This is a genomic window from Jannaschia faecimaris (assembly GCF_900107415.1).
Taxonomy (GTDB): Bacteria; Pseudomonadota; Alphaproteobacteria; order Rhodobacterales; family Rhodobacteraceae; genus Jannaschia; species Jannaschia faecimaris.
On sequence record NZ_FNPX01000014.1, the window covers coordinates 1 to 55,640 of the forward strand.

At 61.6% G+C, this 55,640-nt stretch carries 57 protein-coding genes, 1 tRNA gene and 2 pseudogenes (1 of these 60 running past the window's edge); 25 read left to right on the forward strand and 35 right to left on the reverse strand.

Annotated elements, in window-relative coordinates:
• Positions 1-101, forward strand: a pseudogene (locus BLV27_RS19150) (IS5/IS1182 family transposase); the annotation flags it as partial.
• Between the two features lie 54 nt (positions 102-155).
• Here the strand turns inward: BLV27_RS19150 and BLV27_RS13715 are convergent.
• The 3 genes and pseudogenes from BLV27_RS13715 to BLV27_RS13725 form a co-directional block, all read right to left on the reverse strand.
• A pseudogene (locus tag BLV27_RS13715) lies at positions 156-432 on the reverse strand (transposase); the annotation flags it as partial.
• 449 nt (positions 433-881) lie between these two features.
• A tRNA-Ala gene (locus BLV27_RS13720) sits at positions 882-957 on the reverse strand.
• Positions 958-1,039: 82 nt separating this feature from the next.
• Positions 1,040-1,369: an FYDLN acid domain-containing protein gene (locus tag BLV27_RS13725; protein WP_092646952.1), complete on the reverse strand. Its 330-nt coding sequence runs from the start codon at positions 1,367-1,369 to the stop codon at positions 1,040-1,042.
• Positions 1,370-1,504: 135 nt separating this feature from the next.
• Between BLV27_RS13725 and BLV27_RS13730 the strand changes: the two genes are divergently transcribed.
• Together BLV27_RS13730 and BLV27_RS13735 are read left to right on the forward strand one after the other, a co-directional pair.
• Positions 1,505-2,200 (forward strand): M48 family metallopeptidase, encoded by a 696-nt coding sequence (locus BLV27_RS13730; protein ID WP_092646954.1) that lies wholly within the window; start codon positions 1,505-1,507, stop codon positions 2,198-2,200.
• Positions 2,201-2,215: 15 nt separating this feature from the next.
• Positions 2,216-2,863 (forward strand): GntR family transcriptional regulator, encoded by a 648-nt coding sequence (locus BLV27_RS13735; protein ID WP_092646956.1) that lies wholly within the window; start codon positions 2,216-2,218, stop codon positions 2,861-2,863.
• Here the strand turns inward: BLV27_RS13735 and BLV27_RS13740 are convergent.
• The 14 genes from BLV27_RS13740 to mdh form a co-directional block, all read right to left on the reverse strand.
• Positions 2,860-3,486, reverse strand: a complete 627-nt coding sequence (locus BLV27_RS13740) for a hypothetical protein (protein WP_092646958.1) — start codon at positions 3,484-3,486, stop codon at positions 2,860-2,862. The genes BLV27_RS13735 and BLV27_RS13740 overlap by 4 nt on opposite strands.
• 129 nt (positions 3,487-3,615) lie before the next feature.
• A complete protein-coding gene (gene lpdA / locus BLV27_RS13745) occupies positions 3,616-5,010 on the reverse strand; it encodes a dihydrolipoyl dehydrogenase (RefSeq protein WP_092646960.1) in 1,395 nt (464 codons plus the stop codon).
• A 209-nt stretch (positions 5,011-5,219) separates the two neighbouring features.
• Positions 5,220-5,396 carry a hypothetical protein gene (locus BLV27_RS19400; protein ID WP_170831463.1) on the reverse strand — a complete coding sequence of 59 codons (177 nt, stop codon included), beginning with the start codon at positions 5,394-5,396 and terminating at the stop codon, positions 5,220-5,222.
• 41 nt (positions 5,397-5,437) lie between these two features.
• The gene (locus tag BLV27_RS13750) at positions 5,438-5,968 is read right to left on the reverse strand and encodes a hypothetical protein (RefSeq protein ID WP_092646962.1); all 531 of its coding nucleotides are present in this window, start codon (positions 5,966-5,968) and stop codon (positions 5,438-5,440) included.
• Positions 5,969-6,002: 34 nt separating this feature from the next.
• The gene (gene odhB, locus BLV27_RS13755; RefSeq protein ID WP_092646964.1) at positions 6,003-7,541 is read right to left on the reverse strand and encodes a 2-oxoglutarate dehydrogenase complex dihydrolipoyllysine-residue succinyltransferase; all 1,539 of its coding nucleotides are present in this window, start codon (positions 7,539-7,541) and stop codon (positions 6,003-6,005) included.
• A 3-nt stretch (positions 7,542-7,544) separates the two neighbouring features.
• Positions 7,545-10,514 carry a 2-oxoglutarate dehydrogenase E1 component gene (locus BLV27_RS13760; RefSeq protein WP_092646966.1) on the reverse strand — a complete coding sequence of 990 codons (2,970 nt, stop codon included), beginning with the start codon at positions 10,512-10,514 and terminating at the stop codon, positions 7,545-7,547.
• Between the two features lie 106 nt (positions 10,515-10,620).
• Complete coding sequence (locus BLV27_RS13765) at positions 10,621-11,253, reverse strand: hypothetical protein (RefSeq protein WP_092646968.1); 633 nt, start codon at positions 11,251-11,253, stop codon at positions 10,621-10,623.
• Positions 11,250-11,858 carry a hypothetical protein gene (locus tag BLV27_RS13770; protein ID WP_092646970.1) on the reverse strand — a complete coding sequence of 203 codons (609 nt, stop codon included), beginning with the start codon at positions 11,856-11,858 and terminating at the stop codon, positions 11,250-11,252. Before BLV27_RS13770 ends, BLV27_RS13765 begins: the two co-directional genes overlap by 4 nt.
• On the reverse strand, positions 11,855-12,463 hold the full coding sequence (locus BLV27_RS13775) for a hypothetical protein (RefSeq protein ID WP_139176659.1): 609 nt from the start codon (positions 12,461-12,463) through the stop codon (positions 11,855-11,857). Before BLV27_RS13775 ends, BLV27_RS13770 begins: the two co-directional genes overlap by 4 nt.
• Positions 12,464-12,638: 175 nt before the next feature.
• The gene (gene sucD / locus BLV27_RS13780) at positions 12,639-13,520 is read right to left on the reverse strand and encodes a succinate--CoA ligase subunit alpha (RefSeq protein WP_092646974.1); all 882 of its coding nucleotides are present in this window, start codon (positions 13,518-13,520) and stop codon (positions 12,639-12,641) included.
• A gap of 86 nt (positions 13,521-13,606) precedes the next feature.
• Positions 13,607-14,188, reverse strand: a complete 582-nt coding sequence (locus tag BLV27_RS13785; protein ID WP_092646976.1) for a hypothetical protein — start codon at positions 14,186-14,188, stop codon at positions 13,607-13,609.
• Positions 14,185-14,682 (reverse strand): hypothetical protein, encoded by a 498-nt coding sequence (locus tag BLV27_RS13790; RefSeq protein ID WP_092647152.1) that lies wholly within the window; start codon positions 14,680-14,682, stop codon positions 14,185-14,187. Before BLV27_RS13790 ends, BLV27_RS13785 begins: the two co-directional genes overlap by 4 nt.
• A 362-nt stretch (positions 14,683-15,044) precedes the next feature.
• Positions 15,045-16,238 (reverse strand): ADP-forming succinate--CoA ligase subunit beta, encoded by a 1,194-nt coding sequence (sucC, locus tag BLV27_RS13795; RefSeq protein WP_092646978.1) that lies wholly within the window; start codon positions 16,236-16,238, stop codon positions 15,045-15,047.
• Between the two features lie 249 nt (positions 16,239-16,487).
• Positions 16,488-17,450 (reverse strand): malate dehydrogenase, encoded by a 963-nt coding sequence (gene mdh, locus BLV27_RS13800; protein WP_092646980.1) that lies wholly within the window; start codon positions 17,448-17,450, stop codon positions 16,488-16,490.
• Between the two features lie 592 nt (positions 17,451-18,042).
• Here mdh and BLV27_RS13805 point away from each other — a divergent pair.
• The 14 genes from BLV27_RS13805 (at position 18,043) to BLV27_RS13870 (ending at position 28,987) form a co-directional block, all read left to right on the forward strand.
• Positions 18,043-18,900, forward strand: coding sequence for an HpcH/HpaI aldolase/citrate lyase family protein (locus tag BLV27_RS13805; RefSeq protein ID WP_092646982.1), 858 nt, complete (start codon positions 18,043-18,045; stop codon positions 18,898-18,900).
• Position 18,901: 1 nt separating this feature from the next.
• Positions 18,902-19,447, forward strand: coding sequence for an NnrU family protein (locus tag BLV27_RS13810; RefSeq protein WP_092646984.1), 546 nt, complete (start codon positions 18,902-18,904; stop codon positions 19,445-19,447).
• A 4-nt stretch (positions 19,448-19,451) separates the two neighbouring features.
• Entirely contained in the window at positions 19,452-19,658 is a 207-nt protein-coding gene (locus BLV27_RS13815; protein ID WP_092646986.1) for a DUF1737 domain-containing protein, read from the forward strand.
• The gene (locus BLV27_RS13820) at positions 19,655-20,680 is read left to right on the forward strand and encodes a MaoC family dehydratase (RefSeq protein WP_092646988.1); all 1,026 of its coding nucleotides are present in this window, start codon (positions 19,655-19,657) and stop codon (positions 20,678-20,680) included. The genes BLV27_RS13815 and BLV27_RS13820 overlap by 4 nt, the downstream gene beginning before the upstream one ends.
• On the forward strand, positions 20,677-21,378 hold the full coding sequence (locus tag BLV27_RS13825) for a DUF4344 domain-containing metallopeptidase (RefSeq protein ID WP_092646990.1): 702 nt from the start codon (positions 20,677-20,679) through the stop codon (positions 21,376-21,378). Before BLV27_RS13820 ends, BLV27_RS13825 begins: the two co-directional genes overlap by 4 nt.
• Positions 21,379-21,592: 214 nt before the next feature.
• Complete coding sequence (gene sdhC, locus BLV27_RS13830; protein ID WP_092646992.1) at positions 21,593-21,976, forward strand: succinate dehydrogenase, cytochrome b556 subunit; 384 nt, start codon at positions 21,593-21,595, stop codon at positions 21,974-21,976.
• Between the two features lie 10 nt (positions 21,977-21,986).
• Positions 21,987-22,361: a succinate dehydrogenase, hydrophobic membrane anchor protein gene (gene sdhD / locus BLV27_RS13835; RefSeq protein WP_092646994.1), complete on the forward strand. Its 375-nt coding sequence runs from the start codon at positions 21,987-21,989 to the stop codon at positions 22,359-22,361.
• A gap of 12 nt (positions 22,362-22,373) precedes the next feature.
• On the forward strand, positions 22,374-24,185 hold the full coding sequence (gene sdhA, locus BLV27_RS13840) for a succinate dehydrogenase flavoprotein subunit (RefSeq protein ID WP_092646996.1): 1,812 nt from the start codon (positions 22,374-22,376) through the stop codon (positions 24,183-24,185).
• A gap of 28 nt (positions 24,186-24,213) precedes the next feature.
• Complete coding sequence (locus tag BLV27_RS19155) at positions 24,214-24,459, forward strand: hypothetical protein (protein ID WP_139176661.1); 246 nt, start codon at positions 24,214-24,216, stop codon at positions 24,457-24,459.
• Positions 24,456-24,752 (forward strand): hypothetical protein, encoded by a 297-nt coding sequence (locus tag BLV27_RS13845; protein ID WP_092646998.1) that lies wholly within the window; start codon positions 24,456-24,458, stop codon positions 24,750-24,752. Before BLV27_RS19155 ends, BLV27_RS13845 begins: the two co-directional genes overlap by 4 nt.
• 214 nt (positions 24,753-24,966) lie before the next feature.
• Entirely contained in the window at positions 24,967-25,767 is an 801-nt protein-coding gene (locus tag BLV27_RS13855; protein ID WP_092647002.1) for a sulfotransferase domain-containing protein, read from the forward strand.
• Positions 25,757-26,074, forward strand: a complete 318-nt coding sequence (locus BLV27_RS13860) for a hypothetical protein (RefSeq protein WP_092647004.1) — start codon at positions 25,757-25,759, stop codon at positions 26,072-26,074. Before BLV27_RS13855 ends, BLV27_RS13860 begins: the two co-directional genes overlap by 11 nt.
• 12 nt (positions 26,075-26,086) lie before the next feature.
• On the forward strand, positions 26,087-26,866 hold the full coding sequence (locus BLV27_RS13865) for a succinate dehydrogenase iron-sulfur subunit (RefSeq protein ID WP_092647006.1): 780 nt from the start codon (positions 26,087-26,089) through the stop codon (positions 26,864-26,866).
• 936 nt (positions 26,867-27,802) lie between these two features.
• Positions 27,803-28,987, forward strand: a complete 1,185-nt coding sequence (locus tag BLV27_RS13870) for a type III PLP-dependent enzyme (RefSeq protein WP_092647008.1) — start codon at positions 27,803-27,805, stop codon at positions 28,985-28,987.
• A gap of 115 nt (positions 28,988-29,102) precedes the next feature.
• On the opposite strand, the gene deoD is transcribed toward BLV27_RS13870, so the two are convergent.
• The 3 genes from deoD to BLV27_RS13885 form a co-directional block, all read right to left on the reverse strand.
• Positions 29,103-29,807, reverse strand: a complete 705-nt coding sequence (deoD, locus tag BLV27_RS13875) for a purine-nucleoside phosphorylase (RefSeq protein ID WP_092647010.1) — start codon at positions 29,805-29,807, stop codon at positions 29,103-29,105.
• A gap of 68 nt (positions 29,808-29,875) precedes the next feature.
• Complete coding sequence (locus tag BLV27_RS13880; RefSeq protein ID WP_092647012.1) at positions 29,876-30,181, reverse strand: H-NS histone family protein; 306 nt, start codon at positions 30,179-30,181, stop codon at positions 29,876-29,878.
• 64 nt (positions 30,182-30,245) lie between these two features.
• Positions 30,246-32,222, reverse strand: a complete 1,977-nt coding sequence (locus BLV27_RS13885) for a protein meaA (protein WP_092647014.1) — start codon at positions 32,220-32,222, stop codon at positions 30,246-30,248.
• Between the two features lie 161 nt (positions 32,223-32,383).
• Between BLV27_RS13885 and BLV27_RS13890 the strand changes: the two genes are divergently transcribed.
• The 5 genes from BLV27_RS13890 (at position 32,384) to BLV27_RS13910 (ending at position 38,617) form a co-directional block, all read left to right on the forward strand.
• A complete protein-coding gene (locus tag BLV27_RS13890; protein ID WP_092647016.1) occupies positions 32,384-33,745 on the forward strand; it encodes a 1-acyl-sn-glycerol-3-phosphate acyltransferase in 1,362 nt (453 codons plus the stop codon).
• Positions 33,746-33,856: 111 nt separating this feature from the next.
• Positions 33,857-35,149 (forward strand): crotonyl-CoA carboxylase/reductase, encoded by a 1,293-nt coding sequence (ccrA, locus tag BLV27_RS13895; RefSeq protein ID WP_092647018.1) that lies wholly within the window; start codon positions 33,857-33,859, stop codon positions 35,147-35,149.
• 578 nt (positions 35,150-35,727) lie between these two features.
• Entirely contained in the window at positions 35,728-36,351 is a 624-nt protein-coding gene (locus tag BLV27_RS13900) for an acyl-homoserine-lactone synthase (protein WP_092647020.1), read from the forward strand.
• A 17-nt stretch (positions 36,352-36,368) separates the two neighbouring features.
• Complete coding sequence (locus tag BLV27_RS13905; protein ID WP_092647022.1) at positions 36,369-37,898, forward strand: ATP-dependent DNA helicase; 1,530 nt, start codon at positions 36,369-36,371, stop codon at positions 37,896-37,898.
• On the forward strand, positions 37,895-38,617 hold the full coding sequence (locus BLV27_RS13910) for an SDR family oxidoreductase (RefSeq protein WP_092647024.1): 723 nt from the start codon (positions 37,895-37,897) through the stop codon (positions 38,615-38,617). Before BLV27_RS13905 ends, BLV27_RS13910 begins: the two co-directional genes overlap by 4 nt.
• Here BLV27_RS13910 and BLV27_RS13915 read toward each other — a convergent pair.
• The 12 genes from BLV27_RS13915 to BLV27_RS13970 form a co-directional block, all read right to left on the reverse strand.
• Positions 38,614-39,372, reverse strand: a complete 759-nt coding sequence (locus BLV27_RS13915) for a TIGR02186 family protein (protein ID WP_092647026.1) — start codon at positions 39,370-39,372, stop codon at positions 38,614-38,616. The two genes, BLV27_RS13910 and BLV27_RS13915, sit on opposite strands and share 4 nt — an antisense overlap.
• Complete coding sequence (locus BLV27_RS13920) at positions 39,369-40,292, reverse strand: sulfite exporter TauE/SafE family protein (RefSeq protein ID WP_092647028.1); 924 nt, start codon at positions 40,290-40,292, stop codon at positions 39,369-39,371. Before BLV27_RS13920 ends, BLV27_RS13915 begins: the two co-directional genes overlap by 4 nt.
• Before the next feature lie 152 nt (positions 40,293-40,444).
• Positions 40,445-41,239, reverse strand: a complete 795-nt coding sequence (locus BLV27_RS13925) for a purine-nucleoside phosphorylase (RefSeq protein ID WP_092647030.1) — start codon at positions 41,237-41,239, stop codon at positions 40,445-40,447.
• Complete coding sequence (locus tag BLV27_RS13930) at positions 41,223-42,188, reverse strand: ABC transporter permease (RefSeq protein WP_092647032.1); 966 nt, start codon at positions 42,186-42,188, stop codon at positions 41,223-41,225. Before BLV27_RS13930 ends, BLV27_RS13925 begins: the two co-directional genes overlap by 17 nt.
• Position 42,189: 1 nt before the next feature.
• A complete protein-coding gene (locus tag BLV27_RS13935; RefSeq protein WP_092647034.1) occupies positions 42,190-43,347 on the reverse strand; it encodes an ABC transporter permease in 1,158 nt (385 codons plus the stop codon).
• 187 nt (positions 43,348-43,534) lie between these two features.
• Positions 43,535-45,070 carry an ABC transporter ATP-binding protein gene (locus BLV27_RS13940; RefSeq protein WP_092647036.1) on the reverse strand — a complete coding sequence of 512 codons (1,536 nt, stop codon included), beginning with the start codon at positions 45,068-45,070 and terminating at the stop codon, positions 43,535-43,537.
• A gap of 84 nt (positions 45,071-45,154) precedes the next feature.
• Positions 45,155-46,165 carry a BMP family lipoprotein gene (locus BLV27_RS13945; RefSeq protein WP_092647038.1) on the reverse strand — a complete coding sequence of 337 codons (1,011 nt, stop codon included), beginning with the start codon at positions 46,163-46,165 and terminating at the stop codon, positions 45,155-45,157.
• 125 nt (positions 46,166-46,290) lie between these two features.
• Positions 46,291-46,686 carry a GNAT family N-acetyltransferase gene (locus BLV27_RS13950; protein WP_170831464.1) on the reverse strand — a complete coding sequence of 132 codons (396 nt, stop codon included), beginning with the start codon at positions 46,684-46,686 and terminating at the stop codon, positions 46,291-46,293.
• Positions 46,683-47,306 (reverse strand): tRNA (adenosine(37)-N6)-threonylcarbamoyltransferase complex dimerization subunit type 1 TsaB, encoded by a 624-nt coding sequence (gene tsaB / locus BLV27_RS13955; RefSeq protein ID WP_092647040.1) that lies wholly within the window; start codon positions 47,304-47,306, stop codon positions 46,683-46,685. Before tsaB ends, BLV27_RS13950 begins: the two co-directional genes overlap by 4 nt.
• Positions 47,296-47,856: a NifU family protein gene (locus BLV27_RS13960; protein WP_092647042.1), complete on the reverse strand. Its 561-nt coding sequence runs from the start codon at positions 47,854-47,856 to the stop codon at positions 47,296-47,298. The genes tsaB and BLV27_RS13960 overlap by 11 nt, the downstream gene beginning before the upstream one ends.
• Before the next feature lie 360 nt (positions 47,857-48,216).
• Positions 48,217-48,672 (reverse strand): universal stress protein, encoded by a 456-nt coding sequence (locus BLV27_RS13965; protein ID WP_092647157.1) that lies wholly within the window; start codon positions 48,670-48,672, stop codon positions 48,217-48,219.
• Between the two features lie 174 nt (positions 48,673-48,846).
• A complete protein-coding gene (locus BLV27_RS13970) occupies positions 48,847-49,710 on the reverse strand; it encodes a branched-chain amino acid aminotransferase (RefSeq protein ID WP_092647044.1) in 864 nt (287 codons plus the stop codon).
• 98 nt (positions 49,711-49,808) lie between these two features.
• On the opposite strand from BLV27_RS13970, the gene BLV27_RS13975 reads away from it, so the two are divergent.
• The gene (locus BLV27_RS13975) at positions 49,809-50,276 is read left to right on the forward strand and encodes a hypothetical protein (RefSeq protein ID WP_092647046.1); all 468 of its coding nucleotides are present in this window, start codon (positions 49,809-49,811) and stop codon (positions 50,274-50,276) included.
• Positions 50,273-50,755, forward strand: coding sequence for a YdcF family protein (locus BLV27_RS13980; protein ID WP_092647048.1), 483 nt, complete (start codon positions 50,273-50,275; stop codon positions 50,753-50,755). Before BLV27_RS13975 ends, BLV27_RS13980 begins: the two co-directional genes overlap by 4 nt.
• Here BLV27_RS13980 and BLV27_RS13985 read toward each other — a convergent pair.
• The 3 genes from BLV27_RS13985 to BLV27_RS13995 form a co-directional block, all read right to left on the reverse strand.
• Complete coding sequence (locus BLV27_RS13985) at positions 50,727-53,027, reverse strand: glycosyl hydrolase family 28-related protein (protein ID WP_092647050.1); 2,301 nt, start codon at positions 53,025-53,027, stop codon at positions 50,727-50,729. The genes BLV27_RS13980 and BLV27_RS13985 overlap by 29 nt on opposite strands.
• A 265-nt stretch (positions 53,028-53,292) precedes the next feature.
• Positions 53,293-53,694, reverse strand: a complete 402-nt coding sequence (locus tag BLV27_RS13990) for a DUF4864 domain-containing protein (protein WP_092647052.1) — start codon at positions 53,692-53,694, stop codon at positions 53,293-53,295.
• Positions 53,695-53,765: 71 nt separating this feature from the next.
• Positions 53,766-55,334, reverse strand: a complete 1,569-nt coding sequence (locus BLV27_RS13995) for a lysine--tRNA ligase (RefSeq protein ID WP_092647054.1) — start codon at positions 55,332-55,334, stop codon at positions 53,766-53,768.
• Between the two features lie 84 nt (positions 55,335-55,418).
• Here BLV27_RS13995 and BLV27_RS14000 point away from each other — a divergent pair, with 84 nt between their 5' ends.
• Positions 55,419-55,640: the 5' portion of a tellurite resistance TerB family protein gene (locus tag BLV27_RS14000; RefSeq protein WP_092647056.1), read on the forward strand. Its footprint extends 195 nt past the window's final position; only the first 222 of its 417 coding nucleotides appear in the window; its start codon is at positions 55,419-55,421; the stop codon falls past the right edge of the window.

A 55,640-nucleotide genomic window follows, 5' to 3' on the forward strand; every position in this document is an offset into this window, starting at 1 on the left:
CACGCGACTTCGACCGACAGATCGCCGAGGTCCAAGTCCGTATCGCCATCATGAACGGCTATACCGCGCTCGGCCTACCCGTCACGAAAACCGTGCGATAAATGTGTCCAGGGAAAGGGGAAGTCCGGTCAGCAGGAGTTTTGTGCAACAAAGCCGCGTAGATCCTTGACCTCGCCCGAAGTCGCAGCGCGCGCTGTGTCGCCCGCCAGGCACTTCTTTCCAGCTTCGAGGAATTCCCTGGACCAACTGTAATACAGGCTCTGGCGATGCCCTCGCGGCGGCACAGCTCGGCGATGCTGTCCTCGCCCTTCAGGCCCCGTCCAGAACGATCCTGATCTTCTCCTCCGCCGAATACTGCTTTCGCGTCGCGCGGCGAATGTCTTTGACGACCTTCTCGCCGTGGCTCTGCTTGGTTCCGGGTTTCTGTCTCATCTCCACTCCTCGGTGGTTACGATGAGCCAGAAACCCTCCCTTATCAAATCGACCTAAACTGTCCCATTGGCGCTGACGTCAGACAGCCAGCCATCTCGTCGTCCTCCTGAAAACGGGATAATTCTATCCCAAAAGGTGGACCGCTTCAGTGGGCGCATTCCAACCAGCTGCATCCGGCAGTTTCGGCTCATCAGAAACGATGACCGAGGCGCACAGCGATGCAGATCAAACTCTCCCCCGACGACATTGAAACCATCGCTCCAATGGACCAGACGCCGACTATGCACTTACAAATTGATCCGGACCACCCGATGGGGCACGCTGGTGCAATAAACGCTTTCTAACAACGGCGAAGGCCGCTTCCAATTCCGAGCGATAGGACAAGCGGTAGGACATGGTGGCCGATATTATACCAAACCATTGAAATAAAATAAAATATTCTCAGTCCGTGGTGGAGCCTAGGGGAGTCGAACCCCTGACCTCTTGCATGCCATGCAAGCGCTCTACCAACTGAGCTAAGGCCCCCTACCGGCCTGCGACTTAGGACAGGCCATGGGGCGGCGCAAGCGGAAAAATTGCCTGCATCGCCCGAATTCAGCGACGTGCTTCAGTCGTCGTCGTCTTTGGCAACGTCGGCGATTTCGTCGAGCGATACGGTGTCGTCGTCGTCATCGTCGTCGAGGACATCCTCGTCGTCATCCTCGTCGTCATCGTCCAGGTCAACGTCGTCGTCCAGCAGCAGGTCATCATCGTCCTTGCTGTCCTTCTTGGCGTCCACGTCGTCCTTGTCTGCGACCAGGATGCGAGTCTTGCCGCCGGTATCGACGCTCACGACTTCGCCCGTGTACGGGCTGACGACGGGGGAGCGGTTCATATCGTAAAAGCGCTTGCCGGTCGTCGGGCAGACCCGCTTGACGCCCCATTCTTCCTTGGGCATGTCGGTTCCTTCATCTCGTCCGGCCGAAAGTGGCCTGGGTGTAGGGAATTGGGGTCGGATGCCACAGGGGGCAAGGGCTGGCAAGCCCCTCGATCGCACTGAACGATGGTACGGCTGTTGACTGGGGGAGAGACCATGACAGATCGCCTTCCCGTTCCCGGCGCGCCGGGTATCGAGGTGGTGCTGCGCCGATCGGCGCGTGCCCGGCGCATGTCGCTCAAGGTCGGGCGATCCGACGGGCGTGTTTCCCTGTCTTTGCCGGTGCTGATGCCCTTGGCGGAAGCCGAACAATTCGTTGCCCAGCAGGCCGACTGGATCGCGCGCCACGTCGCCGCCGCACCCGCCCCGCGCAGGGTTCAGGTCGGGGGGGTCTTGCCGTTGATGGGACGGGATGTCCCTCTGGTTCCCGGTACGGGGCGGTCCGCGCGATTCATTGGGGAGGCCATTGTCGTTGCCGACGACATGCGGGCGGCCCCGCGGGTCAAGGCCTTGTTGCAGACGATGGCGCGCACGCATCTCGCCGAAGCGGTCGACCGGCACGCCGAGGTGCTGGGACGTCAGCCCACGAAATTGACTTTGCGCGACACGCGGTCCCGCTGGGGGTCATGCTCCTCGCGCGGAGAGCTGATGTTCAGTTGGCGGTTGATCATGGCACCGGGGGACGTGCTGGACTACGTGGCCGCGCACGAGGTCGCGCATCTTGCCCACATGGACCATTCCAGCCGTTTCTGGGCGCAGGTCGAAACCCTGATGCCCGGTTATGCTCCACGAAGGGCATGGCTCAAACAGCATGGGGCGGCGCTGCATGCTGTGGATTTCGGCGGCAAGTAGGGTCATGGTTGCGCGATGATGCTCAACCCTCTTCCCGACGGTACCGGTGCCGCGCATGAACGGCTCTACCGGTCACTCCGCAGTCGAATCATGCATGGGGAGTTGGAGCCGGGGCAGTCGCTCACGCTGCGCGGGGTCGGGCGCGATTATGGTGTCAGCATGACCCCCGTCCGCGAGGCGATGCGACGGTTGGTTGCCGAAGGGGCACTTTCACTCTCGGCTTCGGGTCGGATCACAACGCCTGCCCTGTCGAATGACCGGATAGAGGAGCTGGCCGCATTGCGGTCCCTTCTGGAGCCGGAGTTGGCGCTTCGGGCATTGCCGCGAGCGCATCTGGCCTTGATCGACCGGATGGAGGCGATCAACACCGCGATCGCCGAGCAGATCGCGAAGCATGATGCCTCTGGTTATATACGCACGAATCTAGAGTTCCACCGCACGCTCTATTTGCGCGCGCAGGCACCAGCTATTTTGGCGATGGTGGAAACCGTCTGGCTGCAATTGGGGCCGACGATGCGGGCGCTCTACGGTCGATTGAACCGGACCGAGTTGCCAAAGAATCATCGTCTGATTGTGGCGGCGTTGAGGGCTGGGGATGAACCCGGGCTCCGTTTGGCCGTGCGCGCCGATGTCACGCAAGGATTGCGGCTTCTGGCGGGCTAAGCCGTGATCAGTGCGGCCAGGTCGCGCAGGTCTTTGTGCCCGAGGCCGAGGCCACGTGCGACTGTTCGCAGGAACGCCCGGTCAGAGCGTGAAAGCGGCCCGCCAGCAAGCAGCACGGACACGCTGGCGTTGAAGATTACCATCCGTTCCGATGCAGTCAGACCGTCGCGCATCCACAGGAAGTTGGTCGGAACGATCACGCGATCGGCCCGGATCGCGATTTCACGCAGATGCTCCTTGGTGAAATCCATCTCGGTCGTATTGCGGGCGATTTCCAAAGCGCGGGCAAGCCGGGTCTCGTCTATCTTGCTGGCTTTCCAGATGGCGTGACACATCGCATCGACGACGCGGAAGCGCGGCCCGTTGCGCAGGCCCGAAATCGCGACCCGCGTCGCACGGCGGTGGAGCCGAAGCCGGTGCGCAACAAGAAGGACAATTGCAATAACGGCAAGGCAGCCGCCGATCCAAGGCAGCAGCCGGTTCAACCCTTCGAACAACTGCCACAACGGCTCGGTAAGCGGACCCAGAAGTGCTTCCTGCTCTTCACGCGGCGTCGTGGCCAGCGCAAGCGCTGGCCAAACCGCGGCAGCCGCTACTCCCAAAACTGTTAAATAGTTACTCATGGCAGGACAAACCCAGTCAGATGGAAGATTGCTTCCTTCTGTTTGACCATGAGAAAGCGGCAGGACTGGGAAAGTCCTGCCGCCGGATTGTGACCTTTACGAGGGCATCATGCCCAATGTGTTAACGGATCATGCATGGATCGCGCCGTCTCCGCAGGCCAGCGCGGCTTCGCGCATCGCCTCCGAATAGGTCGGATGCGCATGGCAGGTGCGGGCCAAATCCTCGGCGGCGGCCCCGAATTCCATCGCGACACAGACCTCGTGAATCAGGTCCCCCGCCATCGGGCCGATAACATGACAACCGAGGATTCGGTCAGTCTTGGCGTCGGCCAGCATCTTGACGAAGCCGTCGCCGGCGAAGTTCGCCTTGGCCCGACCGTTGCCCATAAAACTGAACTTGCCGACCTTGTAGTCGCGGCCCTCTTCCTTGAGTTGCTCTTCTGTCATGCCGACCGAGGCGACTTCGGGATGGGTATAGATCACACCGGGGATCACGTCGTAATTCACGTGACCAGCCTGACCGGCGAGGATCTCGGCCAAGGCCATGCCCTCGTCCTCGGCCTTATGGGCCAGCATCGGGCCTTCGATCACGTCGCCGATGGCGTAGATGCCCTCCACGCTTGTCGCATAGCCGTCGTCCACTGCGATCTGACCGCGCTTGGTCATCTTGATTCCCAGTCCGTCCAGACCCAGCCCCTCGGTGTGCGGCTTGCGACCGGTGGCGACCAGCACGGTGTCGGCCTTCAGCTCATGTTGGCTGTCGTTCTTGCGCAGGGCATAGTTGACGGTGGCCTTGCCGCCTTTCGCCTCGACCTTGCTGACGCCGGCCCCTGTGATGAATTTCAGGCCCTGCTTTTGCAGCAGACGCTGGAACTGCTTGGCAACTTCGGCGTCCTGGCCGGGCGTGATGGCGTCAAGGTATTCGATAACGGTCACGTCGGTCCCAAGCCGGGCATATACCGAGCCCAGCTCCAGCCCGATGACGCCGCCACCGACCACAACCATGGTTTTCGGGATCGATGCCAACTCCAGCGCGCCGGTTGAGGTCACGATGACCTTCTCGTCGATTTCCACCTCGGCCCCCGGCACATTGGCCGAATCCGATCCCGAGGCGATGATGATGTGCTTGGCGTTGTGCGTGTCGTCTCCGACCTTCACCTTGCCGGCCTCGGGGATTGAGCCCCAACCCTTGATCCAGTCCACCTTGTTCTTCTTGAAAAGAAACTCGATGCCCTTGGTATTCTGGCCGATGACGTCGTCCTTGTAGGCCAGCATTTGCTTCCAGTCGACGGAGGGCGATTTGCCCTTGAGACCCATCTTGGCGAAGTTGTGCTCTGCCTCGTGCAGGGAGTGTGTGGCATGGAGCATCGCCTTGGAGGGGATGCAGCCGACGTTCAGGCAGGTGCCGCCCAGCGTCTCCCGCCCCTCGACCACGGCGGTCTTCAGACCCAGCTGCGCGCAGCGGATGGCGCAGACATAGCCGCCGGGGCCGCTTCCGATGATGATGACGTCGTATTGGGCCATGATGCCTCCGGGTCAGTTTCGGGCGTATGCCCGCTCTATTGGTCGCGCCGTACGTCCGCATTACAGACGCGTCGCGCTTGGATCAGATGCAAACGGAGATAACCAACCGAACGCTCGCCGTGAACCCCAAGGGTCAGATGAATGATCGACGGTCGCGCCCCCCGAAGATGTGCGCCGGAGCGAAACCATGCGGGCGGTGAGGCCGGAGATCATTTTCTACGCTTTATGATCACATAGGTCGTAAAGGCCGAGATCGCCGCATAGCCCGCCGCCAGATACCACAGGACCGGATCAGGCCCACGCCACGCTTGCAGGATCAGAACGAGGATCACCGCGATGGCGACGCGGATGATCCAGAAGGCGATGGCGCGGCGGGTGGGGGTCATGGGGCGTCCTGTTCCAATCAGAGCCTAAGCACTTCCTACGATTACTTCCACTCAACGGTTCTTTGATTTGACTCTGGATCAACTAGAATGTGTTTGATACGCATCGACGAATACGGGCTCGACTCCCTTGCCCATACAAATCGGTTTCCCAGAACTTCGACTAATGAAATGCCGATGTAGTCTGCTTTGGCAAAGGCGACCTGATGGCTATCCATTTCAGAACTATGCCGTATGTTGATGATCCCAAATCTCTCACAGATCCTCTGGATGTCTAATCCTGTAAAATCAGCCCTCCAATCATGTGAGAAACGATTCCGAACTTGGGCCAGCGTCTTAACCGCATTTGCCTCTTCACATGAGATCAAGCCCAAAGCTTCGGCAAACTGTCGAGTTTGGCTCGCGTTCATCCGCCCGTCCTCGCCAAAGAGAGCTTCAGCTGCCTTGTTCCGATTCAGGCATGCGAGAACGCCCTGCCGAATAAGTTCCTCGATATAGGAAGAAGCCAAGATGATACGTGAGCGGGGCCGCTCATCATTAAGTCGTAGAACGAACCCCCCTGCATCATTCTTCATCTGGTGGACCTCTGAGCTTACGCATTCCGCATCCTCACAAATCCATCAACAACCGACGCGGATCCTCCAGCGCTTCTTTCACGCGCACGAGGAACGTCACCGCACCCTTGCCGTCCACGATGCGGTGGTCATACGAAAGCGCCAGATACATCATCGGGCGGATCACGATTTCGCCGCCGACGACCATGGGGCGGTCCTGAATCTTGTGCATCCCGAGAATGCCCGACTGCGGCGGGTTAAGGATGGGCGACGACATCAGCGAGCCGTAGACGCCGCCGTTGGAGATGGTGAACGTGCCGCCCTGCATGTCGGCCATCGACAGCTTGCCGTCGCGCGCGGCGGCCCCCTTTTCAGCGATGGCCTTTTCGATCTCGGCAAAGGACATGGCGTCGGCGTCGCGGATGACCGGGACCACGAGGCCCTGCGGCGTGCCGGCGGCGATGCCCATATGGACGAAGTTCTTGTAGACGACATCGGTGCCGTCGATTTCGGCGTTCACCTCGGGCACTTCGCGCAGGGCATGAACACAGGCCTTGGTGAAGAAGGACATGAAGCCCAGTTTCACGCCGTGCTTTTTCAGGAACAGGTCCTTGTACTCGTTGCGCAGGTCCATGACCGCCTTCATGTCCACCTCGTTGTAGGTGGTTAGCATGGCGGCGGTATTCTGGCTGTCCTTCAGGCGCTTGGCGATGGTCTGGCGCAGGCGGGTCATCTTCACCCGCTCCTCCCGCGCCGCGTCGCTGGCTGCGACGGGCGCGCGGGGGGCTGCGGCGGGCGCGGGGGCGACCGGGGTGCTTGCCTTGGCGGCGGTGGCAGCTTTCATCACATCTTCCTTCATCACGCGTCCGTCCCGGCCCGAGCCGGAAACCTGATCTGCGGACAGGCCTTTTTCGGCCATCAGCTTCTTGGCTGAGGGGGCATTCTCCACGTCGGCCCCGGCGTCGGCGGGGGCGGCCTGCGGCGCGGGGGTATCGGACTTGGGCGCAGCGGTGCTGGCTCCGGACCCGGAGGTCAGTACGGCGAGCTTGCCACCGGCGGCGACGGTCTCACCCTCCTTAGCCAGGATTTCGCCTAACGTACCGGCACCCGGGCTGGGCACCTCGACCGAAACCTTGTCGGTTTCCAGCTCGCAGAGCATTTCGTCGGCTTCGACGGTGTCGCCGATCGATTTGAACCAGGTGGCGACTGTGGCTTCAGAAACGGACTCGCCCAACGCGGGAACCATCACGTCGATCACCTCGCCGCCGGTGTCTGCGGGGGGATCGCCTGCCGGTGCGTCGTCAGAGTCGGCTTCGGCTTCGGTTTTTTCGGGTTTGGGCGCGGGGGCCGCGCCTTCGCCTTCCGAGATGGTCGCCAACAGGGCGTTTACTCCTACGGTCTCGCCCTCGTTCGCAACGATCTCGCCCAGGGTGCCTGCGGCGGGGGACGGCACTTCGACGGTGACTTTATCGGTTTCCAGCTCGCAGAGCATTTCATCGGCAGCGACGGCATCGCCCGGTTGCTTGAACCAGGTGGCGACGGTGGCTTCGGTAACGGACTCGCCCAGGGTTGGGACTTTGACTTCGATGGACATGACTTACTCCGTGCTCAGCGCTTCGTCGACGAGCGCGGCTTGTTGGGCTTTGTGTTGGCTGGCGAGACCCGTTGCGGGTGAGGCACTGGCGGCCCGCCCGGCATAGACGGGTCGGGTATACTTCGCCCCGATGCGGGTCAGGACCCATTCGATATTCGGTTCCACGAAGGTCCAGGCCCCCTGGTTCTTGGGCTCCTCCTGGCACCAGACGATCTGCGCCTGCTTGAAGCGTTCCAACTCGTTGACCATCGACAGGGCCGGGAACGGATAGAACTGCTCCAACCGCAGTATGTAGACGTCGTCGATGCCGCGGGCGTCCCGCTCGTCCAGCAGGTCGTAGTAGACCTTGCCCGAGCAGACGACGACGCGCTTGATCTTGTTGTCGGCGACCAGTTTGGTGTCCGAATTGCCCTGTTGGGCATCATCCCAAAGCACCCGGTGAAAGCTGGAACCGGTCGTGAACTCTTCCTTGGTCGAGACGGCCATCTTGTGGCGCAGCAGCGACTTGGGCGTCATCAGGATGAGGGGCTTGCGGAAATCGCGGTGCAGCTGGCGGCGCAGAATGTGGAAGTAGTTGGCCGGGGTGGAGCAATTTGCCACGATCCAGTTGTCCTGGCCGCATTGCTGCAAAAAGCGTTCCAGGCGGGCCGACGAGTGCTCGGGCCCCTGACCCTCGTAGCCGTGGGGCAACAGGCAGACGAGGCCCGACATGCGCAACCACTTGGATTCGCCCGAACTGATGAACTGGTCGAACATGATCTGCGCACCGTTGGCGAAATCGCCGAACTGCGCTTCCCACATCGTTAGGGCGTTGGGTTCGGCAAGGGAGTAGCCGTACTCGAACCCGAGCACCGCATATTCCGATAGGGCGGAGTCGATGACTTCGTACTGCGACTGGCCCTCGCGGATGTGGTTCAGGGGGTAATACCGCTCCTCGGATTCCTGGTTCACGAGGCCCGAGTGCCGCTGCGAGAAGGTGCCGCGCGTACTGTCCTGACCGGCCAAACGGACCTTGTAACCCTCGGTCAGCAATGACCCGAAGGCCAGCGCCTCGGCAGTGGCCCAGTCGAAACCCGTGCCAGTCTCGAACATCTTGGCCTTGGCCTCCAAGAGGCGACCAACGGTTTTGTGGACGGGGAAATCCTCGGGGGCCTTGGTCAGGGCGCGACCCACTTCATCGTAGGTTTCGGGCGCGATCGCCGTTTCGCCACGGACGTAGTCGTCTTCCTTGCGGCGATCCAGGTGCGACCAGCGCCCATCGAGCCAGTCGGCCTTGTTGGGCTTGTAGTCACGACCGGCCTCGAATTCCTGGGCGAGGTGATCCTGGAAGGCGACCTTCATGTCCTCAATCTCACCCTCGGGGATGAGGCCATCCTTGACTAAACGCTCGGTATAGAGCGTCAGGCTCGTCTTCTGGCCCTTGATCTTCTTGTACATCAGCGGGTTGGTGAACATGGGCTCATCGCCCTCGTTGTGACCGAACCGGCGGTAGCAGAAAATGTCGAGCACGACGTCCTTGCCGAATTTCTGCCGGAACTCCGTCGCGACGCGCGCGGCGTGGACGACGGCCTCGGGATCGTCACCGTTTACATGGAAGATCGGAGCCTCGACCACCAGCGCGTTGTCGGTGGGGTAGGGCGAGGAGCGCGAGAAGTGCGGGGCGGTCGTGAAGCCGATCTGGTTGTTCACGACGATATGAATCGTGCCGCCCGTTTTGTGGCCGCGCACACCCGAGAGCGCGAAGCATTCAGCCACGACGCCCTGACCCGCAAAGGCCGCGTCACCGTGCAGCAGCAGCCCAGCTACTTGAGAGCGCTTGGTGTCGCCCAGTTGATCCTGCTTGGCGCGGACCTTGCCCAGAACAACCGGGTTCACGGCCTCCAGGTGCGACGGATTCGCCGTCAACGACAGGTGCACGACGTTTCCATCGAACTCCCGGTCAGACGAGGCCCCCAGATGATATTTCACATCACCCGAGCCATCAACGTCCTCGGGCTTGAAGCTGCCGCCCTGGAACTCGTTGAAGATCGCCTTGTACGGCTTGTTCATCACGTTCGCCAAAACGCTCAGGCGGCCGCGGTGGGGCATGCCGATCACGATGTCGGAGAGGCCGAACTGACCGCCGCGCTTGATGATCTGCTCCATCGCGGGGATCAGCGCTTCGCCACCATCCAGACCGAAGCGCTTGGTCCCCATGTATTTGACGTGAAGAAACTTCTCGAAACCCTCGGCCTCGACCAGCTTGTTGAGGATGGCGCGGCGGCCGTTCTTGGTGAACTCGATCTCCTTGCCCAGACCCTCGATCCGCTCTTTCAGCCAGGAAGACTCCTCGGGATTGGAGATGTGCATGTACTGCAGGGCAAAGGTCCCGCAATAGGTCCGCTTCAGTATCGATACGATCTCCCGCAGGGTCGCGACGTCCAGGCCGAGAACCTTGTCGATGAAGATCGGCCGGTCCATGTCGGCCTCCTTGAAGCCGTAGGATCGGGGATCCAGCTCGGGGTGCGGTACCTCGGCGCGCATGCCCAGCGGATCAAGGTCGGCGGCAAGATGCCCTCGAATCCGGTAGGCCCGGATCAGCATCAACGCCCGAATGGAATCGAGTACGGCGCGCTTGATCGCGTCATCGCTGGGGGCGGCCCCGATCTCGGCGGCCTTGGACTTGATCTTTTCCCCGGCGGATTTCGCTTCCTTGGGGTCGACGGGCGCGGCGGGCCACTCGCCGGTCAGCGCGACGGTCAGGTCGTCGGCGGGTACCGGTGGCCAGTCGGCGCGCGCCCAGCTAGGACCTGCAGCCTCGGCCTGCGCGATGCCGGCGTCGTCTTCCAGTGCCGCGAAAAACTGCTTCCACGTCTCGTCCACGGCATTCGGGTCATCGGCATACCGCGCGTACATGTGCTCGAGGTATTCGGCGTTGTGACCCTGCATGAAGCTGGTCGAATGGAAGATCTCGTTGTCGGATTGATCGGTCATTGGGGGACCTCGGGGGTTCGGAACTGGGGGATGTCAGGTGTCAGGTCGGGGTGGCCGGGTGGTTTCGCAACCGGGCCGGGCGGCGGTCTGTATCGGTGCGTTCGGATCATTCGGCATCCTCCACGCTGGCGACCGGGAACATCTGCGTCGTCACGACCGCGTCGAGATGGGTGGGCATCACAGGCCCAGGATCGGGCAGGTGCCTCATGATCGCGACGGAGGAATACGGCAGGCTGCCTTCGTCTTCGGGCAGAAACGACAGGCTGCGCAGGCCGCCTTCGGGCAGAATTGCCTCCTCGGCCAGAAGGCGGCTGACGAGGTCGAGTTCGGGCCCGCCGATCAGGCAGGTGGTGCGATGGATGCGGCCCACCGTCTCGTCGGTGATCTGCTCGCCCATCAACAGCAGGATCGCGTCTCCGCGCGCATAGAGTGGTCGGTTGGTACTGCTGTCCTGAACCCAAGCGAGTGTCTCTTCGCGGTGAGACCATCGGTCGGCCCAGCTTCCGCCCTCGCCGTGTTCAGCGTGCAATGCTGCCAGAAGGGCATGTGACAAGTTCCGCTGTGCGGCGGGCTTCTCGGATTCGGCCACCGGGGTCCAACCCTGCGCCCGGAGCGCCGCGACATACGGCGCGCCGGTTACATGCTTTTCCAGACACGGGGAAAGGGCCGGTCCAATATCGGGCAGGTCGACCGCCCCGGCCTGCGTGGCCGCGAGTGTCAGGAGGAAGGCGCGGATCATTGCGCGATCTCCGGCGAGAGTGTCAGCAGCGTGGCGATGCCCGCGTGGGTGGCGGGCGTGTCCATGCCCGGCGTCGGGCGCGTGAGATAGAAGCTCAGGGTTTCATCGCCAGCTTCCGGGGTTTGGGTCAGGGTGATGACCTGCGTCTCGCCCGGTTCGGGAGTTCCGTTCGCATCTGTCAAAAGCTGCGCATACACATCGTCCATCCGGGTTCCGTCGGCAAAGGCCATCCAGCAGCGCAGCTGCGCGGCACCGTCGGGCGTAAAGCCGCCGCTGACCATCAGGGCCTGTGCCCCGTCGCTCGCCGTGAAGAGAAGCTGCGTTTCACCCATCCGGGCCCAAAGCTTGCGGCCTCGCTCCAATCGGTCGGCGCGGGGGCCGTCGTTACCGGCCACAAGGGCCAGGAACGTGTCATTGAGAAGCGTCAGTTGCGCCGCGCGATTCATTGCCGGGACCAAGCGCCAGCCCTGCGCCTCCAGGTCGGCGCGGTACCGGGCTGGGTCCAAGTGGCGGTCAGTGCAGGGAACCAGCGCTGGCGGTACTCCGTAGCTCTGGGCGGCGGCAGGAGCAGCAATGCAAACGATAAGGGCGAGGGCGCGGATCATTCGGTCGCCCCTTTGGAATAGGTCAGGTGGGTTTCAACAAGCTGAGCCGTCACGACATCCCGGCCCGTTTCCTCCGCTAGGGCGGCGCGATCCAATGCAGTGATCTGGACGTATCCGTCCGCGATCCGTTCTTCTTCGTTGACCGCAAAGAGCGTATTGCCCGGCGCGTCCGGACCATTCAACGCAAGGCGGCATTGATACTCGATGTGGTCCTGGTCAGGCTCACGCCAGAACACGATCATCGCACCCGCGTCGCTTGTCATCAGGCGTGTCTTGCTACCGGTTATGTCACGTTTGCGGGCCAGCCCTTCCACGGTGCGGCGCTGCAATTCAAGGATCGAGGAGAGCGTCTCGCCGCCAGTGTCGCCGGTCATGTAGTATGCGACATAAAGCCAGACGAGTTGATCGCCGACAACTTCTGGAAGTGGACCATCGGGGAGAACCCGCCAACCTTCGATCGTCAGGGCGTCGACGGCAGTGTCGATGCTATTGGTCGGAACCAGGCAAGCGGCAGGGGCCAGCCCGGCAAATGCCGTTTGCGGCATGCTCAGCAGGAGCGATGCCGCCACCATAGCGATGGCCCGCTGAGACCGTGGGAGAAGCATCCCGGCTGCCTCCCGAGGATTCGGGCAAGACGACCCGACCCGGACCAAGTGAGCCCGGGACAGTAAGCCCATAACGATTGATCCGACCCGAAACGCACGTAGGACGGGGCGTTCGCGGCAAACGATGCCGCGGACGAAGTCTCCGCCGAATGGTGTCCAGGCCGGGCAATGCATGTCAGCCGATCGCTTCCTTCACGGCTTCGCCGAGCGTGGCCGGGCTGTCGGCGACAACGATGCCGGCGGCCTTCATTGCTTCGATCTTGCTTTCCGCGTCGCCCTTGCCACCGGCGACGATGGCACCCGCGTGGCCCATGCGGCGGCCCGGAGGGGCGGTGCGCCCGGCGATGAACCCGGCCGTCGGCTTCCAGCGGCCAGCCTTCTTCTCGTCGGCCAGGAACTGCGCGGCATCCTCCTCGGCGGTGCCGCCGATTTCACCGATCATGATGATCGACTGCGTCTCGGGGTCGGCCAGGAACAATTCGAGAATGTCGATGTGCTCGGTTCCCTTGATGGGATCGCCTCCGATGCCGACGGCGGTAGATTGGCCCAGGCCCATGTCGCTGGTCTGCTTGACGGCCTCATATGTCAGGGTGCCCGAACGGGACACAACACCAACGGAGCCGCGCTTGTGGATGTGGCCGGGCATGATGCCGATCTTGCAGGCATCGGGCGTGATGACACCCGGACAATTCGGTCCGATCAGGCGGGTCTTGGACCCGTCCAGCGCGCGCTTGACCTTCATCATGTCAAGCACCGGGATGCCCTCGGTGATGCAGATGACCAGCTCGATTTCCGCGTCGATGGCCTCGAGGATCGAGTCGGCTGCAAAGGGGGGCGGCACGTAGATCACGGAGGCGTTGGCCCCCGTTGTCGCAACGGCCTCGTGACAGCTGTCGAAGACCGGCAGGTCCAGATGCGTCTGTCCCCCCTTGCCCGGCGTGACACCGGCGACCATCCGGGTGCCATAGGCGATGGCCTGTTCGGTGTGGAACGTCCCCTGGGAGCCTGTGAGTCCCTGGCAGATCACCTTGGTATCTTTGTCGATGAGAATGGCCATTGGGCCCTCCTTGGTCCTGAAAAGTCTGGCCTGTTGGGGCCGGTGTCGGTTGCGCGCCCTGTCCGGGCGCATGTCTGTCTTGCTCCCTACTGGGGGCGGGAGTGAACGATGAGGATGACGGGATGGTCGAAAGCGGTGCCTTCGCCGGTTTCGGGGTCGGAGAAAGTTGTGCGCGCAACCGGAAGGGTCACCGCAAGGTTGCTGAAGAAGAAGCCAACGCCGCCATCGACATTGGTGCCGGCCCCAAGTGGTGCCAGCAGCGTGTCACTGCCGTCGATCAGCCGGGGTGCAAGGATCTCACCCGCGAGCTTGTTGGCAAGCCGCGTACCAACTGCCGGCGATCCGACGGAGCAGCCGTTGCCGGTGACCTTGCGGCGCGTGCCCTGTTCGTCGGTGAAGGTCTGTTCGGGCGCGGGGCCGATACGGATGAAGGTCAGCGTTCCGGGGCTGGCATAGACGATGGCTGAGCCGTCGCGCTCGCGCACAGCGTAGTTCAAGGCGCGGGCGGCCCGATCCTGACTGCGACGCGTGGTGTTGTTCAGGCAGACTGCCTCGGCGGCGAAGCGCATCCGCTGTGCCGCGATGTCGCCTACGCCCGCGCCGAATCCGTTGTTGCCGGTCTGGACGCAACCGGCCAGCGCCAGCAACAGGATCAGCGGCCGGATCATCGGTTCGCCTCGCTGGCGTCCGGCGTCAGGCGCTCAACGGATAGGAAGGTCTCCACGCCGTTCGGTCCGGGCCGTGCACCGGTGTGGACGACGGCGATGCGCGCGGGGTTCAGAAACCGCGCGGCCAGCAGTGTCGTACCGGGCAGTTCGGCCTCCGTGTGGGTGTCGGGAAGGGGGGCTTCGGTTTGGATCCCTTCCGCTTGCAACCCGCCGAGGGCAACCTCTGCCGCCTGCGTGCCGTAGTCGCCATCAAACGACACCTCACACCGTCGATCGGTGCCGGGCGTCACGTTCCCGCCGGGCGTGGCCGGGACATTGGAGAACGGGTTCAGATCGTAGAAGTCCACCCGCGCGCCGCTGCTGGTGATGTCGGCCTGTACCCGCGCCGATGTCAGATATGGCGAGAAGCAATGCGCCGCGAAGGCCGCAAGCATGTCGTTGCGCTGCGGGTTGGCATGGGCAGGCGCGAGCGACACCGCGAAGGCAAAGATCATGCCTGTCAGAGCGGCGCAGACCGTTCTCGCGTCTGGTTCGTTAAGGGCAGTGAACCTGCGGAAACGTCGCCGCAGAGAGCCTTGCCTGACTTTCAGACATATCTCGAAAATCTTCAGATACCCGCCCCTCGCAAGCCTGCGCGCGCGATACGCGGGCTTATCGCCCGCATCGACCACTTGTTGCAGGGCTTTCCGCTCCGCACGAGACGTCACAGAAAATAAATCGCTGAAAGGTCCGTTTCTCAGGACTCGCCCGTCGACGATACCGACGAACGACAAGTCAAGGCACACCAGCCAGAACGTCCGGCTGTGCCGGACCTCGACCGGTCGGTCGTCGATATCGGCGGGCACCATGATTCGAGCTACCCCTTGACTGCCTTCACAATTTTCTGTGCGCCGTCCTTCAGGTCGTCGGCGGCGATCACGTCGAGGCCGCTTTCATTGATGATCTTCTTACCCTGCTCGACGTTGGTCCCTTCCAGGCGCACGACAAGAGGAACCTTCAGGCCCACCTGTTTCACGGCGGCGACCACGCCTTCGGCGATGACGTCGCAGCGCATGATGCCGCCGAAGATATTGACCAGGATGCCCTTCACCTGCGGGTCGGAGGTGATGATCTTGAACGCCTCGGTCACCTTCTCCTCGGTGGCACCGCCGCCGACGTCCAGGAAGTTGGCAGGCTCGGCACCATAAAGCTTGATAATATCCATCGTCGCCATGGCCAGACCGGCGCCGTTCACCATGCAGCCGATCTCACCGTCCAACGCGATGTAGTTCAGGTCGTACTTGGAGGCGGCGAGCTCCTTGGGGTCTTCCTCGGTCTCGTCGCGCAATTCGGCGATGTCTTTGTGGCGATAGATCGCATTACCGTCAAAGCTGACCTTGGCGTCCAGCACTTTCAGGTCGCCCTTGTCAGTCACGATCAGCGGGTTGATCTCCAGCATCTCCATATCCTTCTCGGTGAAGGCCTTGTAGAGTTGTCCCATCAACTGCACGCATTGCTTGACCTGCGCGCCCTTCAGCCCGAGGGCAAAGGCGACGCGACGGCCATGGAACGGCTGGTAACCGGTGGCAGGGTCGACGCTGAAGCTTATGATCTTCTCGGGCGTGTTCGCGGCCACCTCCTCGATGTCCATGCCGCCCTCGGTCGAGCAGACGAAGCCGACGCGGCTGGTCTGACGATCGACCAGAAGAGCCAGGTAAAGCTCCGTCTCGATGCCCGAACCGTCCTCGATATAGATGCGATTGACCTGTTTTCCGGATGGTCCCGTCTGGTGCGTGACCAGCGTGTTGCCGAGCATCTTGGCGGCTTGCTCTGCGGCATCCTCGACCGACTTGGCCAGGCGCACACCACCTGCCTCCCCGGCTTCGGCTTCCTTGAACGAGCCCTTGCCGCGGCCACCCGCGTGGATCTGCGCCTTCACGACCCAAAGCGGGCCATCAAGCTGGCTTGCCGCGTTTTTTGCGTCGGCGGCCTTGGTGACGGCGACGCCGTCCGAGACCGGTGCGCCATAATCGCGCAGCAGCGCCTTGGCCTGATATTCGTGGATATTCATGGGACGCGCCCCCGTCTGGTCAATGGTTACCACGACCCCTGACACGCGATCAGTGGCTTTGAAACAGTATTTGGCGCGATTAGACGTATTTCGGCGATAATCTGAACATTTGTGATCACAGTAATGCGAGGTGTGATCACAAAGAAATTGTGCCGCGTGGTTCAAGTGCGGTCCAAGCTCGAGGCACGGCTTCCGTTGAAAATGAAAAAGGGGGCCAGAAGGCCCCCTCGGTCACGTGATTGATCGGCGTCAGGCCAGCGAGGGGTCAATACCCTTGCACGCCTCAACCAAGCCCTTCACGGCGTCGACAGATTTGGTGAACATGGCCTGCTCGTCGCGGGTCATCTTGATGTCGACCACACGCTCTATGCCACCGGCACCGATCACAGTGGGCACGCCCACGTACATGCCGTCCAGGCCCAGGGCACCATCAACGTAGGCCGCACAGGGCAGCAGGCGCTTTTGATCCTTTAGGAAGGCTTCGGCCATCTCGATCGCGGACGAGGCGGGGGCGTAGAAAGCCGACCCGGTCTTGAGCAAGCCGACGATTTCGGCACCTCCGTCGCGCGTTCTCTGAACGATGGCGTCCAGCTTTTCCTGGGAGGTCCACCCCATTTCCACAAGATCGGGCAGAGGGATGCCGCCGACGGTGGAGTAACGCGTCAACGGGACCATCGTGTCGCCATGTCCACCCAGCACGAAGGCAGTGACGTCGCGCATCGAGACGTTGAACTCCTCGGCCAGGAAGTGACGGAAGCGGCCAGAGTCAAGGACCCCGGCCATGCCCACGACCTTTTCGTGCGGCAAGCCCGAGAATTCGCGCAAAGCCCAGACCATCGCGTCCAGCGGATTGGTGATGCAGATCACGAACGCGTCCGGCGCGTTGTCACGGATGCCTTCGCCCACGGCCTTCATTACCTTGAGGTTGATGCCCAGTAGGTCGTCGCGGGACATGCCGGGCTTGCGCGGCACGCCGGCGGTGACGATGCAGACGTCCGCACCGGCGATATCGGCGTAGTCGTTGGTGCCCTTGAGCGACGCGTCGAATTTCTCGACCGGGCCGGATTCCGCGATGTCGAGGGCCTTGCCTTGCGGCGTGCCTTCGCTGATGTCGAAGAGGACGACGTCCCCCAATTCCTTGAGCGCGATCAGGTGGGCGAGCGTGCCGCCGATCTGTCCGGCGCCGATGAGGGCGATCTTGGGTCGGGCCATGTCAGTCTCCGAAGTTATCTGTCAGCAGTTCGCCGGAGGGGTATCGGATCGACCGCGCAGTGCGCAAGACCCTGCTGTATCTCGTGATGAGTGGATGAAGACAGCACCCGAAGACACGGCGGTCTGCTAGACGTTCCGCTTTCGGATTTTCAAGAACGCTTCTCTGCCTACAAGGTCGATCTCGCAGTGGGGTGCGCCGCATGCCCCAAATGCCCTGTCATGACATCGATACGGGGTCTGCGACTTGCTCTATGCGCAAAAGCGGGAGGGGCGGGCATGCGCCATACCCGCATTCAAAGTGTTTTGAGGGTGCGAATGGTTCTTTGTCCCATCATAACGGCCCGTTTCTGACGCAGCGAACCACCACGAGAGGAACACGGGGTGTGGGGCCATCCCCTTCGTCGGGGCCCGGATTTGAGGGGCGCACCGTTCGAACAGGATTCGCTGCGGGTGCAGAGTGTCGGATGAGATCAGGATTTTTTGCGGTTCCCCCTATGGCAGAAGTCCGAAGCGCAATAATCGTACATGTTGCTCAGAATACCTTGCCATTCATTGCGTGAAATGATTGCAACCGCGGCAAGGAGACCCCGCAATGACCCAAGCCGACCGCCCTTTCCGCTCCGTTCTATATATTCCCGGTTCCAAGCCGAGGGCGCTGGAGAAGGCGAGAACCCTGCCAGTCGACTCAATTATTTTCGACCTGGAGGACGCGGTTTCGCCTGATGAAAAGATCATCGCGCGGAATACCTTGGCCGAGGCGCTCCGCTCTGGTGGCTATGGCGCGCGCCATTGTATCGTGCGCGTCAACGGGGCCGATACACCTTGGGGGGCCGATGATTTGGCGTGCTTTGCGGCGCTTGCCACTGACGCGGTACTTCTACCCAAGGTGAACGGTCCCGAGGACGTCGCCGCAGCCGCGAAGTACCTGACCGGCAAAACCGCGATCTGGGCGATGATGGAAACGCCGGAAGGAATCCTGAACGCCGCCGCGATCGCCCGCGCGCCGCGGATGGGCGGATTTGTGATGGGCACGAACGATCTGGCGAAGGACCTGAACTGTCGCAGCCGGCCTGACCGGCTTCCGCTGATGACGGCGCTCCAGACCTGCCTTCTGGCCGCGCGGGTGGTGCGAATTCCCTGCGTTGACGGCGTGTTCAACGCTTATCTTGACGAGGAAGGGCTGCGCGCCGAGTGCGAACAGGGCCGCGATTTGGGGATGGATGGCAAAACACTGATTCACCCCTCGCAAATTGCCATCGCGAATGCCGCGTTTGGCCCGACGGAAGACGAACTGGAATTGGCGCGCCGCCAGATCGCGGCTTTCGAAGCGGCCGTGGCTCAGGGGCAGGGCGTTGCCGTGCTGGACGGACGCATTGTCGAGAATCTTCATGTGGACACGGCCCGCCGGACACTGGCAAAGCAGGACGCGATAAACGCGTTGGAGGGCTGACATGCCATTGCTGATCCTGGGACTGCTCCTTTGGGCGGGGGCCCATTTTTTCAAACGCCTTGCCCCGGACACGCGCGGTCGGATGGGTGACAAGGGCAAGGGGCTGATCGCAGTCGTATTGATCGTCTCGGTCGTTCTGATGGTGATCGGCTATCGTGGCGCGGATTATATTCCAATTTGGGAGCCGCCGGTGTTCCTGCGGCACCTGAACAACCTGCTGATGGTGCTGGCGTTCTATGTCTTTGGCGTTGGCGCGACCAAGGGCTTGTTGTCGGCTCGCATTCGCCATCCACAGCTGACCGGGTTCAAGATCTGGGCGGTCGCGCACCTTCTGGTAAACGGTGATCTTGCGGCGATCGTGTTGTTTGGCGGACTGCTGGCCTGGGCGGTGGCCGAAGTCATCGTGATAAACCGCAGCCAGCCGTGGGACCGGCCCAAGACCGTTTCGATCAAGGGCGATTTCACCGCGCTGGTGATCGGCCTCGTCCTCATGTCCATTGCTGCCGCCATTCACATCTGGCTTGGCGTTAACCCGTTCGGAGGTTGATCGGATGGCCACACTCTATCGCCTGCTGACTGCCGAGGACGATTCGGCCTTCTGCCACAAGGTGAGCGACGCGCTGGCCAAGGGCTGGGTGCTGCATGGCTCGCCCACCTTTGCTTGGGATCAGAATGCAAATGCCATGCGTTGCGCGCAGGCGGTCACCAAGGATATTGCTGCAGCGTATGATCCGGCCATGAAATTGGGCGCACAATGAGCAAAACGAATTCGGGCCGCTTCTTTGAGGATTACACCGTTGGCGATGTGATCCGACACGCGGTGCCCCGCACTGTGGCCGAAGGGGAGCGTGCGCTTTACACCGCGCTCTATCCTCAACGGTTTGCGTTGCACTCGTCGGATGCTTTCGCCCTTTGGTGCGGGCTGGACGGGAGTCCGATGGATGACCTGATCACCTTCCACACGGTCTTCGGCAAGACGGTGCCCGACATTTCACTGAATGCGGTTGCAAACTTGGGCTATGCGGAGGGCCGGTTCCTGCAACCGGTCTTTCCGGGCGATACCCTACGGTCTGAATCGCAGGTGATCGGGGTCAAGCAGAACTCAAATGGCAAATCGGGTGTCGTTTGGGTCCGCACCACCGGGATCAACCAGTCGGACGAGGCAGTGCTGAGCTATGTTCGCTGGGTCATGGTACGAAAGAAAGATGCCGCGGCACCCGCACCTGACACGGTTATCCCCGATCTGACGGACGCGGTTTCCCCGACCGACCTCGTAGTACCCGAGGGACTGAATTTCGATGATTACGATTTCGGCCTCGCCGGTGAGCCGCACCGCGCCTCAGATTACGCAATCGAGGAGCGGATCGACCACGTCGATGGTGTTACGATCGAGGAGGCGGAGCACATGCTCGCCACCCGGCTCTGGCAGAACACGGCAAAGGTCCATTTCGACGCGACCCACCGCGAAGACGGCAAGCGGCTGATATACGGCGGGCACATTATTTCCCTGGCCCGCGCACTATCGTTCAACGGCCTCGCCAACGCGCAATGCATCGCGGCGATCAACGGCGGGGCGCATGTGAACCCTTGTTTTGCGGGTGACACCGTGCGGGCATGGTCCGAGGTGCTGGACCGCGCCGATCTCGCGCCGGGCATCGCCGCGCTGCGCCTGCGGCTGGTCGCGACGCGGGGAGCAGCTTTTGCACTGCGGGATGAAAACGGGAAATATCTACCCGAAGTGTTGTTAGATCTGGATTACTGGGCTCTCATGCCCGCATGATCCGCTTGCTTGCTCTTTGCTTTGTCGTGGTCCTGCTGGCCCCGGCCGCGCGGGCGGATTTCGTGATAAGCAACCTGCGCTTCACGCTATATCACGAACTCGGCCACGCGGTGATCGACCAACTGGCCCTGCCGGTCTTCGGGCCGCAGGAAAATGCGGCCGACAGTTTCGGGCTGGTGCTGGCTGACCGGATGCATTCGGAGTCCGAACTGGCGCGGATCATCACCGACATGACAGCTTTGGCGCGACTGGAGGCCGAAGAAGAACTGTTCGATCCTTGGGACGAATACATGCCGGGCGCGCAACGATTGGCGCGCGCAATTTGTCTGTACTACGGTCTGAACGCCGAGGCGCGGCTGGAAACGGCCCGTGGTCTTGGGATGCCGACCGGCTCCAAGCGAGGCTGCGCTGAAGATGCCCGCGCAACCAAGGCGGCCTGGATATCGGTTTTGCGCCGCTTGACCCCGTCGGAGGGGGCGGCCCCGGTTCAAAGCCTGCGCGCGGCGCAGCGCGGCAAGGCCTTGCGCCTGCTGGCCAAGGATATCGCACGGATCAACGCGACGCTGGTCCTGCCGCGCGCGATCCCGGTCGTTCAGGTCGACTGTGGCGAAGACAACGCCTTCTATTTCGACATCGACGAACGGATCGAGTTCTGTTCCGAAATGATCGACGCGCTTCGGGCACGCAGTCCGGGTTAGACCTTCGGCGGCACATCCCTGTCGTTCAGAGAACTGTATGCCGCATACACGGGTTTCGGGTATTTTGTGATCACAGAATTAGAACTGTGATCACAGATAACGCAAAATTCCGGCCATTTCATTGGCATGCGACCGCGCGCCCCCGTGACTCCCCGTCAAAAAACAGTAGATGTCACTCCGACGCGACTAAATCCGAGATCAAAGGAGGCCCGCGATGGCCGACGTGAACCGGGGCAACCGACCCCTCAGCCCGCATCTGCAAATCTATCGTCCGCAGTTGACCTCCATCACTTCCATCCTGACGCGCATCACGGGCAACGCGCTGATTATGGCGGGTCTGATGATCACCTGGTGGTTCGTGGCGCTGGCCGCCGGACCCGAGGCTTTCGCCACGGCCGATGCCTTCCTGACATCTTGGTTTGGCAAGCTGATCTTTCTTGGGTCGATCTGGGCTCTTTGGTATCACACGCTGGCCGGTATCCGGCACCTGATCTGGGACGCGGGCTATTTGCTTGAGGTCGACAAGGCCGAGGCAACGGGCTGGGGCATCGTGATCGCCTCGGTCTGTTTGACCCTGTTCACAATCATCGTTCTCTGAGGAAGCTTCCATGGTTTTTATGACTGATCGCAAACGTGTCATGGGGCTGGGTGCTTCCGGTTCCGGCACGACGCACCACTGGAACCAGACACTGCTTTCTGCGGCGCTGATAATCCTCGTGCCGCTGTTCCTCTTCACCTTCGGGGCCATCATCGGCGCGCCCTACCAAGAAGTCGTGGCCTATTACTCCCGCCCCTGGCCCGCGCTGATCGCGCTGCTGACGCTGACGGTCGGCTGGGTGCACTTCGCCAAGGGTGTTCAGGTTCTGATCGAAGACTATGTGCCGGGTATCGCCCGGAAGGTTGCCATCATCGCGACCACTTGCCTCAGCTACGGCGCTGCGTTGGCCTGCGTTTACGCATTGGCCCGTCTCGCGCTGCAATAAGGATCGACCGACATGGCATCTTACGAATATGAGACACATGAATATGACGTCGTTGTCGTGGGGGCCGGCGGGGCCGGTTTGCGCGCGACGTTGGGCATGGCCGAGCAGGGCCTGCGAACAGCTTGCGTGACCAAGGTCTTCCCCACGCGTTCGCACACCGTGGCGGCGCAGGGCGGCATTGCCGCGTCCTTGGGCAACATGGGTCCGGACAGCTGGCAATGGCACATGTACGACACCGTCAAGGGATCCGACTGGTTGGGCGATACGGACGCGATGGAATACCTCGCCCGCGAAGCCCCCAAGGCGGTTTACGAGTTGGAGCACTACGGCGTGCCGTTTTCCCGCACCGAAGAGGGCAAGATCTACCAGCGGCCTTTCGGCGGTCACACGACCGAATATGGCGAAGGGCCCGCAGTGCAGCGCACCTGCGCCGCCGCCGACCGCACCGGCCACGCCATTTTGCATACGCTGTACGGTCAGTCGCTCAAGCAGAAGGCCGAATTCTTCATTGAATACTTCGCCATCGATCTGATCATGTCGGAAGACGGAGAGTGTCAGGGCGTTTTGTGCTGGAAGCTGGATGACGGTACGCTTCATCTGTTCAGCGCCAAGATGACGGTTCTGGCGACAGGCGGCTACGGCCGTGCGTACTTCTCGGCCACTTCGGCCCATACCTGCACCGGCGACGGTGGCGGCATGGTCGCGCGTGCTGGCCTGCCGTTGCAGGACATGGAATTCGTGCAGTTCCACCCGACCGGCATCTACGGAGCCGGCTGCCTGATCACCGAGGGCGCGCGGGGCGAAGGCGGCTACCTGACCAACTCCGAGGGTGAGCGGTTCATGGAACGCTATGCGCCAACTTATAAGGATCTGGCGTCGCGCGACGTGGTTTCGCGGTGCATGACGATGGAGATCCGCGAGGGGCGCGGCGTCGGCCAGAACGGCGACCACATCCATCTGAACCTTAATCACTTGCCTGCCGAAACGCTGGCCCTGCGGCTTCCGGGGATCTCGGAGTCGGCGCGCATTTTCGCTGGTGTTGATGTCACAAAAGAACCGGTCCCGGTTCTGCCCACCGTGCATTACAACATGGGCGGTATCCCCACGAACTACTGGGGTGAAGTCTTGGCCCCGACCGCCAAGGACGACAATGCCGTAGCACCCGGTCTGATGGCCGTGGGCGAGGCCGGCTGCGCGTCGGTCCACGGGGCGAACCGTCTCGGTTCCAACTCGCTGATCGATCTGGTGGTCTTTGGGCGCGCCGCCGCCATTCGTGCGGGGGAAATCGTCGATCCAAATAGTGCGGTTCCGACGCCCAACATGCGCTCGGTTGAGATGGCGCTGGCCCGATTTGACGGGCTGCGCCACGCGCGCGGTCAGGTCGGCACCGCCGAACTGCGTCTGGAAATGCAAAAGACGATGCAGGACGATGCTGCCGTGTTCCGCACCTCCGAAACCCTCGCGCAGGGGAAGGAGAAGATGGAGGGCATCGCCGGAAAATTGTCGGACGTGGCCGTCACGGACAACACGCTGATCTGGAACTCCGATCTGATGGAGACGCTGGAGCTGGCGAACCTCATGCCCAACGCCGTGGCCACGGTGGTCGCCGCCGAGGCGCGCAAGGAAAGCCGCGGTGCCCACGCGCACGAGGATTTCCCGGATCGGGACGACGAGAACTGGCGCAAGCACTCCCTCACCTGGTTCAAGGGGGACGAACAGAAGGCCAGCCTGGGCTATCGCGGTGTTCACATGAACCCGCTGACCAGCCACAACGACGGCGGTATCGACCTGAAGAAGATCGCGCCCAAGGCGCGCGTCTATTGAGGTGACCTGCGTCGGCCCCCTTGTCCCAATGTTTGGCCCCATCTGCCCCGAAGGCGCGCCCCGGCGATCCTTCGGGGCAATCGTGCCAGCTCTGGGTGGGGGGGGGGCGCTAATGCTTCTGTCGGCTTGCATGCCGACCGGTCCTGAAGCGCGGCGCGAGGCCTATCTTGATTGCGCCCGTGACCAGGGGCTCACCGTGGTGGACGGTACGATCCGCAGTACCGCTGCCGCTGACCTTCGCCGTCTCGACGCTTGCAAGGCTATTCCGCGATGATCCGCGCCCTGATCCTTCTTCCGCTATTGGCCGCCTGTGCGCCGGTGCCGATGACACCCGAAAAGGCTGCGCGACTATGCCGGGCCGAAATCGGGCAGGCAGACGGAATTTCCGGTTCCGTCGGAGCCGGCGTGAGCAACGGTGGTCCCGTTGCGCGGGGCAGCATCACGGTCACGAACCGGGTCCTGAACCCTCAGACCGAGGCGGAGTTTTTGGAGGATTGTATCGCCCGCCGGGTGGCGGGAAAACCTGAGCCCACGACCTTCGGCGTCTCGATCGGACGGCGCACATGATGCGCGCCTTTTTCGTCGCGTCCTGTGCAATGCTTCCGGGTTGTAATGCCCTTGGCAGCAGCGGCGCAGGGTCGCCTGATGCAGAGGTTCGGCCGGGCCTGGCTTCCTGCCTGGTGTCCATCGGACGCCCGGACGTTGTAGCCGACCCCGGAGCGGCGATGAGCAACACGGAAATCGCAGCCCTTTTGGACTGCACGGCAGAACGGGCCAGCCGATGATGGACTTAATCGCCCCCCGCATTCTTTGCGTCGGCACACATCACAAGACGGGTACGCTATGGATGCGTGCTGTGTTTCGCGCGCTGGCCGATCGGTTGGGGGTCGGGCTTCACGTCGTCTTTCCGGCTTCGGGTGAGAAACTTATTCCCGCCGCCGATCGCGTGTTCCTTGTGCAATGGTCGTCGGCTTTTCCGCAGGCTGTGTTGGACCGCCCCGACGCGCGTATCCTGCATATCGTACGCGATCCGCGCAATGTCCTTCTGTCCGGCATGAGGTATCATCTGTCCGCATCTGAAGGCGGGGAGGAGTTCCTGCATTCGGCGCGCGCCGATCTAGATGGCACCACCTATCAGCAGCATTTGAACGCTTTGCCAGACGAGACGGCCCGGCTGATATTCGAGATGGACGAGAAACACGCCGAGACATTGGAAGCAATGCTGACGTGGGACTACGAACGGCCGAATACGATCGAGGTTCGCTACGAAGACCTGATGACCGATACCGAAGGGAGAGCTTTTCGCGAGCACCTGCGGAACCTCGGTCTGCCGGAACCTGAGGTCGATCTGGGCGTACAGCTTTTCTGGGAAAATGCCCTGTTCGGCGGACTGTCCGATCCGGTGGCACGACCGGGTAGGATCAAGGCACATGTGACCGGGACTGCCACGCGTGACTGGCGCAGCAGCCTGCCGCGTGAAGTGGCCCGCATCTATGCCGACCGATACGGTGCGGCGCTGGTAAGACTGGGCTACGAATCCCACCCAACGCGATGGGTCGAGGAGATTCGTCATGCGGCCTAGCGTTCTACTGATCCTGCCGGTGCTGGCCGCGTGCAATTCCCCTCTTGCCGATGCGGTCGCCCGTGATGCAGCCAAGCGCGCGGTGAACCCAGTTGTCGCGGCGCGCTTTCCCGGTGTGCCGCTGGAACCGGCCACGAACTGCATTATCGACAACGCCAGCGCGGACGAGATCCTGACGCTGGCAACCGCCGCTGGAGCCGGCGCGAATGAAACCGCCACTCGCATCGTCCTGGATGTAGCCGCGCGGCCCGATACCATCAGATGCATCGCGACCGAAGGTCTGCCGGTGCTGCTCAATACCCTCTAGGAGGAAAAGACCATGGTTCAATTTACCCTTCCCAAGAATTCCAAGATCACCGTTGGCAAGACTTGGCCCAAGCCCGAGGGCGCAAGCAACCTGCGCAAGTTCCAAGTCTATCGCTGGAACCCCGAGGACGGGAAGAACCCGCGTCTGGACACCTATTGGGTGGACCTCGATACCTGCGGCCCAATGATCTTGGACGGGCTGATCAAGATCAAGAACGAGATCGACCCGACGCTGACGTTCCGTCGGTCCTGTCGCGAGGGTATCTGCGGATCTTGTGCGATGAACATCGACGGCGTGAACACTCTGGCCTGCACCTGGGGCATCGATGAGGTTAAGGGTGACGTCAAGATCTACCCGCTGCCGCACATGCCGGTCATCAAGGACCTGATCCCGGACCTGACGCATTTCTACGCCCAGCACGCTTCGGTGATGCCGTGGCTTGAAACCAAGTCCAACACGCCCGCGAAGGAATGGCGTCAGTCGATCGATGATCGGGAGAAGCTGGACGGACTTTATGAGTGCATCATGTGCGCATCGTGTTCGACAGCCTGTCCGTCGTATTGGTGGAACGGTGATCGCTATCTCGGGCCGGCAGCTCTGCTGCATGCGTACCGCTGGATCATCGACTCACGTGATGAGGCGACTGGGGAGCGGCTCGACGATCTGGAAGACCCGTTCAAGCTCTATCGCTGCCACACGATCATGAACTGCGCCAAGACCTGTCCCAAGGGTCTGAACCCGGCCAAGGCCATCGCGAACATCAAGAAGATGATGGTCGAGCGCCAGATCTGATTCGTTCTGACGTCGAAAGAAAATGGCCCGCGGCACAAGCCGCGGGCTTTTTCGTTGCCTCGACATCGGCGGCACACTGGTTAACACTTGAAACTAAAAGGGCCCCTACGCTGTGCGTGGGGCCCGTACTAGTTAACAAAACAAGTAACTAATTAACCTTTGCGCGGTCACAACACGACCGGCTCTCCTCTTCTTGTAACCCAACTTTGTCGGCGAGTCGAATGATTCTAAAGTGCCTTGAATCCCGTGATATCAAAAGATTGTTTTTAAAACAAATAGATAGATGTAGAAATGCTAAAGACTGTCTTTTTGGATAGGTGCTTTCAGCAAAAGTGATGCCGATGCGGCATAAATTGTCGTGATCGGGCAAGCGTTAACCTTTTGCTGGAGACAATGCGGCCTGACAGGCTTGAATTGACGCCTCGATGCGGTCAGCAAAGGCACCTGCACGGCCTAAAGTGTGAACGTCGATGTTCAGGGTGCCAATCGCCCTGTCGCCGCCAATATCCTGATCGAATGTCGCGTCCGAGCGTGATTCGGCCTTGGTGCTGTCCGACGCGCAGCCCTCGGCCCCAGTGAGAGCGGATACTGAAACGAGTGGTTTCGCCGAGATCAGGATCTTGGCCCTCTTGCTGGAACTCCCTGACAAGTTCCCTGCGGTGGCCTTGTCCGGTGCGGCTTATTGGACATACCGGTAACGCATCTGCAAGTTTGAAGATTTTCGTGATTTTCCGTCTTGACCCGAATCCGGTTTGGTTTCATTGCGCCGCATATAGACGCCAACGCACGCGCCTCTGGCACGGCCGACGATGGAGCCCTTCCTTACTGGAAGCACCACGGCACGGTTACGTAGCGACGGTAACGTCTCCTTTATGAAGTGAGCGGTCTGTGCCGGGATTTGACCCCCGGAATGGCCGGGTCTGTTGGAGATGACCAATGAACGCAGTAACCGGCTTTGGCCGTCCGCAATTCGTCACGTCTGTTTCGCGCGTGGAATCCTACATTGCCGCACACGACTTCGCGCATCCGACGTTGGTCATCGACGTGGACGCCGTCGAGCGTCAGTTTCGTGCCCTGTCCGCCGGTCTGGTCCGTCGTGACGGCCGCCACGCGCATATACACTACGCGGTCAAGGCGAACCCCCACACCGCAATAATCGAGCGTCTGGTCGCCTTGGGGTCCGGCTTCGATGCGGCGTCCCGTGGTGAAATCGAATTGGTCCTTGGCCAAGGTGCCGACGTCGATCACGTCTCCTTCGGCAACACCATCAAGAAGGCCTCCGACATTCGTTGGGCGCACGCCGTTGGCATCACGCTGTTCGCCGCAGACGCGGAGGAAGAGCTGGAGAAGCTGGCCGAGAATGCCCCCGGTGCTCGCGTCTACATCCGTGTGATCGTCGACAACCCCGAGGCCGACTGGCCCCTGTCGCGCAAGTTCGGCTGTGCGTCCGACAAGGTGATGCAGCTTCTGGACCGCGCGCGTGACTTGGGTCTCGTCCCCCACGGCCTGTCCTTTCACGTCGGCTCTCAGACCCGCGAAGCCCGCATGTGGACCGGCACGCTGGATCAGGTCGCTGCCATCTGGGCGCGTGCCCAGGACGAAGGGTTCGACCTGCAGCTTCTGAACATCGGTGGCGGTTTCCCCGCGTTCTATGGCGAGGAAATCCAGGCTCCGACGTCTTACGCGCGTTCGGTGATCGCTCTGATCGAAGACCGCTTCACCGATGTACCGCAGATCATGGCCGAGCCGGGCCGTGGCATGGTCGCCGAAGCCGGTGCGATTGCCGCCGAGGTCGTTCTGGTCTCCAAGAAGTCGAACGATGACCTGCACCGCTGGGTCTATCTTGATATCGGTCGGTTTTCCGGTTTGGCCGAGACTGAGGGCGAGGCAATTCGCTACCAGTTCGTGACCCCACGGGACGGCGACGACACCGGCCCTTGTGTTGTGGCTGGCCCGTCATGCGATTCCGCCGACGTGATGTATGAAAAGCGCCCGCTCCAACTGCCTCTGTCGCTGAAAGCTGGCGACAAGATCGTGATCCGCAATTGCGGCGCGTATACCACGACCTATTCCTCCGTGGGCTTCAACGGCTTCCCGCCGCTGGACTCCGTGGTGATCTAGGGGCCAGACCGTGTAACCACCCGCATTGCACGACCCGACCCCCGCCATTTGGCGGGGGTTTGCATTTTTTGTGCGCGTCTCGAGACGATGCGTTTCGCCGCCAGGTCAGGGTTTGTCAGGCAAAGGCGGCCTCAAGCGCGATCTCGACCATGTCCCCGAAGGAGGTTTGGCGATCGGATGCGGGGAGTTCCTCTCCGGTGAGGAGGTGGTCGCTGACCGTCAGGACCGCCAGCGCGCGGCACCCATGACGGGCCGCTAAATTGTAAAGCTCCGCTGCCTCCATTTCGACCGCCAGAATACCGTGACGAGTCATCATCTCATTCAGGTCGGGCCGTTCGTCGTAGAAGACATCCGAGGAATAGATGCCGCCGACATGCACCGCACTACCCTTGGCCTGCGCCGCGTCGTAGGCTGCGCGGAGGAGGCCGAAGTCGGCGCAGGGTGCGAAATTCACCTCCCGGAATATACCGGACGAAGGGGTTGAAATGCTGCTGGCTGTTTGTGCCAAGATCACATCGCGCATCTTCACGTGGGATTGCATCGCGCCAGTCGAGCCGATGCGGATCAATGTCTTGGCCCCGTATTGGGTGATCAGTTCATTGGCATAGATCGACAGGCTGGGCATTCCCATTCCTGACCCGTGAATCGTAACAACGTTGCCCTGCCATGTTCCGGTAAATCCCAGCATCCCTCTGACGTCATTTACCAATTCGGCGTTTCTCAGAAACGTCTCCGCCGCCCATTTCGCCCGCAGAGGATCCCCCGGCATCAGGACGGTTTCCGCGATCTGGCCTTTTCTGGCGCGTATATGGGCGGTCATTGGGAGCTCCGGGCAAAGAAAAGGGGCGCATGGTTGCGCCCCTTAAGCCGTAATCTCATCGTAATTGTCTAGATGGCCAGGTCTTCAGGCTTCTTGCCCGAGTCAATCGCGTCCTTGAACCACTGCGGCTGGCGTCCGCGTCCCGACCAGGTCTTGCCTGGGTTTTCAGGGTGGACGTATTTCGGTGCGGCAGAAGTGGCTTTGCCCTTCTTTCCGCCGGTGAAGTCAGCCAGCGAAAAACCCATTTCCTTGGCCATCGCTTCCAGTTTGTTCTGCGCTTCTGCTCGGATCCGGTCGTCGTAGTTCTTTACGGCAGCTCCGACCTTCTTCTGCAATTCCAGAAGTTCAGCCTTATTCATCTTGTCGAGATTCATCACATACTCCGAGTAAACAGATGAGATCGGCTTATGCGCCCAAATTATCTTTTGCAAGTAAATCCTATTGGGCCGCGATTTCTCTCGGGTCGGCCAATTCGATGATATCCGCCATGATCTTGTTCAATTCAAAATCCTTGGGGGTATAGACCGCCGCCACGCCATAACTGCGCAAAAGCTCCGCGTCGTCATCGGGAATGATGCCGCCGACAATGACGGAAACATGGCCCAATCCGGCGGCCCTCATTCGCTCCATCAGATCATCGACCAGCGGCAGGTGACTTCCGGAAAGGATCGAAAGGCCAACGACATGCGCGCCTTCCTCCAAGGCTGCGGCAACGATAGCTTCCGGGGTCAGTCGGATACCCTCGTACCGAATTGCCATGCCGCAATCGCGCGCGCGCACGGCAATTTGTTCAGCCCCGTTTGAGTGACCGTCCAAGCCCGGCTTGCCCATCAGGAAGGTCAGCCGCTTGCCCAGCCGGGTCGATACCGCGTCGACGGCGGCGCGCAGAACGTCCAACCCTTGTACGTCGTTCGATGGCGATGATGACACGCCGGTCGGCCCGCGATATTCACCGTGCACCGCGCGCATGACCCCGGCCCATTCACCGGTCGTCACGCCTGATTTCGCGGCGATTATCGATGGTGGCATGATGTTCGTGCCCTCCCGCGCAGCCTTTTCCAACGCGTCCAGCGCCGCGCGTACGGCTTCTGGATCGCGGGCACCACGCCACGCGTTCAACCGTCCTACCTGTTCGGCCTCCACCGCCGGATCGACGGTCATTATCCCTCCATCCTCGCCTACCAGGGGTGAAGGTTCTCCATCGGTCCAGGCATTGACGCCGACAACGGTGGTCTCGCCGCGCTCAATACCGCCAAGACGGGCAGCGTTCGATTCGACCAACCGGGATTTCATGTATTCGATCGCCGCGACTGCACCGCCCATACCGTCGAGAATTGCCAATTCGTCGCGCGCACCGTCTTTCAGGGCTTCGACTTTCTTGGCGACCACGGGCGACCCATCGAACAGGTCGCCGTATTCCAGAAGGTCGGTTTCATAGGCCAGAACCTGCTGCATTCGGAGCGACCATTGTTGATCCCAAGGACGTGGCAATCCCAACGCCTCGTTCCAGGCCGGGAGTTGCACCGCGCGGGCCCGCGCCGATTTGGAAAGCGTCACCGCCAGCATTTCCAGAAGGATACGATAGACGTTGTTTTCCGGCTGCTGCTCGGTGAGGCCCAGGGAATTGACTTGAACACCGTATCGGAACCGGCGGTATTTTGGATCTTCGACGCCGTAACGGTCGCGGCAGATCTCGTCCCACATTTCGACGAAGGCGCGCATCTTGCACATCTCGGTGACGAAACGGATGCCGGCATTCACGAAAAATGAGATCCGTCCGACCAGCCGGGGGAAATCATCTGCGGGGACCTTGCCGCGCAATTCATCCAGAACCGCCGTTGCTGTGGCCAGGGCAAAGGCCAATTCCTGCTGCGGCGTCGCGCCCGCTTCTTGCAGATGATACGAGCAGACGTTCATCGGGTTCCATTTTGGGATCTCGGAATAGCAGTACTCGGCCACATCCGCGATCAGCTTCATCGACGGTTTCGGCGGCAAGACATAGGTACCCCGCGACAGGTATTCTTTCACGATGTCATTCTGAACGGTGCCTTGAAGTTCCGAAACGTCCGCGCCCTGTTCATCGGCCACGGCAACATAAAGCGCGAGCAACCACGGCGCGGTCGCGTTTATCGTCATCGATGTGTTCATCTGGTCCAGCGGGATATCCGCGAACAGGCTGCGCATGTCGCCCAAATGGGCAACCGGAACGCCGACTTTCCCGACTTCACCGTGCGCCAGGATGTGATCGCTGTCGTATCCGGTTTGCGTCGGCAGATCGAAAGCGACGGAAAGGCCCGTCTGCCCGCGCGCCAGGTTTGCCCGGTAAAGTGCATTGGACTTCGTTGCGGTCGAATGCCCGGCATAAGTTCGAAATAGCCAGGGGCGATCTTTCTGCGGTCCGTCTTTCTGCGTCATGGCAATTCCCCTAGTAATAATGTTTCAACAATTACGAAATTCTGGTCAGATTGCGCAAGTCCAATTTGCCGCGCCGCGGCGTAGCGCGGCACGCGAGGGTTGACGGGGCTCATCCCGTGCTGTGCACCTGTGGGAGGAAATTGGTCTTCGCCGGAGGTCGGGTGTCGCGAACAGTTGAATTGCCGCTTTGGATCCTGATTCTCCTTGGGCTCTTTGCGACCGTGACTTTCGCGTCGCATTTTCTGTTTCCATCGGTGCGCTGGTTCTTTCGCAAGCGGGCGGAGCGGCTGGTTGCCAAGCTCAACACGCGGTTGGCGCGGCCGATCCAGCCGTTCAAGCTGGCGCGGCGTATGGATACGATCAATCGCCTGATTCACGATCCCGCAGTGGCACAAGCGGTCGTCGACCATGCGCGCGAACGGGACATTCCCGAAGACGTCGCCTATGAAACTGCCCGACGGTACGCGCGGGAAATCGTGCCCGGCTTTTCCGCTCTGTTGTATTTCGGGGTCGCCACCAAGCTGGCACGCTGGTTGTCGCGGGGCCTTTACCGCGTGCGCGTCAGCGGCGAAGAGTCGGTCCTGACACAGATCGATCCCAAAGCAACCGTAGTCTACGTGCTGAACCACCGGTCAAACATGGACTACGTGCTGGTTACGTGGCTGGCCGCCCGGCAGACCGCGCTCGCCTATGCTGTCGGCGAATGGGCACGCCGTTGGCCGCTGGGCCCGCTGATCCGTGCCATGGGCGGCTACTTTGTGCGGCGAAGGGATTTGAACTCCCTCTATCGTCGCGTGCTGGCGCGCTATGTCCAGATCGCGACCGCCAACGGCGTGACCCAAGCTGTATTCCCCGAAGGACGTCTGTCGCGAAACGGGGCGCTTCAGTCGGCGAAGCTTGGTATTCTGAGCTATATTCTGGCTGACCACGATCCCGCGCGCGATGTGGTCTTTGTCCCCGTCGCGGTTAACTACGAACGGGTACTGGAAGATCGCGTTCTAATTGCCGCCGGGGGGGACACCGCGCATACGTTTCGGCTCCGTTGGTGGATGGTTGTGCGCTACCTCTGGCGGCATGTGCAATTGCGCCTGACGGGTCGGTTCAGCCGGTTCGGATATGCCGCCGTCAGCTTCGGGCGGCCAATCTCGCTTCAGCGATTCTTGTGGCAGGGGCGCTCGGACGCGGCCAGGGATCTGGGTGAAGCCCTTCTGGAGCGTATAGACGAGGTTCTGCCCGTCCTGCCGCTCGCGCTGGTCAGCGAAGCGTTGGTCGAAGGGGCGCGCGACGTCGCTGTCGTTGCAACCCACCTTGAGGTTCGGTCCGAATACTGGCGCGATGCGGGCCACCCCGTGCATAGTGCCCTGCGTGAGGCGCGGGACGCGGCAATGGTGGCGCTTCGGATGCTTGAAATCAGGGGGGCCATAACGCTCGATTCGCACCGGATCACCGTCCGTGACGACTGGTTGCCTGTCATCCGCTACTACGCGAATAACTTGCCCCTGCAGCATTCTGACAAGACATAAAATTACAATACGCGGCAAACAGGGGTTGGAAAGTTACTTTTGTGCTGATAACTTCGTTGCGACGCAGCGTGGTTCCTTCCGCGGTGCAGCATCAACGCCGGAGGACATGACATGGCCCTTGATACACGCCCCGCCCCGCTGACCTACGATGCGGCTGTCAAAGACCTGTACGAAATGGGTGAAATGCCTCCGATGGGCCATGTCCCCAAGCAGATGTACGCTTGGGCCATTCGCCGCGAGCGGCACGGTGAGCCTGAAACCGCGATGCAGCAGGAAATCGTGGATGTTCCGGAACTGGACAGCCACGACGTCCTTGTTCTCGTGATGGCGGCGGGGATCAACTACAACGGTGTCTGGGCCGCGCGCGGCGAGCCGATCAGCCCGTTCGATGGCCATGGTCAGCCGTATCACATCGCCGGGTCGGATGCGTCCGGGATTGTCTGGGCCGTGGGCGACAAGGTCAAGCGCTGGAAAGTGGGTGATGAGGTCGTCATCCACTGCAACCAGGACGATGGCGATGATGAGGAGTGCAACGGCGGCGACCCGATGTATTCACCCACGCAGCGGATCTGGGGCTACGAGACGCCCGACGGCAGCTTCGCCCAGTTCACCCGTGTCCAGTCGCAACAGCTGATGCCGCGCCCCAGGCATCTGACGTGGGAGCAGTCGGCCTGCTATACGCTCACCTTGGCCACTGCCTATCGCATGCTGTTCGGGCATGAACCGCATGACCTTAAGCCTGGTCAAAACGTGCTGGTTTGGGGGGCTTCCGGCGGCTTGGGGTCCTATGCGATCCAGCTGATCAATACGGCAGGTGCCAACGCGATCGGCGTCATCTCGGACGAGAGCAAGCGCGACTTCGTCATGGGGCTGGGTGCCAAGGGAGTCATTAATCGCAACGACTTCAACTGCTGGGGCCAGATGCCTACAGTCAACACGCCCGAGTACAAGGCCTGGTTCACCGAAGCGCGCAAGTTCGGCAAGGCGATCTGGGACATCACGGGCAAGGGCGTGAACGTCGATATGGTGTTCGAGCACCCCGGCGAAGCCACGTTCCCGGTCTCTACCTTCGTGTGCAAGAAGGGCGGCATGGTCGTAATCTGCGCCGGGACCACCGGATTCAACCTTACGTTTGACGTCCGCTACATGTGGATGCACCAGAAGCGCTTGCAGGGGTCCCACTTCGCTCACCTCAAGCAGGCGTCCGCCGCCAACAAGCTGATGGTCGAGCGGCGTCTTGATCCCTGCATGTCCGAATGTTTCGACTGGGCCGATTTGCCCGAAGCGCACATGAAAATGCGTCGGAACCAGCATAAGCCCGGCAACATGGCCGTTCTGGTTCAGGCCCCTGTGACCGGGCTGCGCACCTTGGAAGACGTGCTGGAGGCCGGTTCGGCCACTTGATCCCCTGCCGATTCTCGTTGCAACGGCCCCGTCTGACCGACGGGGCCGTTTTGCCTTGGTCCCATACGTCCGCGCTATCAATCGCGACCGATTGCAGTCCCCGCAGTTTCTGCGGAGGTCAGAAACGTGAATGGCCTGGTTTTCATCGGGCCGGCGCGCGTGCACCGCTTCGCGAAGAGCAAAGAAACAGTAAACTTGGCGGGGCTACTGGACGGGCGGCCACCGCTGCTCTCGCCAAAGCGGCCCGGGATGCCGATGGTCAGGCGGTGCCGGATCGCCTGAAGTTGGACGACTGCCGGAGGGGCAAACGCATATCGCTGAACTAACGGACTTGCGCTAAGCGACTTGTGACGAGCGCGCCCGCCTTTGGGAACAAGAGTTCAGCCTGCCGATCCGAGGTCCGCTTTGTCTTGTTTGTCGTAAGCAGACGTCCCGCAGGTGATGCCGAGGATCGGTTCGACCGGCGGATAACAGGGAGCATTCGCCGGTGCACCAGAACCTTTTCGGCGGGCGCTAGGAAACCGTTAATCCGCCCCGCCTCATTCCCTCCCGTCACTATCGACAAAAAGGGGACAACTATGATCCGCTATCTCTACGGTACGCAGCTGACCGACCATCCGGCGCTGGCCGCCGCCATGTTTGGCGACCGGGCCGCGCAATTTCGCGATCGCTTGGGCTGGGACGTCACGGTGGATGCGATGGGATGGGAGACGGATACCTATGACGCTCTGGATCCGCTCTACGTTATCGTTTGTGACGCGAAAGGCAGGCACGCCGGGTCCATGCGCTTTTTGCCGACGATAGGTCCGACGATGGTGTCGGAGGTCTTCCCGCATCTGACGGCGGGACCGGTCCGGTCGCCCGATGTCTGGGAATGTACTCGCGTCTGCCTGTCGCCGGGTACGGACGCGGGCGTGGCGGGACGACTTCTGCTGGGGGCATCGGAACTGGGGTTGGGTCTTGGCCTGAGGGCCTGCGTTGCGGTCTTCGATCAGGCCATGATGCGGGTCTGTCGTCGGCGGCGCTGGGCCCCAGACATCTTGGGCGGCGCGAACGGCATCAGCGTCGGTCGATGGACCTTTGACACCATCCGGCACGATGCGCTCTGCGCCGCGACTGGCACCTCGGCCCGGCAGTCGCGCGACTGGTGGGAGGTGACCTTCGGCGACCTGTCCATCGTGCCCCTTCCCGTCGGCGTCTGAGGGGCTACAAGGGGGCGATGAACACGCCCGCCCCCCAACTCTCCCCGGATCAGGCCGAAGCCTGGGATCGCATCGCTGAGGTGCTGTCCGACAGCGGCGTGTCGCTGGCCGACGGCTGGGCGTCTGAGCGGGAAGATGAGGAGAGCCGCGTGCTGGCAGTTACCGGCAAGGCAGGCTCGGGCAAGACCTTGTTGCTGGTGGAACTGGTCAAGTCCATGCGTGAAGCAGGTCTTGATTTGGTGACCGGTGACTATGAGCGGAAGAAGAAGGACCGTCGATCGCTGGCTGTGCTGGCCCCTACGAACAAGGCCGCCAGCGTGTTGCGCAACAGGGGGGTGCCCGCGACGACGATCCACCGCATTCTCTATACCCCTGTCTATGACCCTGAGTACGAACGGATCGCCGAGTGGCTGGCCGGGGATGCCAGCCGGCCTGACACTGACGCCCTGAGCGACGAGATGCTTGACCGCGCCAAGCGGGTCTTCGACGAGACAGGCTCCGTCCCCGGCGCGCTGGCTGCGGCTGGTCTGCGCGGATCGGATTTCATCACCGGCTGGAAGCGGAGGGATAACCCGCTCGACGTGGGTTTTGTTGATGAATCCTCGATGCTCGATGACAAGCAGTTCGAAGACCTGAAGGAGATCTTTCCCACGTTGGTCCTGTTCGGCGATCCAGCTCAGCTAGCCCCGGTGAACCAGTCGGGGCGCATGGTTTTCGACCGGTTCTCCGGCGACGACCATCTGCATCTGGACCGGGTGCACCGACAAGAGGCGGACAATCCCATCCTGGATCTTGCCCATGCGCTGGGGGATTCGCAGCTTGGCTTCCACGAGTTTGAACAGATGATCGAAGAAGCCGCCGCCAAGGATGACCGCATCGTGGTTGCGGCCCGAGTGGACAGCGATCTGATGGCCCGGTCGCCGGTTCTGGTTTGGCGCAACGCGACCCGTATCCGCCTGATCCGCGCCTTCCGGCAGGCACACGGGGCCGATGACACGATGATGCTACCCGGCGAGCCGCTGATCTGCGACGGGCTGGAGCTGCCGCTCAAACACCGCAAGCGCCGCATTGATCTGGAGGCGCGGGGGCTGATCAAGGGCGCGCAGGTCGTTTACCTTGGGCCGGGGCGGAAACCGGGGTTCAGCAAGCTGCACGTGGTCGGCGCGCCCGAACCCGAGATTTCGGTCAGCTCCATCGTCAAGATCGAGCACCCGGATGAGGAGGAGCCCTTCCTTCCATTTGCCGCCCACATGGGGGCGGCGTTCCTACACGGGGCTGCCGTCACCACGCACAAGGCGCAGGGGTCGCAGTGGGACAGCGTGCAGGTCTTTGCTCCCGATCTCTATGCCGCATCCCGCGCGGGCCGGGTCGAGGCGGGGCAACAGTTGTGGAAGCGGCTGGCCTATGTGGCGATCACGCGGGCCGTCTCTCGCCTGATCTGGGTGAAGCGCTATGCGCTGGCCATGCCCAAGTCGCCGCTGGACACGTCCGACTTGAAGGCCGAACCTGCGCCCCTGACACTCATGGCGCAGGAGGCCGAGGAATGAACACGATCCTGATCACAGGTGCCTCGTCGGGAATTGGTGCGGCGACAGCGAAACTGTTTCTGGATCGCGGCTGGACTGTGGGCCTGATGGCGCGCCGCGAAGAGGCCATGCGCGCGGTCGCCGCCGACCATCCGAATGCGCATATCCTGCCAGGTGACGTCACCGACCCCATACAAGCCGAGGCTACCGTCGATGCTTTCGTCGCGAAGGCCGGGCGTCTGGACGTGCTGTTCAACAACGCGGGCATTTTTATCCCTGCCGCTGACATTGACCGAACGGCTGTCGAGGATTGGAATACCGCCGTTTCAGTCAACTTGACGGGTATGTTTCTGATGGCCCGGGCGGCGTTCCGGGTGATGCGCGCACAGGGTGCGGGTCGGATCGTCAACAACGGCTCCATCAGCGCGCATGTGCCGCGCGAAGGGGCGGTGAGCTACACCGTTACCAAGCATGCCATCACAGGCCTGACGCGCCAGCTGGCGCTGGACGGACGGGCTCTGAACATCGCTTGCGGTCAGATTGATATCGGCAATGCAAAGACCCCCATGCTGGAAGAGCTGGACGCCACGCAGCGCGCCAGTGGCGGTGCCGGTGTACCGATGATGGCGGTCGAGGACGCGGCCCGCGCTGTCTTGCAAATGGCCGATTTGCCGGACGGCACCAACGTCCTGACCATGACGATCATGGCCAGCAAGATGCCCTACGTTGGCCGCGGTTAACGTTTGAAGATGCGGAAGACGGCCGAAGCGCCCCAGCCCGCCGCTATCGCGATGAACAACGAGAGTAGGCCGTAGATCAGAGGCTGTTCATGGGCGAGAGCATAGATCCAACGTTCCAACCCGACCTTTTGAACGTAGATCGACGTGCCATAGCTATCGACCACCTTGCCGTCACGGGTCAGGAATATGCGGGTGTTGTAATTGCCCTCGGTCAAGTCGGCCGGCAGAGCGATCTCGGTCGAAAACAGGGTCGAGTCGCGGACATTCACCGACTCCTCCGAGGTGCCATAGATGCCCGAAGCCGTATGGACCCGGATCAGCGCATCGAGGAAATGGGGATCGCTGTCCGATATCATCGCCATTCCGGGGGCCGTCAGGGCGCGGCGGGTCGTGATGGACCATTCCTCGTCTTCCTCGGGCAGGAGGGCCTGCTCCAGGGGAACCGAGGACGACACGGCATAGAAGCTCGGCACGCCTATGGCTTCGATGGAGTCGGTGTTCACCCAGATGCCCAGACGCTTTTCCTTGCGACGGATCGTGACATCTTCGCGCGGGCCGGCCACGGTCACGATAATGGCAAGGCGCTGGCCGGTGGGCTCCGGCTGGTCGCGTTTGACCGCCCCGAAGATCAGAATTTCAGACCCGTCGAAATTGGTCGAGATGGAGATGCGATCCTGGCTCATGTCGGCCACGATCTCTTCCGCCAGCAACGGCGCGGTCATCAGCAGCACAAGGGCAAGCGCGAGACGGATCATCCGTGGCCCCCGGCACCGATCGAGTAAAGCTCGGACGGTTGCAAAAGCAGGTCCAGCGCCAGCTTGCCGCAGACCGCCAGCACCATGAGCGCCAGCAGGATGCGCAACTGTTCGGCCTTCATCTTGACCCCGATGCGCGTTCCGATCTGCGCCCCGACCACACCGCCAACCAGAAGCAGTACCGCCAGGACCATATCGACCGTGTAGTTCGTCGTCGCGTGAAGCATCGTGGCAAAGGCGGTGACGAAGATGATCTGGAACAGTGATGTGCCGATAACGACCTTGGTGGGCATGCCCAGCAGATAGATCATCGCCGGCACCATGATGAATCCGCCGCCCACGCCCATGATCGCGGCAAGCACGCCGACCAGCAGGCCGACGACGACGGGGGGAATGACGCTTATGTACAGACCGGATGTCCGGAATTTCATCTTGAATGGCAAAGCGTGAATCCATCCGCGCTGCCGACGTACGGTACGGGGTGCGGGGCCCGCGCTGCGGGATTTGCGGATGGCGTTCAGGCTTTCGAAGAACATCAGCCCGCCGATGATCCCCAGGAAAAGGACGTAACAAAGCTTCACCAGCAGGTCTACCTGACCTAGTTCGCGAAGCATGTTGAACACCTGCACGCCCAAGGCGGCACCGATTAGACCACCGACCAGCAGGACGAATCCCATTCGCAGGTCCACCGTCTTTCGCTTGAAGTGGGCCAATACACCCGAAAACGACGAAGCGACGATCTGGTTCGCCTCGGTCGCGACGGCGACGGCGGGGGGGATTCCGATCATGAACAGAAGCGGCGTCATAAGAAAGCCGCCACCCACCCCGAACATTCCGGACAGTACTCCAACCAGCCCCCCCAACCCCAGCAGGAGGAAGGCATTTACCGAAACCTCGGCGATCGGAAGGTAAATCTGCAAGGTGGCACCTCTTGGGTGGATGCCCTCTTTGTCTGGAATGACGACGGTGGTGTCAAACCCCGTGCCACATTCAAATGGACAACATTCGAGATCTGATGGGAAGTGGCCCTAACTAGAAATCACCACTGGTCCTACATCACGACGCGGAAGGGTCAAGAAAGGAAACGGGTCAGGACCTTTTCCAGCTTGGCTGCGCCCAGCGGTGCCATTGCCTTTGTGTGTTCATGGCTGATCGACTCGTTCGACAGACCTGCCGCCATATTCGTGATGGTGGAAACCGCGGCGGCCTTAAGGCCCAGAAATCGCGCCAGGATCACCTCCGGCACTGTGGACATGCCGACGGCGTCGGCACCCAACATTCGGATCGCGCGAATCTCGGCAGGGGTCTCGAAGGAGGGGCCCGAATACCAAGCGTAAATACCTTCATGCAGATTGACGTCTTCGGCCTTGGCTGCCTGTCGCAAAGCCTCACGTAGGGCGGGATCATGCGCGTCGCCCATGGGAACGAAGCGACGGTCCGTCGACTCCCCGATCAACGGGTTCAGGCCCGAAAAATTGATATGATCCGACAGCAGCATCAGAGACCCGGTCGGCATATCCGCGCGCAAGCTGCCTGCGGCGTTGGTCGCGATGACACCTTCAGCCCCTAACTCCGACAAGACCTCCAGAGGCAGGCGCATCGCGTCTGACCGCCCGCTCTCATAGTAGTGTGCCCGGCCGCCAAAAACGGCGACGCGGGTGTTGCCGATCTGCCCGATCGCCAACTTTGGACTGTGCCCCGATACACCCGCATGTGGAAATCCCGGAAGGTCGGCATAATCAATCGCAACGCCGCGCACCTGATCCGCCAGATGGCTCAGCCCGGATCCCAGGATCAGGCCGAGGCGGGGTGCTTCGGCCCCGGCCCTGTCGCGAATCAGGGCGGCGAGATCAGCGCTCTTTGACATAGGGTTCGCCTCCGGCACGCGGGGGGATGGCCTTGCCGACGAATCCGGCCAGGATCACCACCGTCAGGATGTAGGGCAGCGCCTGCATGAACTGCGTCGGGATCGGAATGCCGAGGAGGTCGAGTGACTGAAAGCGATTTCCCAAGGCCTCCAACAGGCCGAACAGAAGCGTCGCGCCCAAGGCATACCACGGCCGCCACTTGGCAAAGATGAGCGCCGCCAGTGCGATGAACCCGCGGCCCGCCGACATCTCCTTGACGAAACCGGCGGAGAGGGCCGTTGCGAGATAGGCCCCGGCAACCCCGCAGAGCACGCCGCAGATCATCACGGCGGCGTAGCGCAAACCGACAACGCTGACCCCAGAGGTATCGACCGCTGCCGGGTTTTCGCCCACCGCACGCAGACGCAGCCCAAAGCGGGTGCGGAAGAGCACCCACCATGACAGGGGCACCAACGCCAAGGCTGCATAGACTAGGATCGAATGACCCGAGAGCAAATCCGCATAGATTGGTCCCAGAAACGGAATGTCGCGCAGGCTATCGGCGAAGGGCAGGGTTATTTCCTGGAACCGCGCGCGGCCTTCCAATTGCGGTGTGCGACCGCCGAGCGAGAACCACGCCTCGCCGATCACGACGGTCAGGCCAGATGCAAGGAAGTTGATCGCCACACCCGAGATCAGTTGATTGCCCCGGAAGGTGATTGACGCCACCCCGTGAATCAGTGCCAGCGCCATCGACGCGACGATGCCCGCCAGCAGACCTAGCCAGACGTCGCCGGTAAAGCTGGCCACGGCCGCCGACATGAACGCCGAGGCGAGCATCTTGCCCTCCAGCCCGATATCGAAAATTCCGGCGCGCTCGGAAAACAGGCCGGCAAGGCAGGCTAGCAAAAGCGGGGTCGCCAGCCGCAGGGAGGAATCGAGGATCTGGATAATGCCGAGGAAATCCATGTCAGCTCTCCACCTTGCCTTTTTCGGGATGCCCGCCAGCCTCGAGCGGTGTGGTCGGCACCGGCGGGGATGGACGACGGCGACGCGATACGAAGATCCGCTCCAACGGCAGGCGCACCATGTTGTCGAGCGCGCCGGTGAAAAGGATGACCAGCGCCTGTATCACCAGGATCATCTCTCGGGTCATGCCGTTCATCTCGAATGTCAGCTCCGCTCCGCCTTGGTAGAGTGCGCCGAACAAGATGGAGGCGATGAACACGCCAAGTGGATGCGACCGGCCCATCAGGGCCACTGCGATGCCCACGAACCCCGCGCCCTGCACCGGGTCGAGGACCAGACGCTCGGCCTCGCCCATTGTGGCGTTCACGGCCATCAGCCCGCACAATCCACCCGAGATCAGCATGGCGACCATCGTGATGCGTATTGGCGAGATGCCCGCGTAGACCGCACCCGGCTCCGATTTACCAAAGGACCGGATCTCGTAGCCCAGGCGCGTGCGCCAGATCAGGAAATAGACGCCCACGCAGGCCAGGATCGCGACGAAAAAACTGACGTTGAGCGGGGTGGAGCGCGAGAACCCTAGGAACGGCAGCACATCATAGGCATTGGGCAGGCGTGCCCCTTCGACGAAACGGGCAGTTTCCGGTGAGGCGCTGCCCGGTACCTTGAGAACGTTCGCCAGAAGGTAAACCATCAGCGCCGAGGCGATGAAATTGAACATGATCGTCGTGATGACGATATGGCTTCCTCGCCTGGCCTGAAGATAGGCCGGGATTGCGGACCAGAGCGCCCCGAAAAGCGCCCCGCCGATGACGGCGGCCGGCAAGGCCAGTGCCCAGTGCGGCCAGTTGACCGACAGCGCCACCAGCGCAACGCCGAGGCCGCCCAACGCCGCCTGGCCCTCGCCCCCGATGTTGAATAGCCTGGCGTGGAAGGCCACGGCGACGCCCAGCCCCGTGAAAATGAAGTTCGTCGCGTAGAACAGTGTGTAGCCCCAACCATAGGTCGATCCGACAGAGCCATTGACGAGGATGTAGAGCACCTCGAATGGGTTCTTCCCGATCAGCAGGACCACCAGCCCCGACACGAACAGCGCCAGGAAGAGGTTCACGATGGGGATCAGGGCGATATCGACCCATTTCGGCAGCGCGTCGTTCATGCCGCGTCTCCTGCTTGACTGAATTCGGGCACCAATTGCACGCCTCTCTCAGGGTCAAGACGGCAATATCCAGACCCTTGATTGGAAATGCGAATCCCAAGGGTCTTTCGTTGAGCGGCGAAGGGAAGCCGGCCACCCGATCCTCGTCGAGCAATAGCTTGACGGCAGGTATCGATGAGCGCCCGGATCATGCGGCGGCCGTTCCTGTCATACCGGCCATCAAGAGTCCCAACTCTCGCTGGTCGGTCTCGGACGGCAGTCGCTCGCCCATGATGCGGCCATCGAACATGACGGCGATGCGGTCCGAGAGGGCCATGATCTCGTCCAATTCAACCGAAACCAGCAAGATCGCCTTGCCCTGATCCCGCAGTGCGATGATCTGCTGATGGATGAATTCGATGGCCCCAATGTCGACACCGCGCGTCGGCTGACCAATCAGCAGGAGGTCCGGGTTCCGCTCGATCTCACGGGCCAGAACGATCTTCTGCTGGTTGCCGCCCGAGAAATTCTTGGCCGCCAGCGTCGGGTCAGGGGGGCGCACGTCGAAGCGCTCCATTTTGCCTTCGCAATCACGGCGCATCGCCCCGTGATCCATCAGAAGGCCGGGCGCGAATTCCGGATCGTCTTGGTAGCCAAAAGCAATGTTTTCCCAAGCGGCAAAGTCCATGATCAGACCTTCGCGCTGCCGGTCTTCGGGCACGTGGGCGATGCCGCGTGCGCGCCGGCTTCGCGCGTCCGAGGCGTTGCCTGTCAGGTCGATCGGTTGGCCGTTCACGCGAATGGTCCCGGTCCCGCGCGCATAGCCGCCCAGCACTTCCAGCAATTCGGATTGCCCGTTGCCCGCCACGCCCGCGATGCCCAGCACCTCGCCCGCGCGAATTTCCAGGTCGATGCCGCGCAGGCGCTCGACCTTCTGGCCGTCCACGACGCGCAGGTTCTCCACGTGCAGGATGACGTCGCCCGGCTTGGCGGGCGTCTTGTCGACCCGCAGCAAAACCTTGCGCCCGACCATCAGCTCGGCCAGTTGCTCGGGAGAGGTTTCGGCGGTCTTGACGGTGGCCGTCATTTCGCCACGGCGCATCACGGAAACGGTGTCGGTGATTTCCATGATTTCGCGCAGCTTGTGGGTGATCAGGACGATGGTCTTCCCTTCGTCGCGCAGACCTTGCAGAATCCGGAAAAGGTGATCCGCCTCGTCGGGGGTCAGGACGCCCGTGGGTTCGTCCAGAATCAGGATATCCGCCTCGCGGTAGAGCGCTTTGAGGATTTCCACGCGCTGCTGCTGGCCGACGCCCAAATCCTGGATGATGGCGTCAGGATCGACGTCCATCTCGTAATCTTCCGCCAATTTCTTCAGCAGTTTTCGTGCCTTCGACAACGACGGCTTCAACAGCCTGCCATCTTCCGCGCCAAGGATGATGTTTTCCAGCACCGAGAAGTTCTCGACCAGTTTGAAGTGTTGAAACACCATGCCGATGCCGGCATCGATCGCGGCTTGGCTGTCGGGGATTTCAGTCTTATTGCCGCCGATGAATATCTCCCCGCTGTCGGCCCTGTAGAAGCCGTAGAGGATCGACATCAGCGTGGATTTGCCCGCTCCATTCTCACCTATAATACCGTGGATCGAGCCGCGTTTGACCTGGATCGAGATATCCTTGTTGGCTTGGACTGGGCCAAAGGCCTTGGAGATGCCGCGCAATTCGATCGCCAGTGTCTCGTCCATACCCAGTCCTCATCCCGTCTCCGGTCATCAAGTGGGAAAGGGGCCCGTGGGGGCCCCGTTCTGATCGTGTATTGCGAACGCGCCTCAGTAGGCGGGGCAGGTGCTATCGGTGGTGAAGTCGTGGACCTCGATCTCACCTGCGATGATCTTGGCCTTGGCCTCCTCGACGGTGGCGACCATTTCCGGTGTGACCAACTCGGCGTTGAACTCATCCATCGAGAAGCCGACGCCCTCGTTGTCCAGACCCATGACGGAGATCCCCGTCTCCAGTTCGCCTGCGGCGGCCTGGGTGAAGGTGTCATAGACGGCATTGTCGACGCGTTTGACCATGGACGTCAGAACTTCGCCGGGATGTAGGTAGTTCTGGTTGGCATCGACGCCGATCGACAGGATGTCGGCGTCAGCGGCCGCCTGAAGCACACCGATTCCGGTTCCACCGGCCGCGGCGAAGACGACGTCGGATCCCTGGCTGATCTGGCTGCGGGTCAGTTCAGCACCCTTGACCGGGTCATTCCACGCGGTGGGGGTGGTGCCGGTCATATTGACGATGACGTTGGTGTCTGCGCTGACGGCTTTCGCCCCTTGGGCATAACCACAGGCGAACTTGGAGATCAGGGGCACATCCATGCCGCCGATGAAGGACACGGTCCCCGTTTCCGAGGCCATGGCAGCCATCATGCCCACTAGGTAAGAGCCCTGATGCTCGGAAAAGACGATCGACTTCACGTTCGGCTGGTCGACGACCATGTCGACGATCACGAAGTTGGTGTCGGGATAATCTGGTGCGACCACTTCGAGGGTCGATCCGTTGGCGAAACCCAAAACGACGACGGGGTTGGCACCGCGCTCGGCCATGCGTCGCATAGTCTGTTCGCGCATCGCCTCGTTTGCCAGCTCGGTCTCCTCGTATTCGCCGCCGGTTTCCTCGACCCAGCGTTGAGCACCGTTGTAGGCGGATTCGTTGAAGGATTTGTCGAATTTGCCACCGAGGTCGATGACGAGGCCGGGGGTCGCGGCGTGGCCGTCGGCGAACGACATGCCCGCAGTCAGGGCGATTGTCGCAACGGCACCCATGAGGGTTCTGTTGATGGTCATTGGTCTCTCCCGTCGAGGGGCGCGCTTTTTGCCGGTCGACCGGTCTCCGCGCCACGATTAATGGATCGGATAAGGCCGTAGAGGGGGCGGAACGTCAACCTGAGTCGATGGGGTTTGACCCGATGTCAGAGGCTCTTGCGCAAGATCAGGGCGTCTGTGCCGTCGTAGTAGCCGGACCTGCGCCCGGCTTCCCGCCAGCCGGTTCCCGTATAGAGCGCGTGCGCCGGTGCGTTGTCGGCGGCGACCTCCAGGAAGGCTTCGGTTGCGTCACGAGCGCGGGCCTGCGCCGTGAACGCGTCGAGAAGTGCCCGCCCGATGCCCTGTCCCCGTGTCGCTTCGGCAACGACGACGGTTAAGAGCTCGGCCTCTTGGGCGACCACGCGCCCGAACAGGAAGGCATCGGCCCGCGTAATGTGGAACGCCAGCGGATCGGACAGCATCTGGCAAAAGCTGTCCACCGACCAACGGGCCGCCCCTGAAAAATTCTCGGCGTGCAGCGTGGCCATTGCTTCGGGCGTCACGGCAGTATGACCGGAGGTGGGTCCGACGCCGGTGCGGCATCCGCCGGGCGCAGGTAGATTGGAGCGGGGCGCGGGCGGCCTGCTGCTGCACGCCGGGTGGCGATGCGGGCGACTTCCACGGCCAGAGCCGGCGTTTCGGCCAGCGCCCGCCCGGTCGCCTCGGCCACACGGATCGCGGCAGGTCCGGTCAGCGGCGCGTTCCATCCCGACGGAACGGCGGACAGTGCCGCAAGTTCGATCACGTCTCCGTGGATGAAGTGGACCATATCGCGCGGTGCCGGCAGGCAAACCACGACGTCGCGCCCGGCGGCATAGGCTTCGGCGGCGGCGACGCCTTCGACCGGGATGCCCAGTCCGAGCGCCAGCCCGCGCGCCGCTGCGACGGCAATCCGGACGCCGGTAAAGTTCCCTGGCCCGATGCCGACGCCCAACGCTTCCAGATCGGTCCATGTGGCATCGGCTTCGGCCAGCAGCTCTTGCAAGAAGGGCATCAGCCTTTCGGCCTGTCCCTTGCGCATGTCTTCCAGACGGCTTGCCAGAACCCGGTCACCCGACAGCAAAGCGGCCGCGCAATGCGCGGCCGATGTGTCGAATCCGAGGGTCAGCCTGTCAGAGGCCAACGGGCCGAACTTCCAGAACTTCGGGAATATAATGGCGCAGCAGGTTCTCGATACCCATCTTCAGCGTCATCGTGGACGAGGGGCAGCCGGCGCAGGCCCCTTTCATCTGAAGATAAACGACGCCACGTTCGAAACCGTGAAAGGTGATGTCGCCGCCGTCTTGGGCGACCGCCGGGCGGACGCGGGTGTCCAGAAGCTCGGTGATCTGGCCAACGATTGCGCTGTCTTCCTCGGAATGGTTCGCGCCGTGGGCGGCTTCGGCGGCCCCTTCCATGATTGGTTCACCCGATTGGTAATGTTCCATGATCGCGCCCAGGATCGCGGGCTTCACATGGTCCCAGTCGGTGCCTTCGTCCTTGGTGACAGTCACGAAATCATTGCCGAAGAATACGCCGGTCACTCCGCCGATGGCGAAGATGCGCATGGCAAGAGGGGATTTCTCCCCAGCGTCGGCGGTCGGGAAATCAGCAGTGCCCGCGTCCAGTACGGTCTGACCCGGCAGGAACTTCAGGGTAGCGGGGTTTGGCGTGGTTTCGGTCTGGATGAACATGGGGCATCTCCGGTATGGCGACTTCATATGTGAGGGCTGGATGGGGCGGTGTCAACGACTTGGAACCGTTCTAAATACCGGGGCTTCAATTTCAGCGGCTCATTCGGGGTGCCAGTTACCGCGCCCTCGAAATGCAATCAGTGTTCTGAACCGTGAAGTGACACAGGGGACCGGACGTGTCGCGCGACAGCGGTTTTCGGTGAGATCGCACATGGTCGAAACGAGTCGTGGGCGGAACTGGGCCCTCGCAAAGAAGCGATCATCACTTGGTCGTTCATCCGGTCACCGAGCCTCCGCCCATGCGGTGGCACGGATTTTGACGCGTGGCCGGTCACCAGCATTGCCTGCCAGGCAGTCCTGTCAGGCGATGCCCTCGAGCTGTTCCTTGGTCAAATCCCCCGGTACGATCGTCAGCGGTATCGGCAGGGTTCCGGCAGATTTCGTCAGGTAGGTGACGAGCGGGCCGGGCCCCTTGCCCCCCGAGCTTGCCCCGAGAACGACGACGCCGATCTCGGGGTCTTCGCTGATCTGGGCCAGGATCTCTGTCGCAGGCTCCCCTTCGCGGATGACCAGGTGTGGCTCCAGTTGGTGTCGGTCGCGCATCCATTTCGCGAAAACCTCGAAATGCGCGACGATGCGTTCGCGCGCCTCCTCGCGCATGATGTCGCCGACTCCGATCCAATGGTTGAATTCATCTGGCGGGATTACCGACAGGATTTCGATCCCGCCGCCGGTGTGTTCGGCGCGCAGCGCGGCGAAGCGCATGGCGTTCAGGCATTCACGGCTGTCGTCCAGGATGACGAGAAACTTGCGCATGGGGGCCCCGGTAATCGTTTCTGTGGTGTTCAGCATTGCCCTGCGCGGGTGGTTCTGTCCACCGGATTGCTGCCCTGTCGTCACATGATGCACGGCAAGCATCGGCGGGAAGGTGCGGTCGCGCGCGTCGCCCTTATGACGGCACGAGCGGCAGAGCCGCCGTCAGCCGCACGATCAGGCGGCCGAGAGGGCCCAATCCCAATACATCTCTCGCACACGACGTGTGACGGGCCCGACCTGGTACTGACGGTGGTCGAAAGCGGTCACGGGCGTCACCTTGGTCAGGTTTCCTGACAGAAATACTTCATCGGCACCGCGGAAATCATCGAAGGACAGAACCGTCTCGTGCACCTTCATACCATCGGCCCGAAGGTTGATGATATGACGAGCGCGCGTGATCCCGGCGAGGAATGTTCCGTTGGGAACCGGAGTGGAGACCTCTCCGTCTTTCACCATGAACACGTTGGAGGTGGCGCTTTCGGCCACGTTTCCCATCACATCCGCCGATAACGCGTTTCCGAAGCCCTTGGCCTGTGCCTCGGCGAGCATCCGTGCGTTGTTGGGGTACAAGCACCCCGCTTTCGCGTCACAGACCGAGCTTTCCTGCACGGGGCGCCGGAAGCGGGTTTCCGTCAGCGTCGTCGTCTTGTCGGGCGCGTGCATCGGGACTTCTTCCAGGCAGATGGCGAAGCCCGTTTCCGCCTTAGACGGAACCAGCCCCAATTCGCTTCCGTGAATGCCCCAATACATGGGGCGGATATAAATCGCCGCGTCAGGCGCATAGCCTTCCAGCCCTTCCTGCACCAACTCCGCAATCTGTGCGGGCTCCATCGTCGGTTCAAGCATCAGCGCTTCGGCCGAGCGGTTGACGCGGGCGCAGTGCTTATCGAGATCGGGTGTGACGCCCTCGAAACGGCGGGCACCGTCGAAGACCGAACTGCCCTGCCACATGCCGTGATCGGCGGCGCGCATCACCGGAACGTCGCCGTCGTGCCAGGTGCCCTCGAAATAGGTGCGGATTGCTTTGCCGAACGCCATGCCCGTTCTCCCGTCTGATACTAGGGGGACACTAGGTGCCGTGCCTTGTGAGGTCCAGCGGGGCCTTGCACTCGAATTGCGCCGTGCAACAAGGGGACATGCCAAATACGTATCAGCCAGTTGATGACGATAGCCGCGCGCTTGCGGAAACTTTGCTGCGGGGGGCGGCTCATGCGGCGCTCGGCACCCTGCGGGATGGTGCGCCGATGGTGACGCGGGTGGGCTGCCTGTGGATGTCGGGGCAAGGGCTAGGTCTATTGCTGTCGGATTTGTCGGATCATGCGCGGTCTCTCGCTGAAGATGCCCGCTGCTCCGCCTTGACCGGAGAGCCTGCGTCACGCGGCGATCCACTGAACCATCCGCGGCTGACACTGTTGGGGCAAGCAGAGCCGGTCGACAAGGCGACGCATCGCGACACCTGGCTGGCCGCGCGCCCCAAGGCCGCGCTTTACTACGACTTCACGGATTTCCGGCTGCATATCCTCCGTCCGACCGCGGCGCTGCTCAACGGCGGTTTCGGAAAGGCTTTTCGGTTGTCCGGCGAAGACCTCGGCGTCGAACCATGACCACCGCGATGATTCTCGGCTGTGCCGTGCTTCCCGACGGCAACCCGTCGCCGACGTTCGAATTGCGCATCCGCCATGCTTTCGAACTCTACCGGTCCGGACGTGTGTCACGGGTCTGCGTGACCGGCGGCCTCGGACGATACGGGCCGCCCGAGGCCCATGTGGCCTATGACCGATTGCTCGCTCTTGGGGTGCGCTCAAACGACATACTGGTCGAGGACACGTCGATAAACACCATCCAGAATCTGACGCACGCGTTCCCGCTCGTTTCGGATGGTCCTGTCATACTCGTTTCCAACCGGTGGCATCTGCCGCGTGCGCGCCTTGTCGCGTGGATCATCGGTATGCCGGTGTCGGTGTCGGGGCCGCAGGGTACGGTCCCCCTGAAATCGACGATGGCGGCGATCCTGCGAGAGGTCGCCGCCACGCCATTCACGGTCGTGCGCGCAGTCAGGTGGGCGCGTCGCAACGCACGGTGACGAAGCCGCGTCCCTTCACCGCCTCGGGCCAGTTCAGCCTGATGGATTGCCTGTCGCTTCCCACCTGCCCGGTGGCATGGGGCGCGGAATAGACGGTCGTGTTGTTGCTTCTGCGTATTGCCCCGTCCGCCATGAATGCTGTGATCACCTTTGCTTCGCCACCGAACGGAAGATAGTCGGCCAGGCTTACCTCCCAGGTCGATTGTACCGATCCTTCGTCGAGCGGGAGGGTAATTGGATTCTGGAACTGTTTTAGCACTGCGTGGAACGTGTTGGAATGGACGTTGACGTCCGTGAAGCGTTGGTAGTCCAGTTCTGCGTGGGTCGTATCGACCATGTCGACCCTTTCCAGTGCCTGTCCGCGGATCGTCTTGAACGAATTGCCGGTCACAGTCATCCCATTGACGTAATGCCCCGTTCCAAAAGGTTTGATGTGAAGCGGTCGATAGCTGCTCGGGACATTGGAAGAGAAGATGATGTTGCCCACGATCTGCAAGCCGCCGAAGGAAAGCTCGCTTGCAAAATCGGGGTCACCGTCATGCTCGTTCGTCCACTCCAGATAGGCGTTGTCGACATAATTGCCCACGAAGACGGTTTTCGCCTGCGCCTCCGCAAACACGATTCCCGCAGTGCGGTTGCCCAACGCGTCGTTGTCGCCCTGGAAGAAATGGTTGCCCGTCACGATGTGCCCCGATCCGCCCAGCACGGCGAAATGCCGGAATTTTACCGCCCGGTTGTTGCGGATCTTCGTGTCGTTGGCGTTCACGTTGAAGCCGATGCTGACCCGCTGGTTCACGTCGTCCTGCTGCTCGGAAGAAATGAACTGGCAGCGGTCGATCAGCAGGCCCTGACACCCAACTCCATGACTGGTGATGCCACGGTCCTTGGGGGCGTTGATATAACAGTCCTTCACATGAAAGATCAGGCCAGCTGGCGGCAACAGGATGCCGGAAGAGCGCCCGGCCATCAGAATCTCGATATCCTCTAGCGTAAACCGCTGAAGTGTGTCGAAGCCGCTGAAATCGAGGGCATAGCGGAACCGCTTGAAGGTATAGGTCTGTCGGACTGGCGCGCCCCACAGGGCGGCGGATAACGTGATCTGGTTGCGCCCCACGTCCTTGGACAGCACGTAAACCTCGCGCCCGACCCCCTGCGGGCCTTCGACAAGCGATCCGACCTCGATCTGCGCAATGTTTGCCACATTGGTCAGTTCGCGCGGTGTGGCCGGGTCGAAATCGGCCCCGCCTGTCGCGATGCCCGTGGCAAAGGCGGGCGAGTCCTGAATGTCGAGCTGGCCGTTCTTGATCGACCGCTGGTTGGCATAGGTCGTCTTGTCAAAGACGGCCGCCTGAACATCCAATGGCTGCGTCAGTTCGATCCGACGACCCCGAAGGTCCAGCGTATCGTGATCGGTGAAATTGAAAAGCGCCTGGATTCCCCGTCGCAACCCCTCTTCCTCAACCCCGCCGAAAGCGTCGATATAGCTGTTGATTTCGAAGTTCCGCACCAGGCTCAGGCGCTTGGACGCGGGCATCACGCAATGGCCCTGAAAACGGACGGGGCTGTTGAACGTCACATGCTCGTTCAGCATGTAGACGCCCTCCGATACCAGAACCGTTCGGCCATTCGCGGCGCTATCGGCCCGCTCGAAGGCCGCGCTGTCGTCGGTCACGCCGTCCCCAACCGCGCCATAGTCGCGCACATCGATCACGTCGATCAGGCCGCCCAAAAAGGCACCGGTTACGTCCTCGAGCTCGATATCGTCGATCCGTACGATTCCGCCGCTGTTCCCCAGAAGATCCAGACCCACGTGCACTGCCGCGACTTGCTCTCCGAATGTCAGATCGACACCGCTGCGGTTGGATGTGGCGAAGATCACGCTGACCGTTTCGACTTGGCCATAGGACGAAAGGGTGATCTCGGATCCATAGGTATCGGGTCCGGATACGACTGCGCCGTTCGAACTGACTGGTGTCACCGCCGCTCGCACACGCGGTAAATTGCCTGAGATTGCCTTCACCCGGACCGTGACCCGCAGATAGCAGCCGGGTGTGACTGGCGTGTCGCCCATCCAGCGGACTTTCTGAACCGTGCTTGCTTTCAGCAGCTCAAGCGCACCGCCAAAATCCTGGTCGGCCGGCACGACCGCTGCATTGGTCGCATTGGCATAGGTGTCCGAACCGGGCACGCCGTCCTGGCTTGACCAGACGTCCAACCCGTTCTTGAACGGAGGTGGTGCCAATTGCAGTCCCTCAGTGATCACCTTGTTCATTTCAGTCCCCTTCGGCCTTGCGCCAGTGCAGTTCTTGATGGTGCCCAAACGAAAAGGACCGCCCTTGGCCTTCGGCCAGGACGGTCCTCGTCAGTGCGTATGCGGGGTTCCCCCGCAGAGGGGCGACTCAGTTGCCCCGATGGAGATCAATCTGCTCGGGAACGATTAACAGGCGGTTAAGCAAAATCGGCAACGATCCATTGCTCCCGACAATCATAGTGTTTCGATCTGGCCCAGATCTCGGCCAAGTATGCGAGCCGTCGCTTCACGCCCCGACCTCCGGTGCTTCCAGGAGTTGGACACCGGCGATCTTCCAACCATCGGGCGTCTCGATCATCGTGTATTTCAACTGGTGCAGCCTTCCGAAACCATCGGTTATCAACACATCCTGCATCCAGATCGCGCCATCGCTATCGGTGCCGAGGTATTCGATCGAGCCGGGTTGCCAGACCATCGGATACCCGCGTCGAACCATAAGTCCGAAGTTATCAGCGGTTCCAAACATGCCTTTGATATTTGGTGCCGCGTAAGTGAATGCTGTCGTGAAGTCGTCGGCCTTGAAAGCCTCGATCTGCGCGCCGATCACTCTCTGAATCGCGCCTTCGTCCGCCTGTGCAGATCCAACCGCCCCCAGTGCAATCGCCACTGCCGCCAGAATACCCTTCATGCTCGCGCCCTCCTGAAACTCATTAATTTAGCTTAGAACGGTTCAGTCACGAAACAATGCGACCATGAGTTTCAGCCAAGCTGACCCGTCAGCGCCTGATCAATCAGATCTGCTGTCTCGGCTACACCATAGAGTGCGATGAAGCCGCCGAAGCGTGGTCCTTGATCCGCTCCGAGCAGAACCTGGTACAACGCCTTGAACCAGTCCCGCATCGGCTCGAACCTGTCCCGGCCTACGTCGTAGACCAGACCTTGCAGCGCTTCGTCCGTGACCTCGCCTTGCCAGCTTCGCAAGCCGTCACGCAAGGCTTCCAAAGCCTCGCGCTCGGCATCCGTTGGCGCACGGTACACTTTGCACGGCTTAACGAAATCGTTGTAATATCGCACCGCACCTGCTGCGGCCTTGTCCATTTGCGGGTTCGCCGCCGGCGATGCATCGGGTGCATACCGGTTGATGAAGCCCCAGAGAACGCCCTTGTCCTCGGCTCCCGAAACGCTCGCGATATTCAAGAGCATCGAGAACGGCACCACCATGTCCGACGTTGGCACTTCTCTCCCATGGATGTGGAAGACCGGGTTGTTCGCTTGCTTGTCCGCATCCTGATCGGGATAGGCGCGCAATTGCTGGTGGTATTCGTCCACGGCCTTGGGAATCACATCGAAATGCATCCGTTTGGCCGTTTTGGGCTTCTGGTACATGAAATATGACAGGCTTTCCGTCGCCGCATAGGTCAGCCATTCGTCGATCGACAGACCATTTCCCGACGATTTGGATATCTTGTGCCCCTCGGCATCCAGAAACAGCTCGTACGTGAAATTCTCGGGGGGGCGTCCGCCCAAGGCCCGGCAGATTCCACCGTAAATCGGCGTGTTTGCGGCATGGTCCTTGCCGTACATCTCGAAATCCACGCCTAGCGCGGCCCAGCGCGCGCCGAAGTCCGGCTTCCACTGCAGCTTCACGTGCCCGCCTGTGACCGGCAGGGTCCATTCGCGTCCGTCTTCGTCATCGAAGGTCACCGTGCCTTCGGCCGCATTCACGTGCTTCATCGGCACATAAAGGACCCGCCCCGTTTCGGGGTGGATCGGAAGAAAAATCGAATATGTCTGCCGCCGTTCCTCGCGTAGGGATTTCAACATGATCGCCATCACGTCGTCATAACGTTCCGCCGCGCGTCGCAGCACCGTGTCAAACTTGCCGGAGCCATAGAATTCCGTGGCCGAGATGAAGTCGTACTCGAACCCGAAGGTGTCCAGGAATCGCCGCAGTATCGCGTTGTTGTGCGCGCCGAAGCTTTCGTGAGTGCCAAACGGATCGGGAACGCTCGTCAGCGGCTTTTGCAGGTGTTCGCGCAAGGCCGCCGGGCCGGGCACATTCTCCGGCACCTTCCGCATCCCGTCCAGGTCGTCCGAGAAACAGATCAGCCGCGTCGGGATATCCGAAATCACGTTCAGGGCGCGACGTACCATCGTCGTTCGCGCCACTTCACCGAAGGTCCCGATATGCGGCAATCCGCTGGGGCCATAGCCGGTTTCGAACAGGACATGGTCCTTGCCGGCCCCTTCAACCCGTTTCAGCAGCTTGCGGGCCTCCTCGAACGGCCAGGCCTTTGACTTCAGGGCAGCGTCACGCAAGCTCGTCATGGGAGTATCCTCGGGGTTAAAGCGGCCTTGACCTATTGCGGCAGTGTGGCGTCGTCAATAAATCCTTGTGCGAAGGAGCCCGACATGACTGACACCAGCTTTTCCCCGCAGGACGCACTTGTCGCGTTGATGATTACGATCTCTGCGTCGGACGCCAGAATCCGCACGTCGGAGTTGCTGACGATTCAGTCCATCGTGAACCACTTGCCGATTTTCGCGGACTTCGACGAAGATCGCCTAGAGGGCATCGCCCAGACCGTGTTTGACCTTCTGGAGGAAGAGGACGGTCTGGATGCGATCATCGGT

Bases quoted from the DNA above. Each gene is read 5' to 3' on its own strand.
- BLV27_RS13725 (WP_092646952.1), bottom strand. From the start codon at position 1,369: ATGCCCAAGGAAGAATGGGGCGTCAAGCGGGTCTGCCCGACGACCGGC.
- BLV27_RS13730 (WP_092646954.1), top strand. From the start codon at position 1,505: ATGACAGATCGCCTTCCCGTTCCCGGCGCGCCGGGTATCGAGGTGGTG.
- BLV27_RS13735 (WP_092646956.1), top strand. From the start codon at position 2,216: ATGATGCTCAACCCTCTTCCCGACGGTACCGGTGCCGCGCATGAACGG.
- BLV27_RS13740 (WP_092646958.1), bottom strand. From the start codon at position 3,486: ATGAGTAACTATTTAACAGTTTTGGGAGTAGCGGCTGCCGCGGTTTGG.
- lpdA (WP_092646960.1), bottom strand. From the start codon at position 5,010: ATGGCCCAATACGACGTCATCATCATCGGAAGCGGCCCCGGCGGCTAT.
- BLV27_RS19400 (WP_170831463.1), bottom strand. From the start codon at position 5,396: ATGACCCCCACCCGCCGCGCCATCGCCTTCTGGATCATCCGCGTCGCC.
- BLV27_RS13750 (WP_092646962.1), bottom strand. From the start codon at position 5,968: ATGAAGAATGATGCAGGGGGGTTCGTTCTACGACTTAATGATGAGCGG.
- odhB (WP_092646964.1), bottom strand. From the start codon at position 7,541: ATGTCCATCGAAGTCAAAGTCCCAACCCTGGGCGAGTCCGTTACCGAA.
- BLV27_RS13760 (WP_092646966.1), bottom strand. From the start codon at position 10,514: ATGACCGATCAATCCGACAACGAGATCTTCCATTCGACCAGCTTCATG.
- BLV27_RS13765 (WP_092646968.1), bottom strand. From the start codon at position 11,253: ATGATCCGCGCCTTCCTCCTGACACTCGCGGCCACGCAGGCCGGGGCG.
- BLV27_RS13770 (WP_092646970.1), bottom strand. From the start codon at position 11,858: ATGATCCGCGCCCTCGCCCTTATCGTTTGCATTGCTGCTCCTGCCGCC.
- BLV27_RS13775 (WP_139176659.1), bottom strand. From the start codon at position 12,463: ATGCTTCTCCCACGGTCTCAGCGGGCCATCGCTATGGTGGCGGCATCG.
- sucD (WP_092646974.1), bottom strand. From the start codon at position 13,520: ATGGCCATTCTCATCGACAAAGATACCAAGGTGATCTGCCAGGGACTC.
- BLV27_RS13785 (WP_092646976.1), bottom strand. From the start codon at position 14,188: ATGATCCGGCCGCTGATCCTGTTGCTGGCGCTGGCCGGTTGCGTCCAG.
- BLV27_RS13790 (WP_092647152.1), bottom strand. From the start codon at position 14,682: ATGATCTTTGCCTTCGCGGTGTCGCTCGCGCCTGCCCATGCCAACCCG.
- sucC (WP_092646978.1), bottom strand. From the start codon at position 16,238: ATGAATATCCACGAATATCAGGCCAAGGCGCTGCTGCGCGATTATGGC.
- mdh (WP_092646980.1), bottom strand. From the start codon at position 17,450: ATGGCCCGACCCAAGATCGCCCTCATCGGCGCCGGACAGATCGGCGGC.
- BLV27_RS13805 (WP_092646982.1), top strand. From the start codon at position 18,043: ATGACCCAAGCCGACCGCCCTTTCCGCTCCGTTCTATATATTCCCGGT.
- BLV27_RS13810 (WP_092646984.1), top strand. From the start codon at position 18,902: ATGCCATTGCTGATCCTGGGACTGCTCCTTTGGGCGGGGGCCCATTTT.
- BLV27_RS13815 (WP_092646986.1), top strand. From the start codon at position 19,452: ATGGCCACACTCTATCGCCTGCTGACTGCCGAGGACGATTCGGCCTTC.
- BLV27_RS13820 (WP_092646988.1), top strand. From the start codon at position 19,655: ATGAGCAAAACGAATTCGGGCCGCTTCTTTGAGGATTACACCGTTGGC.
- BLV27_RS13825 (WP_092646990.1), top strand. From the start codon at position 20,677: ATGATCCGCTTGCTTGCTCTTTGCTTTGTCGTGGTCCTGCTGGCCCCG.
- sdhC (WP_092646992.1), top strand. From the start codon at position 21,593: ATGGCCGACGTGAACCGGGGCAACCGACCCCTCAGCCCGCATCTGCAA.
- sdhD (WP_092646994.1), top strand. From the start codon at position 21,987: ATGGTTTTTATGACTGATCGCAAACGTGTCATGGGGCTGGGTGCTTCC.
- sdhA (WP_092646996.1), top strand. From the start codon at position 22,374: ATGGCATCTTACGAATATGAGACACATGAATATGACGTCGTTGTCGTG.
- BLV27_RS19155 (WP_139176661.1), top strand. From the start codon at position 24,214: ATGTTTGGCCCCATCTGCCCCGAAGGCGCGCCCCGGCGATCCTTCGGG.
- BLV27_RS13845 (WP_092646998.1), top strand. From the start codon at position 24,456: ATGATCCGCGCCCTGATCCTTCTTCCGCTATTGGCCGCCTGTGCGCCG.
- BLV27_RS13855 (WP_092647002.1), top strand. From the start codon at position 24,967: ATGATGGACTTAATCGCCCCCCGCATTCTTTGCGTCGGCACACATCAC.
- BLV27_RS13860 (WP_092647004.1), top strand. From the start codon at position 25,757: ATGCGGCCTAGCGTTCTACTGATCCTGCCGGTGCTGGCCGCGTGCAAT.
- BLV27_RS13865 (WP_092647006.1), top strand. From the start codon at position 26,087: ATGGTTCAATTTACCCTTCCCAAGAATTCCAAGATCACCGTTGGCAAG.
- BLV27_RS13870 (WP_092647008.1), top strand. From the start codon at position 27,803: ATGAACGCAGTAACCGGCTTTGGCCGTCCGCAATTCGTCACGTCTGTT.
- deoD (WP_092647010.1), bottom strand. From the start codon at position 29,807: ATGACCGCCCATATACGCGCCAGAAAAGGCCAGATCGCGGAAACCGTC.
- BLV27_RS13880 (WP_092647012.1), bottom strand. From the start codon at position 30,181: ATGAATCTCGACAAGATGAATAAGGCTGAACTTCTGGAATTGCAGAAG.
- BLV27_RS13885 (WP_092647014.1), bottom strand. From the start codon at position 32,222: ATGACGCAGAAAGACGGACCGCAGAAAGATCGCCCCTGGCTATTTCGA.
- ccrA (WP_092647018.1), top strand. From the start codon at position 33,857: ATGGCCCTTGATACACGCCCCGCCCCGCTGACCTACGATGCGGCTGTC.
- BLV27_RS13900 (WP_092647020.1), top strand. From the start codon at position 35,728: ATGATCCGCTATCTCTACGGTACGCAGCTGACCGACCATCCGGCGCTG.
- BLV27_RS13905 (WP_092647022.1), top strand. From the start codon at position 36,369: ATGAACACGCCCGCCCCCCAACTCTCCCCGGATCAGGCCGAAGCCTGG.
- BLV27_RS13910 (WP_092647024.1), top strand. From the start codon at position 37,895: ATGAACACGATCCTGATCACAGGTGCCTCGTCGGGAATTGGTGCGGCG.
- BLV27_RS13915 (WP_092647026.1), bottom strand. From the start codon at position 39,372: ATGATCCGTCTCGCGCTTGCCCTTGTGCTGCTGATGACCGCGCCGTTG.
- BLV27_RS13925 (WP_092647030.1), bottom strand. From the start codon at position 41,239: ATGTCAAAGAGCGCTGATCTCGCCGCCCTGATTCGCGACAGGGCCGGG.
- BLV27_RS13930 (WP_092647032.1), bottom strand. From the start codon at position 42,188: ATGGATTTCCTCGGCATTATCCAGATCCTCGATTCCTCCCTGCGGCTG.
- BLV27_RS13935 (WP_092647034.1), bottom strand. From the start codon at position 43,347: ATGAACGACGCGCTGCCGAAATGGGTCGATATCGCCCTGATCCCCATC.
- BLV27_RS13940 (WP_092647036.1), bottom strand. From the start codon at position 45,070: ATGGACGAGACACTGGCGATCGAATTGCGCGGCATCTCCAAGGCCTTT.
- BLV27_RS13945 (WP_092647038.1), bottom strand. From the start codon at position 46,165: ATGACCATCAACAGAACCCTCATGGGTGCCGTTGCGACAATCGCCCTG.
- BLV27_RS13960 (WP_092647042.1), bottom strand. From the start codon at position 47,856: ATGTTCATCCAGACCGAAACCACGCCAAACCCCGCTACCCTGAAGTTC.
- BLV27_RS13965 (WP_092647157.1), bottom strand. From the start codon at position 48,672: ATGCGCAAGTTTCTCGTCATCCTGGACGACAGCCGTGAATGCCTGAAC.
- BLV27_RS13970 (WP_092647044.1), bottom strand. From the start codon at position 49,710: ATGGCGTTCGGCAAAGCAATCCGCACCTATTTCGAGGGCACCTGGCAC.
- BLV27_RS13975 (WP_092647046.1), top strand. From the start codon at position 49,809: ATGCCAAATACGTATCAGCCAGTTGATGACGATAGCCGCGCGCTTGCG.
- BLV27_RS13980 (WP_092647048.1), top strand. From the start codon at position 50,273: ATGACCACCGCGATGATTCTCGGCTGTGCCGTGCTTCCCGACGGCAAC.
- BLV27_RS13985 (WP_092647050.1), bottom strand. From the start codon at position 53,027: ATGAACAAGGTGATCACTGAGGGACTGCAATTGGCACCACCTCCGTTC.
- BLV27_RS13990 (WP_092647052.1), bottom strand. From the start codon at position 53,694: ATGAAGGGTATTCTGGCGGCAGTGGCGATTGCACTGGGGGCGGTTGGA.
- BLV27_RS13995 (WP_092647054.1), bottom strand. From the start codon at position 55,334: ATGACGAGCTTGCGTGACGCTGCCCTGAAGTCAAAGGCCTGGCCGTTC.